The following is a 54,634-nucleotide window of genomic DNA, read 5'->3' on the forward strand; positions in this document are numbered from 1 at the left end:
GAGCATGGCGATGGCGGCAGCGCGCGTGTCTGGATGCAGCGCGCGGTGCGCGCCGCGCTCGATCCGGCATGGACCGCCGATGGCTATGTATCCGAGCACTGGCGTCCGGTGTCGCCCGTCACCGGACGTCTCGACGCATTCCAGTGGCTCACTCCGGTTGCGGCTCTCCCTTCGGAGAAAGCGCCGGTGCTCGAGGCTGAGGTGGCCGATGAGCCTGCATTGCCGCCGGCGCTGGAAGCCGGTCCGGCGGTCAAGCTGCCGCCACCGGCTGTCCCATTGCAGGATAACGAGCCCGCGCCTGTGCCTTCGGCTCCTGCGCCCGTGGAGCAGGCCGCTCCGCCGCCAGCCGCGCCGGTGATCGCCAATGTGCCGCCGCCGGTGTTTCGGCCCCGGCGCGAGATCGAGAAGCCGGATGCGCCGCGGATCCCGGCCGTCATCCCGATTGTGCGCGCCCCGGACGATCCCGGCGTCGCCGACGAGGCCAGGGACGAGGAATTCGACGATCCGGTCCAGCCGGAACCGGCGCAGCGAGGCGGCTGGAAGGGATTTTTGTCCCGTCTTGTCAGTTGATTAGGAAGTCGATGGCATTTTCGTCACGGACCTGATCCAGCCTGACAAAAACGCCCCGCCATGTTGCAAAGCGGGGCGCTGGCCAGTATCAGGTGCGGATACCGATTTCGCGTTTTGCCGCCTTAGCTCAGCTGGTAGAGCACCTCATTCGTAATGAGGGGGTCGTAGGTTCGAATCCTATAGGCGGCACCACTCTTTCCAGCATCTTGCAGCACATTGGACTCGCTCGCGTGGGCGTTCGCCTGCCCGGCGCCCGTCTCTCACAGGAGGGGTCCGGCGCTATCCCGCAAAAGAATTCGGCTGACCGCCATAACGGCGCAAGGGAACAACAATGACTGACAGAGAGAAGATTCTGGCCGCCCTTCGCGAGAAACCGCTGAAGATTTTCGACGTGATGAAGCGCGTCAACATCAAGAATCAGGAAGATTGCCAGTCGCTGCTGCTGAAGATGCGTGACGAGGGCCTCGTGCGCTTCGACATTCACAAGGGCGTCTGGCTCATTGGCTGATGCCGGCGTCAAGACAAGGCCGCTCGATTCTCAAATCAATCGCAGTCCGGACAATCGTCTGAGAGGCCGTCCAGCACCTCGTCGATTGCTTCCCGAGCCCGCCCCGCACTGATTCCAGGAAATGGCGAATGCTCGGCAAGCGCGTGCGCATAGTCGAGCGCCGCGTGATTGAAACGCAACCGCATATAGCCGTGGTCGGGACATGCCGCGATCAGGTTGGCGCGTAAGAGAGTATCGGTCGCCCAGTTTTCGATTTGAACTGCCTTGCGGCTTAATCTTGGGCCCATTGAGATATCTCCTGCGGGAGAATCGTTGGGCGCCTCAAAGGTTCCGTGCGTCTTCGCGCGGAATGGCAGTTCGCTTACGAGAATTTCGTCCGCTCTCTTTTTGCCGCGTCATAAATCTCGATCTGCAGCATTTTGTACCGGCCTAGCAGTTCGGCCGCGGCCTTCTTGGCAGCCGCCTCATCATTATACTGCGTCTTGAAGTGGCCATCGACCACGAGCGTAAAGCCTTCGGCGGGTGCAATGTCTGCGCGCTGGATCTTCCGCGGCTCTTCTTCGGGGAGCGTGAGTGGTTTTTTCATGGTCTGCCTGTGTCTGGTTGTTTGGATCAGTCTAGCACGGCTGAACAGGTGTGTCGGATATTTCGATGACGGCTTAACCTTTCGTCAGCGGCTCCAGTTCAACGCGCGCAACACCGACCCCTAACCACCGGTCGTCTTCGCCCATGCCGAGATCGCAGGGACGGCGCGTCGCATCGACCTCAAGGGTGATCCCGAAATCGCGATCGGACGGCGGAAGATCCGTAACGCGTGCGACGGCCTCGATGACAAAACCGCCAGACAGTTTTTTCCTGATCTGGCTTTGCAGCGGCTTGTCCCGCAGCAGAACGCGAATGGTCTCGGGCGGCACCAGAGACTTGACGACAACGATGCGGATCAGCAGGTCGGTCTCGAAACGCACCGGCAGGTCGATGGTGGAGCGGCGGCTCGGGCCGCTCCAGCGAAAGGTTTTGTAACGAAGATGCTTCTCGATGCCGTGCCACTCGAACGGCATGTTCTGGCGATCGAGATTGAATGCGACCTTTCGCTCGATGCGCTGCATCTCTGATGCAGCGAACCGGCTGTCGGATCCCTTGTTTCTGCGATTGAGGCGCACCGCCGAGCCGGGCTCGACGCTCTGTGTCGGCATTTCAATCTTCAGGAATTTGCCTTTGACCACGGCATCCATGATGTCGATGAATTCCCGGGACCGGAAATCGGGCTGCGACTGGATGCGTTCCAGCAGGCGCTGCTGCTCATCGGTTGACTTGATCTTGTAGGAGTCCCGCCGCCATGCGGCGTTGAACTTGAACGATGTCAGTTCGCGGGTGGAGGCGAAGCGCTTCGCGGCCATCGCCGCCTGGTTCATGAACAGCGCATCCATCGGCACTGTCACCGAGGCGGGATCCTGCCATTTGATGCCATCGCCGTAGATCGACCGCTTGTGGGCGAATGCGGACGGCGGCACGAAATCGCCGGCCGAGTAGCTGCCGGACGCGAACAGGCCGGCGATTCCGCGGACGCCCGACTCCGGCGGACCGTAAAGCGCCATCACGCTGGTGACGACTTCGGCGTCATGCTCCCGCGCCGCGCGCAGGATCGCTTCGAGATGTGTCGGATACCAGATGTCGTCGTGGCCGAGATAGGCGATCCAGTCCGACGCCGCGTGTTCGATCGCGTAATTGTTCGCGGCCCATTGCGAGCCGTAGTTGCGGTCGAGATTGTGCCAGCGGATGCGGCTATCGCCGAACGAGGCGACGACATCCGCCGAATCGTCGGTGCAGCCGTCGCCAACAACCATGATTTCGAAATTCTGCTCGGTTTGCAGCAGTACCGAACGGATGGCGCAGCGAAGCGCCGCGCTCCAGTTGTAGGTCGGGATGACGACGGTAATCGCTGGACGATTTACCAACGGTAAGGCACCGTCTCGGCAGCGTCCTCGGAATCCCATGGCAGGTCGAGCGCATCGGGGCTTTCGTGATTGTACATTCTGTCCGGCATATTGATGATGACAGCTTCGGTCTCGCCGATGTTCTTCCAGCCGTGGTGCAGATCGGGTGCAATCGTGAGAAGGCCGGGATTGCGTTCACTAACCATGAATTCATTGAGCCTGCCGAATGTCGGAGAATCCTTCCGGCCGTCGAAGACGACGATCTTCACCAGGCCCGACACAACAAACAGCCGGTCGGTTGTTTGCCGATGCAGGCCCCAGGCACGGACGCGGCCGGGAAGTGTCGTGGTGACGTGAACCTGGACGATCGGCGATTTGATGATGTCCCAGTTTGTCCGGGCGACCTCGCACATATAGCCGTCGTCATGCGAGACCGGACGGGATGGGCGAAATTCGACACCGCCGATCAGTGTGTCGCGCAACGCACCCTGTGCATCGACGGCCGACTGCTTGGCCAGCATCAGGTCCATTCCGACTATCGCGTGTGTCATTGTCCACCGGCGCCGTTACTAAAACGCTTTCCCGGTGGACATTATAGCGGACCGGCCGGCCCGCGCCATCAGTTGCGACAACACGTCCGGGCTGACCACGATGTGATCAGCCCGTCGGGTTTAGCCTGCGATCTTGCTGAAGTCGGGCTTTCTGCGCTCGGCGAATGCGGTGAGCGCCTCGCGCGCTTCGGGGCCCTTGAGCCGTTCCTTGAGAATGGCGCCTTCACGATTGATCTGCGCGGTGATCAAGGCGGTATCGCGCATCAGCGCCTTGGTGTGCGACAGCGATCCGGCCGGTTGCCTGGCCAGTTTGAGCGCGGCTTCGCGTGCCTTCTTGCGCAGTTCCTCGACAGGAACCACTGCGTTGACAAGGCCGAGCGAGACTGCGGTTTCGCCGCTCATCGGTTCGCCCAGAGCGAACATCTCGTAGGCGCGGGCATAACCGATTCGTCCCTGCAGGAGATGCGTCGAGGCCGCTTCGGGAACCAGCGCGATGTTCACGAACGGCGTGATCAGCCGGGCGGTCGGCGCGACGTAAACAAGGTCGCAATGCAGCAGCATTGTTGTGCCGATTCCGACTGCGTTGCCCTGCACCGCAGCGATCAGCGGCTTGGTCGCGATGCCGAGGTTTGTGATGAACCGGGGTGAGTGGGCGACGATGCTGGGATCTTTCGATTGCGCGGCGAAATCGCCCATGTCGTTGCCGGCGGTGAAGTGATCGCCGTCGCCCTGAAACACAACCGCGCGGATTGCACGATCCTTTTCGGCGGTTTCCAGCGCGTCCGCGAGAGCGGCATACATCGCGTTGGTGATGGCATTCATTTTGTCCGGACGCGCCAGGGTCAGCGTCAGCACGCCGTCCGCAAGTTCACTCTTTACGAATTCAGTCATGGTCTGCGTTTCCTTTCATATCGAATCTAGGAACTGTCCTTCGGAAATTTCGTCTGCAGGCTCACGAGCCAGCGCGAAACCACGTCGATTTCCTTGTCCGTAAAACCGTCTGTCAGCGTGCTGTTGATGTCATGCGCGCGTGCCACCGCGCGTTTGCGAATCTTCTCTCCCGTCTCGGTCAGATAAACGCGCTGTGCGCGGCCATCTGCACCGTCACGTTTCCGTTTGATCAGTCCCGCTCGCTCCATCCGGTCGGCAAGACCTGTGATGGCGGACGGCACGATATCGAGCGCAGCGGAGATCTCGCCGATGAGCGCGCCATCGTTCCGTCCGAGGAAGAACAGCACCCCGGATTGCGCCGAGGTCAGGCCGTCTTCCGCGAGCATGTGCTGTTCGATACCTCGCTGCAGTCTGCGATAACCCACGGTCATCAGAAAAATCAGCCGACGGTCGGTCGTCATGTCATCCCCTATATATTTCACATGTGAAATATCAAGTCTCGGCAAAGCCGGAAAGCACTTTTCATGACAGCTCTGCGCAAGCCGCGCCGGATTGCCCAGCCCGCGGACTGCGCTCCGGCGGGTTCCGGCGGCATTGCGCTTGCCATCGGCCTGTGCCGAAATGGCGGCACAAAACAAGCTCGGTCAGGCAGCCGTCATCCGGCGTCATGAGCGCGCACTCAGGGAGAACCACCATGCGTCTTGCTGCCGCCGCGTTCGCGGCGTTTTGCCTTTTGCTCCAGACCGCCGCGCCTAGCCGCGCCCAGGACGCCTGGCCGTCGCGCAACGTCACGATCATTGTGCCGTTCACCGCCGGCGGCACCGCCGATCTGTTCGCGCGGCTCATCGCCAGCCACATGCAGATCACGTTCGGCCAGCCTTTCGTGGTTGAAAATCGCGGCGGCGCGGGCGGCAATATCGGCGCGGCGGCTGTCGCGAAGGCGCCGAACGACGGCTACACGCTGCTGCTCGGCACCGTCTCGACCCATGCGATCAACCCGACGCTTTATTCGAATCTGACGTTCGATGCCGCGAAGGACTTCCAGCCGGTCTCGCTGATCGCGCGGCTGCCGAACATGCTGGTTGTGAAAAACGCGTTGCCGGTGACGAACGTCGCCGAGTTCGTTGCCTATGCGAAAGCCAATCCCGACAAGCTGAACTACGGCTCGTCCGGCGTCGGCACCTCGATCCATCTTGCGGCGGAACTGTTCAAGATCGCGACCGGCACCCGGATGACCCATGTGCCGTATCGCTCATCCAACGAGATCATGCAAAACCTGACCGGCGGCCACATCGATCTCGCCTTTGACAACATCACGCTGGCGTGGCCGCAGGCGAAAGCCGGAACGGTGCGCGCGCTGGGCGTGACCAGTCTGCAGCGCTCCCCGACCGCGCCGGAAGTGCCGCCGATCGCCGATACGCTGAAGGGTTTCGATGCAACCTCGTGGCACGGACTGTTCGCACCTGCCGGCACGCCGCGGCCGGTCGTCGACAGGATGGCGGCGGAAGTGAAGCGCATTCTTGACATGCCGGACACGGTGACCAGGCTCACCGACATCGGCGCGGTGCCGTCGCCAATGACACCGGACCAGTTCACGGCGTTCATCGCGACTGAGCGCGCGAAGTGGGCGGAGGTGGTCAAGGCGTCGGGCGCAACGGCAAATTGAATCTGAATTGAAACCCGTTCTCTCCGCTCATTCCCGCGAACGCGGGAATCCAGACCTTCAGGAGCCTGGGTCCCCGCCTTCGCGGGGACGAGCGGGAATAATGACGCCCATTGATTGTGCCCGGAACGTGCCACAGTTCAGGCTGATGATCTGTCGAACAGAAGGGTGACGCATGAGCATCGCCGAAGTCCTTGACGCACCGATGCAGCGCCCGCCGCTGGTCCCGCCGCGGCCTCCGCTCGCGCCGGACGATCTGTCGCCGCTCGGCCGTCTCGCCCTGATCCGGCAAAACGCCATCGCCAGTTGGGGACCGCGCGCCTACGAAGAGGATATCGTTCAAGGGCGGTTTTTCGGGCGCAGCAGTTTCATTCTCAACACGCCGGACGCGATCCGGCATGTGCTCGTTGAGAACTATGAAAACTATACCCGCACGCCCGCCGCCTTCCGCGTGCTGCGGCCGATCCTCGGCGAGGGCCTTTTGCTGGCCGAGGGCAAGGCCTGGAAAAACCAGCGCCGCACGCTGGCGCCGGCCTTCGCACCGCGGGCCATTCCGCTGCTCATTCCGCACATGCTGGCGGCGACCGACGATGCCATCGACGTGTTACGGGCGCAGACCGGTGTGCCGGTCGATCTGCGCGAGGCCATGCAGCGGCTGGCGCTCGATATTGCCGGGCGCACGATGTTCTCGTTCGAGATCGACAGGCACGGCCCGGCGCTGCGGGGCTTCGTCAACGACTACGGTGAGCGCCTCGCGCAGCCGCGCTTCTTCGATCTGCTGCTGCCGCTGGGCTGGCCGAGCCCGAGCGATATTTCCCGCGCGCTGTTCCGGCGGCGGTGGACGCGCTTCATGCAGAAGCTGATCGCGGAGCGCCGCGCCAAAGGCGCGGACAAGGGCTGCGATGCGCCGCACGATCTGTTCGGCCTCATGGTGGCGGCGCGCGATCCGGAAACCGGCGAAGCCTTCACCGACGAACAACTCGGCGATCAGGTCTCCACCATGATCCTTGCCGGTCATGAAACCACGGCGACGGCGCTGTTCTGGTCGCTGTATCTTCTGGCGCTCGATCCGGCGACGCAGGATGAACTTGCCACCGAGGCGAAAGCCGCGCTGGCGTCCGGCGCGCTGGATGTGACGCGGCTGACCTTTACCCGCGCCGTGCTCGACGAGACCATGCGGCTTTATCCGCCGGCATTCCTGATCGTGCGGGCGGCCTCCGGCCCCGACACAGTGCCCGGCGCCGACATCGCCGCCAAAGACATCGTGCTGATTTCGCCATGGCTGCTGCACCGGCATGAAAAGCTCTGGGACCAGCCGAATGCCTTCCGGCCGTCGCGCTTCCTGCCCGGCAGTCCGCCGCCGGATCGCTTCGCTTACCTGCCGTTCGGCGTCGGGCCGCGCGTCTGCATTGGCGCGCAGTTTGCGCTAACCGAAGCCACCCTGGCGTTGGCGAAACTGATCGGCGCCTTCAAGGTCGAACTGCTCGACCGCGATCCGGTGACGCCGGTCGGCGTGGTGACGACGCAGCCGGACCGCTCGCCGATGTTCAGGATTGTGCGGCGCGATTGAAACGTCGGCTCGTTCGCGCGCGGTGAGGGGTGTATTGCGGCGCGATGGATCAAGGCGCGGCATCAACTATCCACACGCGGCCTCATTCCAAAGTCGTAGAGAGAATCGACGGCTGCCGCGTCGAAGAGTCGCATTCATCCGATCATTCTTGCCAAATCTCCCCGCAAGCCTTTGTCTTGCCATCAATCAAAAAAGGCCGGTTCAAAAAGAACGGGCTTAGCAGGGGAGAACGCCATGACGAAACGACACAAGGACAAGACTTCCAGCGACAAGACCTCCAGCCGCCGCAACTTCCTGAAGGTTGCCGCCGCAGGCGCAGCCGCTACGGTTGCGACGCCCGCTCTCGCGCAGACCGGGCCAACCAACATGCGCTTCCAGAGCACATGGCCGGCCAAGGACATCTTCCACGAATACGCGCAGGACTACGCCAAGAAGGTCAACGACATGACCGGTGGCGATCTCAAGATTGAAGTGCTGCCCGCGGGCGCAGTCGTTCCGGCCTTCCAGTTGCTCGAAGCCGTGTCCAAGGGCACGCTCGATGGCGGCCACGGCGTGCTCGCCTATCACTACGGCAAGCAGAACGCCTTGGCGCTGTGGGGTTCGGGTCCGGGCTATGCGATGGACGCCAACATGCTGCTCGCCTGGCACAAGTACGGCGGCGGCAAGCAGCTGCTCGAAAAGCTCTACAATTCGATCGGCGCCAACGTCGTCTCGTTCCCGTATGGACCGATGCCGACGCAGCCGCTCGGCTGGTTCAAGAAGCCGGTGACCAAGGCCGACGACCTCAAGGGCGTCAAGTTCCGCACCGTCGGCATCTCGATTGACGTGTTCACAGGCATGGGCGCCGCGGTCAACGCGTTGCCCGGCGGTGAAATCGTCTCCGCGATGGATCGCGGCCTGCTCGACGCCGCGGAATTCAACAACGCCTCGTCGGATCGCGTGCTCGGCTTCCCGGACGTCTCGAAGGTCTGCATGCTGCAGAGCTATCACCAGAACGCCGAGCAGTTCGAGATCATGTTCAACAAGGACAAGTACAACGCGCTGCCGGCGAAGATCCGCGCGATCCTCGACAACGCCGCCGAAGCGGCCGGACAGGACATGGCCTGGAAGGCGATCGACCGCTACTCCAGGGACTACGAGGAGATGCAGTCGAAGGACAAGGTGAAGTTCTACAAGACACCGGATTCGGTTTTGCAGAAGCAGCTCGAAATCTTCGATCAGGTCGCCGAGAAAAAGTCGGCGGAAAACCCGCTGTTCAAGGAAATCGTTGAATCCCAGCTGGCGTTTGCCAAGCGTGCAACCCAGTGGGAGCAGGACACGGTCGTCAGCCGGCGTTTGGCTTACAACCATTACTTCGGGCCGAACGCCAAGAAGAAGACCTGACCCCATCATCAGCACGAGTACGGCATCATCCGGGAATGGCAACCCCGGATGATGCTTCGTATCGTTTCCACTGTTGCACCGACCTTCTTCATTACAGGTGATGGCCTCCCATGAGTGCGCAACGCGTTCTGCATACAATCGATGGCATCAGTACATGGACCGGCAAGGCCGCGGCGTGGCTGATTGTCGGACTTATGCTTCTTGTCTGTGCCGAAGTTTTCAAGCGCTACATTCTCAATATGCCGACGGCGTGGATCTTCGACGTCTCGAACATGCTGTACGGCACACTGTTCATGATTGCCGGCGCCTACACGCTGGCGCAGAACGGCCACGTCCGCGGCGATTTTCTCTACAGTTCGATGAAGCCGCGCCGGCAGGCATCGCTCGATATCGTCCTTTATATCGTGTTCTTTCTGCCCGGCATCGCGGCGCTGGTTTATGCGGGCTGGGACTACGCGTCCGACTCCTGGCGCATCAACGAACACTCCAACGTCACCGCCGACGGGCCTCCGGTCTGGCAGTTCAAATTCATGATTCCGCTGGCGGGCGCGTTGCTGCTGCTGCAGGGCGCGGCCGAAATCATGCGCTGTGTGATCTGTCTGAAGACCGGGGAATGGCCGAGCCGTCTCAAGGACGTGTCCGAAATCGATGTCGTCGGCGAGCAGCTCGCCAACAGCGAATACGTCGACGAGGAGTCGCGGAAAATCGCGATCGAGAAGGCGCAGGACATTGAGGAAAGCGCGCGTCAGCGCGGCATGGGCGGAGACCTGTCGAAATGAGCGATCCCGCACTCGGTCTCCTGATGCTCGGCCTGATCGTGGTCGTCATCATCATGGGTTTCCCCACGGCCTTCACCCTGATGGGCCTCGGCATGTTCTTCGGCCTGTTCGCCTATCACCGGGCGGGCGAATCCTGGGCCGACAACCATATCTTCGACCTGATGGTCCAGCGCACCTACGGCGCGATGACCAACGACGTCCTGATCTCCATCCCGCTGTTCGTCCTCATGGGTTACGTGATGGAGCGCGGCGCGCTGGTGGACAAGATGTTCTACTCGATCCAGCTCGCGTTCCGCCGCGTGCCTGCCTCGCTCGCGGTGGCGACGCTGATCGTCTGCACGTTCTGGGGCATTGCCTCGGGTCTGGTCGGTGCGGTCGTGGTGCTGATGGGCGTCATCGCCTTCAATCCGATGCTGAAGGCCGGTTACGATGTGAAGCTTGCGTCCGGCGTTATCACGGCGGGCGGCACGCTCGGCATTCTGATTCCGCCGTCGGTCATGATCATCGTCTATGCCGCGGTCGCGGGCCAGTCGGTGGTCAAGCTCTATGCCGCGGCGATGTTTCCCGGCTTCTTCCTGGCGTTCCTGTATCTCGTCTACATCATCGGCTGGGCGCTGCTGAATCCGAAAATCGCGCCGAAGCTGCCGGAGGCGGAAACGCGCGTTCCGGTCCGGCCCTGGATCAGCGAGCTGCAAAAATCCTACTCGCACAAGATGTTGCCGGCGCTGCTGACCGCTGCCGTGTCCCCGGCAAGGGCGATGGCCATTACGGCGGATGGCGTGCGCGTCAGTTACGGCATGCTGCTCAGGAATCTCGGCTACGTGCTGGTGCCGCTGGTGCTCACGGCGGCGACGCTGTGGGCCGCATGGTGGTACGTCGTGATTCATCAGCAGCCGGATACGCCCGCGCCATCGGCGGCGATCAGTCAGCAGCTTGGTTCGTCGGCGCCGTCCACCGCAGAGCCGGCGGAGGAAAAGTTGCAGGAACTCGGCGGCGCGTCTTCGGACGAGCGGAAGAGCGAGCCGGAAACCCTTCAGGAAATGGGCAATGCCGAACTGCGCGGCCAGGGCACTGCCGCGCCCGCGGAAGCCGGACCGCCGCAGGCGTTCTACACGTACTTCGCGTTCACTTGCGGCATCATGGGTCTGATCCTGCTCTACTACTACTGGACCATGGGCGCGGAGCAGTTCGAGGTTTTGCGGCTGCTGATCTCGTCGGTGATGCCGCTCGGCATTCTGACCGCGGTGGTGCTCGCCGTGATTCTGCTCGGCATCACCACGGCGACGGAATCCGCGGCGGTGGGTGCGGCGGGCGCGTTCCTGCTCGCGTTCCAGGCGCGCACGCTCGACTGGAAGCGCACCAAGGAAGCGGTGTTCCTGACCGCGAAAACCACATCGATGGTGTGCTGGCTGTTCGTCGGCTCGGCGCTGTTCTCGGCGGTGTTCGCGATCCTCGGCGGTCAGGCGCTGCTCGAGAGCTGGGTTCTGTCGCTGAATCTGACACCGGTTCAGTTCATGATCCTGTCGCAGGCCATCATCTTCATCCTCGGCTGGCCGCTGGAATGGACCGAGATCATCGTGATCTTCGTGCCCATCTTCCTGCCGATGCTGAAGCACTTCGGGATCGATCCGATCCTCTGGGGCGTGCTGGTGTTCGTGAACCTGCAGGCGGCGTTCCTGTCGCCGCCGGTGGCGATGTCGGCGTTCTATCTGAAGGGCGTCGCGCCATCGCATGTGACGCTCAACCAGATCTTCGGCGGCATGATGCCATACATGCTGATCGTCATCATCTGCATGGTGCTGATGTATCTGTGGCCGGGCCTGACCCTGTGGCTGCCGAACTATCTCTACGGGAGCTGACGCGAAAACGTGATCGGCCGGGGCAAGTCCCCGGCCAGTCCATCGCAGGCATTACTTGGATACCCGGCCGATCTGCCGTAAACTGCGGCCATGACCGACTTCAATTCTCTGTACGCGACCCTGAAGCAGACCGCCGATCCGAAGGTGGCGGATGCGATCCAGACGCTGGTCGAGACCGGCGCCGATCATGAGCTGAACCGGATCAATCTGATCGAATTCGCCGCCAGAACAGGCCTTGCCGAAGAAAAGGTGATCTCAGGGTTCCTCCACGCCTCGCAGATCGGCATCTTCGATCTGACCTGGAACGTGCTGTGCCCCGGATGCAGCGGTGTGCTCGGCGCGCATGACACCCTCAAGCAGCTTCAGCCCGAGGACTATCATTGCGGTCTGTGCGCCGCTGGCTATCAGGCGTCGATCGACGATCAGGTCGAGGTCGCATTCACGGTCAGCCCGCGGGTGCGCCGGATCGCGGCGCACGATCCGCACACGCTGCCGAGCTGGGATTACTGGCGGCAGATTTTCTGGAGTTCGGGGATCGACATCAACGAGGATTCGTTCGGCCGTCTTGTGAACGAGGCCACGCTGGAAGCGGTCGAACTCGCGCCGGGCGAAAAGGCCGTGCTGTCGCTGCAGTTGCCGGCGGAGTTCGTGATCGTGTTCGAGCCGGTGACCCATTCGGCGCTGTTCCTCGACGTCAAGGGCGAGCCGACAAAGGACAAGCAGAATGCATCGCTGACATTCGACGGTGTGCACGCGCCGACCGGGACCGTGGAGATGCGTCCGGGGCCGTTGCGGCTGACGCTGGAAAACCAGTCCAGGAACCGCGTACTGCCTTCGGTGTGGGTCGCAGGCGAAGCGCTTCATGATCTGCTCGGCAAGCGCAAGCCGATCGTTACCGCGAAACGAATCCTGGCGAACCAGACCTTCCGCGATCTCTACAAGGCGGACAATCTCAGCATCGACCAGCGTCTCAAGATCACGTCGCTGACGTTCCTGTTCACCGATCTCAAGGGTTCGACCGCGCTCTATGAGCGGGTCGGCGATCTGGCAGCGTTCGATCTGGTGCGCGCGCATTTCCGCGCGCTGCTCGAGATCATTGCGTCCGAGGGAGGTGCCGTGGTGAAAACCATCGGCGATGCGGTGATGGCGACCTTCGTCCGCCCCGAGCAGGCGGTCGCGGCCGGCATCCGCATGCGCAAGGCCATGGATGAGCTGAACGAACAGCGCGGGACCAAGGATCTGCTGGTCAAGATCGGCATCCACGAAGGCGCGTGTCTGGCGGTGATGCTGAACGATCGCCAGGATTATTTCGGCCAGACCGTCAATATCGCGGCACGGGTGCAGGGTCAGGCGACCGAGCGGGCGATCAACGCCACCGGCCCGGTGGTAAAATCGGCCGCGGTCATGGAGCTGCTCGGCAAGGCGGGACTTACCCCGGCGGAAAAGAGCGTCGAACTGCGCGGAATCGCCGACAAAGTGGTGATTTACGAGATTCCATGACAGCTCTGTGTCGTAACCCGCCCGTTTCCGCGCAAGTCCCCACCTTTTGCGGGCAATTCGCGGTGAGCGCCGCCCGGGAACCCGGCCAAGATTGCCAGAGTTTCATTTTCAGGCCATAGAACCTGACGATTTTGTGCCTTAAAGTTTCATTCGGGCATGATCTCATCTGAAAACCGGTCCGGCTTTTTCGGGATCATGCTTTGATCAGGTCCCGTTTCGATAGCAGAGATTGATGCTCGACAAATTACGCCACTTCATTTCGGACGTCGTTTCCCCCGCCGGCCATGAGAATCGCACCTTCGCCGATAATGACTACCGTCTGGCGGCGACCGCGCTTCTGATCCACGTCATCTCCCTTGATGGCGAACCATCGGAGACCGAGAAGCGGAAGCTTCATGCGCTGCTCGAATACCGTTTCGATCTCGATCCCGGAACGGCCGACAAGCTGATCGCCGATGCAACCCTGGTCGAAGGGGAGGCGGTTGACCTCTATCACTTCACCAGCATCATCATGCGTTCGGTCAACGAGGAAGGCCGGCTTCGCATCATCGAGATGATGTGGGAGCTTGTCTTTGCCGATGGCCACGTTACCGAATTCGAGGACAATATTGTCTGGCGCGCCGCCGACCTGCTCGGCATTTCCCAGCGTGACCGTCTTAATCTCAAGCATCGTGTCGCCGACAGCCGGCTTACGCCCGACGAAGCGACATAGAATTTTTTCTCCGCACGATTTTTCTTCGCACTCTTTCCTTGTTGAAACTCAAGACAACTGAAATGCATTCATGACCAAACGCGTCACGTTGATCACGGGTGCCTCGTCGGGCATCGGCGCAGAGTTGGCGCGCATCTTTGCGTCAAATGGCCATGACACCGTACTGGTCGCGCGCCGCGACGATCGTCTCAAGCTTCTCGCGGACGAGATCGCTGCCGCCGGACATCCGCGGCCGGCCCTCATCACTAGCGATCTTTGCGTGACGGGGGCCTGCGAGCAGATCGCGTCGCAGTTGAAGGCGATGGATGTCGAGGTCGACACCGTCGTCAACAATGCCGGTTACGGTTTGTTCGGCGAAGCCCTCGATCTCGACCGCGAGCAGCAGCTTGCAATGGTCGATCTGAATGTCCGCGTTCTGACCGACCTGACGCTGCGCTTCGCTGACAGCCTCGTTCGTCATCGCGGCGGCATTCTCAACGTCGCCTCGATCGCCTCATTCCTGCCCGGCCCGCGAATGGCGGTCTATTACGCCACCAAGGCCTACGTCCTGTCGTTCACCGAGGCGATGCGCGGCGAGCTGGGCCCGAAGGGCGTCCGGGTCACGGCATTGTGTCCGGGCACCGTGCCGACCGAATTTCAGGGTGTGGCCGGTTTCAAGCCGGGACTGGATTCGGCGGTCCTGAACGTTTCCGCCGCGGCGGTGGCGCGGGCCGGCTATCGCGGGCTGATGTCGAACAAGCGGCTGGTGCTTCCGGGCGTCGGGGTCCGGATGATCCCGTTCATGCTCCGTTTCGCGCCTCGCAGCCTGGTGCTGGCCTCGGTCGCGCGGGTGCAGCAGAAGCGCTGATCCACCCCAAATCCCCTGCGCAGGGCACATCCGCGAAATCCCGGCTCGACGGGGCCGCGGCAACACAATATTTTCAATTTCGGCGTTCAATAGAGACGCTTGTCCTCCGCCGGGGATTGAAAAGACGAATCGATGCTGCGGCTTGATGATGATCGACCAAGCGGTTTCGGCCTGACAACGTGCGGCCGGTTCACGGCGCTTCCGGTGCTCATCATTCTGCACGGGCCGATGTCCACTCCCGGACGGGTCGGCAACGCGCTGCGCGCGATGGGCCATCCCCTTGACGTCCGCCGCCCGGTGTTCGGCGATGCCTTGCCCGAAACTCTCGATCACTACGCCGGCGCGATCATGTTCGGCGGGCCGATGAGCGCCAACGACAACGAGGATTTCATCCGCCGCGAGATCGACTGGCTCGCGGTGCCGCTCAAAGAGAAGCGTCCGTATCTCGGAATTTGCCTGGGCGCGCAGATTCTCGCCAAGCATCTTGGCGCCAAGGTCGCGCCACATCCCGAAGGCCGGGCCGAGGTCGGCTATTATCCGATCCGTCCGACCGCCGCTGGCCGGAAGATCTGCTCGCACTGGCCCGATCATGTCTATCAATGGCACCGTGAAGGCTTCGAGCTTCCCGCAGGAACAGAGCTGCTGGCCGAGGGCGATGATTTTCCGGTGCAGGCTTATCGCACCGGGCGATGCTTCGGCATTCAGTTTCATCCCGACGTGACCCACGCGATGCTGCATCGCTGGACCACGCGCGGACACGATCGCATGTCGCTTCCGGGAGCGCAGTCGCGCACCGAGCATTTCACCGGCCGTATGGTTCACGATCTTGCGGAGCGTGCGTGGCTGACGGCCTTCCTGGATGGCTGGCTGCACCGCCCGCCGCCTGTGCAATCGCCGATCGCGTCGCTCGCGGCCGAGTGACATGGATCACGACAGCTTCGCGCGGCTGCTGAACGATTTCACGCTGTCTGCGGAGTCCGGCGACGGCGCTCGTTTCGCCGCGCATTTCACCGAAGACGCCGTCTACCACGACTACATTTACGGCGCGCACAAAGGCCGCGCCGAGATCGCACACATGATGGAGCATCTGTTCCACCGCGATGCAGGCGACGACTATCGCTGGGAAATGTTCGATCCGGTCTGTCACGGCGACATGGGCTACGCGTGGTCGCTGTCGAGTTTCACCTCAACCGTGCCGCAGTTCGCCGGCCAGTTCGTGGTGATCGACGGCATGAGCCGGTTCATTGTGCGCGACGGCTTGATCGCGGAATACCGCGAGTCGGTGAACGGCGGCGTCGCGATGGCCCAGCTCGGCGTCGAGCCGGAGCGGATGGTGAAAATCCTCAAGCGCTGGTCCGGCTGGCTCAGGGACCGGCCGGAAACCGTCGATTACCTGTCGCGGTCGCGGCGCGCCAAGGTGCCGTCGAAATAGCTCCTCACGCTTGGTTCATTACAGCTCAGCAGTTACCCCACCCGGCTGACCCAAGGTCAGCCACCCTCCCCATCGAAGGGAGGGATGGTGCACGCTGTCGACGCAGAGTGTCTTTTTCTCACTCCCCCTTCGGCGCATAGCGCCGGGGTGGGGGTTACCTCGATATAGATCGATGTGACGTGGCTTTACTCCACCGCGCTTGTCACGATCTTGATCTCGGACGTCAGCGTCCGGTGCACCGGACACTTGTCCGCGATTTCCATCAGCTTCTTGCGCTGCTCGGCGTCGAGATTGCCTTCCATCGCAATGGTCCGGTCGATCTTGCTGATCATGCCTTCCTTGGTTTCGCACTCCTCGCAGTCCTGGGCGTGGATGCGGCTGTGCTTCAGTGTCACGGTGGTGCGCGTAAGCGGAATCGATTTCCGCTCGGCATAGAGCCGCATCGTCATCGATGTGCAGGCGCCAAGAGCCCCGAGCAGGAAGTCGTAAGGGCCGGGGCCGCTGTCCATGCCGCCCACATCCAGAGGCTCGTCCGCGAGCACGCGGTGCCTGCCGGCCGCAATCACATTCTGAAGCTTGCCTGCGCCGGTTTCGCTGACCACGACGACGCCTGCGGGAGGATTTGCAGAGGCCGCCTCCGCCGGGGCGGCGGCGTCGAGATAGCGCGTCGCCCAGGCCGCGATCATGTCCGCGACATAGACCGCATCGCGCTTCTGCGACAGCAGATGATCCGCGCCGGGGAGCGAAATGAAACTCTTGGGATGTTTCGCCGCGACAAACAGATGGGTCGCGTTGTTGATGCCGACGGTGTCGTCGGTGGGCGAATGGAAGATCAGCAGCGGCTTGTGAAGTTTCGAGACGGTCTCTGTGAGCTTGTGCTCGGCGATATCATCGAGAAACTCGCGCTTGATGCGGAACGGCCGGCCCGCCAGCGAAACTTCGATCTCGCCCTTTTCGCGGATCTCCGGAATCTGATCCTTGAACCAGTGCGTGACATGCGAAGGGTCCGATGGCGCGGCAACGGTGGCGACGCATTTCGCCTCGGGGATCATCGACGTGGCGGCCAGAATGGCCGCGCCGCCGAGGCTGTGCCCGATCAGGATCGATGGCGCTTGCCGGGTCTTGCGCAGATGGTCCGCGGCCAGCACCAGATCGCCGATGTTCGACGAAAACGTCGTATTGGCGAATTCGCCCTCGCTGGCGCCGATCCCGGTGAAATCGAATCTGAGCGTGGCGATGGCGTGCTTCGCCAGCCCTTCGGCGATCCGCTTGGCCGCCAGCACGTTCTGGCCGCAGGTGAAGCAATGCGCGAACAGGGCATAGGCGACCGGCACGCCGTCCGGCAGATCGAGGGAAGCGGCCAGCAACTGCCCGTCCGAGCCCGGAAACTGAAATTTTTCGGTTTTCATGTCGGCCCCATTCGTTGCGCGTGTTATCGGGGACACGCTTCATCTGAGGCGTAGTCTAACCCATTGGGCAGCAGGTTTGGGCAGCAGGTTTGGGACAGCAGGTTTGAGGCGGCAGCTTTGGAATAACGGCTTGGGAATGTTGGTGGAGCCAGGCGGGATCGAACCGCCGACCTCGTCATTGCGAACGACGCGCTCTCCCAGCTGAGCTATGGCCCCTTGATCGGCCGGGCCGGTGACGGCGGCGGCGGACAAGAGCGGCCATTTACAATCCCGATCATGGCCAAGTCAAGAACGGCGAAAAGCGCTGTTTTCACGGGCTTTGGGCCGGAAACCTCCCTTGTTTGCGCCGCCGCGAACCGGTATTGAGGCGGAGGTCATTTCCAGCGCGCCGTATCCGACGTTTGCCCGGAAGGCGCTGCGGAATGAAGCAAACGCCGGATACGGGACACCAGCAACGCCATGCGCGCCATTCTCGACATCGTCATCATCGTTTTGGACCTGTACGTCTGGCTGCTGATCGCCTCGGCCATCCTGTCATGGCTGATCGCTTTCAACGTCGTGAACACCCGCAACCAGTTCGTCGCGTCGGTGGCGGAGTTCCTCTACAAGATCACCGAGCCGGTGCTGCGGCCGATCCGGAACATTATGCCGAATTTCGGCGGTCTCGATATTTCGCCGATCATCGTCATTCTCATCATCATGTTCATCCAGCGCGTGATTTCCTACTACATCTACCCGAACGTGATCTGACCGCGAGGCGTCCCCGTTCCATCTCTCGCATGAGCCTTCCTTGACTCTCCCCTGGCGTTTCTCGGTTCAAGGCGTCAGCATCTCATTGCGCGTCACCCCGCGCGGCGGACTGGACGCGATCGACGGCGTTGAAACACTGGCCAATGGCCGCAGCGTTGTGAAAGTCCGGGTGCGCGCCATCGCCGAGGGCGGCGAAGCCAATCGCGCAGTGACCGAACTGCTCGCCAAGGCGCTTCATGTGCCGAAAAGCCATGTGCGTGTGCTGTCCGGTGTGACCTCGCGTCTCAAGCAGGTCGCGGTGGATGGCGATCCGAAAAAGCTGGGCGATGCCCTGCAGGTTCTGACGAAGACAACCGACTCCTGACGAAAGACACCGATGCCGGCCAAGATTATCGACGGAAAAGTCATCGCCGCAGACCTGCGCGCCCGTGTTGCGGACGAAGTAGGGCGCGTCAAACGCGATCATGGCCTCACACCGGGACTGGCCGTGGTTCTGGTCGGCAATGATCCCGCCTCCGAGGTCTATGTCCGCAACAAGGCCAAGCAGACCGAGGCCGCGGGCATGGCGTCGTTCGAACACAAGCTGCCGGCGGATACGCCGCAGAAGGATCTGCTGGCGCTGATCGCGAAGCTCAACGCAGACCCGGCTGTTCACGGCATTCTGGTGCAGCTTCCGCTGCCGAAAGGCCTCGATACGCAGACGGTGATTAACGCCATCGATCCGGCGAAGGATGTCGACGGCCTGCACCCGATCAATGCCGGGCGGCTGGCCAACGGTTTGCCCGCGCTGACGCCGTGCACGCCGCTCGGCTGCATCATTCTCGCCAAAACGGTTCATGCGTCGCTGCAAGGCATGAACGCCGTCATCATCGGGCGCTCGAATCTGGTGGGCCGTCCGCTGGTGCAATTATTGCTCAACGAAAACGCCACGGTGACCATCGCGCATTCGCGCACGCGCGATCTCGCCGATATCTGCAAGCGCGCCGATCTGGTGCTCGCCGCGGTCGGACAGCCGGAGATGGTCAAGGGCAACTGGATCAAGCCGGGCGCAACGGTGATCGATGTCGGGATCAACCGCATTCCGGGCGCGGACGGCAAGAACAAGCTGGTCGGCGACGTCGCCTATCAGGAAGTGCTCGGTGTTGCCGGCGCGATCACGCCGGTGCCGGGCGGTGTCGGCCAGATGACGGTGGCGTGTCTGCTGGTGAACACGCTGCGCGCCGCCAGCGCGATCAAGGGTCTCAAGCCGCCGAGCGTGTAAGCGAGTTCGCCGTTATCTGCGATAAGCTTGCGAAAGCAAGCTACCACCACATGCATGTGAGAAAGCCGAGGCGATTTTTCGTCCGCCAGCCGCGATAGGGAATGTGGACGCCATGGTTCGCCTTGGCACACATGCCGGCCTTCGAGATAGGCTCGCGCGGCATTCCGCTCATGGAGTTCAGTGCAAGCACGTGCGTTGAACCCAGACTGGCGATGACGGCGGCAGCAACAATCGCTCGCAGGCTATTCTTCACGGTATTTCCCCCGGGCTTGGATGGGATGATGCGAAGCAACTCCTCAGCGGTATCAGGGTAAACTATCCGAACCGCCCGCGGCGTCAACGCGTGCCGGGCGCCGGATTCCAAAATACCCGGTCAGCGGGAGGGCTATGGACTCGCGGTGTTCTGCATCAGCCGCCGGTAGAACCGGATCATGTCGGCGTAATTCTTCACGCTGAGCCGCTCGTCGGTGCCATGAAAACGCTTCAGGTCCTCCGCTGTCGCGCGCACCGGCGAGAACCGGAAGATGCTGTCGGTGACGTCGAGATAGTTGCGCGAATCCGTCGCCGCGACCATCAGGCCCGGCACCACAAGAACATCAGGAAAGATTTCGCGGATCGTCCGGTTCACGGCCTGATAGCTCGGGCTGGCGGTGGATGTGACCGGCGGCGGGTTGGTGTTGCCGGGCTTCGGTGTCACCTTGACGCGATCGTCTGCGACGATCGATTTGACGTAGGCGATCACGCTCTCCTCGGTCTCGCCCGGCAGCAGCCGGAAATTCACCGTGGCCTCGGCGCGGCCCGGCAGTACGTTTTCCTTGTTGCCGGCATTGAAGATCGTGATCGCCGTGGTGGTGCGGATCGCGGCCGCGGTCTGCGCGGTCTTCTCCATCTGACGGCGCACGAGCGGCTCGAGCAGCCACAGATTCGACAGCGCGACGCGGCTGCCGAAATCCATTTCGGGTGCGGCGGTTTGCAAGGTCTCGCGCATCACGCCGCTGACGGAGGCAGGAAACGGTTTCTTCTCCAGCCGTGTCAGCGCCGCGCTCAGCTTGCCGATGGCGGTGTCGCGCGGCGGCAATGACGAATGGCCCGGCGTTGCGGTGGTGGACAGGTCGAGTGTGACGTAACCCTTTTCGGCGACGCCGATCAGCGCGACCGGCTTGGCGACGCCCTTGAGAATTCCCTCTGTGATCAGCAGGCCTTCATCGAAAACGAAATCGAGACGCACGCCGCGCGATTGCAGCAGCTTCGACATCGCCATTGCGCCGCGCTTGCCGGAGACTTCCTCGTCATGTCCGAACGCGAGATAGACCGTTCGCTTCGGGCGGAAGTTTTCCTTCGCAAGCTGCTCGGCGGCTTCTAGCATCGAAAACAGATTGCCCTTGTCATCCCAAGAGCCGCGGCCCCAGATGAAGCCGTCTTTCACCTCGCCGCTGAACGGCGGCACCTGCCAGTCGCCTTCGGTGCCCGGCGCGATCGGCACCACGTCCTGATGCGCCAGCAGCGCGATCGGCGCGGCCTTCGGATCGCTGCCCTCCCATGTGTAGAGCAGGCTGTAATTGGCGACGATCTCGCGTTTGGCGGCGGCATGAAACGCCGGAAAACTTGCGGCGATCAGGTCATGCAGCGCGCGGAAAGCGTCCGCGCTTTGATCGGCATCGGTGACGCTGGCGATGGTCTGCAGCCGGACCGCCGCTCCGAGCCGCTGCGCCGCTGCCTGCTCGTCGATGGTGACGGGCTCAACCGGACTGACCGCGATCTGCTGCGAGGATTTTCGCCAGGCGTTCGCAACCAGAACGGCTGCGAGAATGACGACGGCCGCGATCAGGAGGAGAATGATGTTGCGGAGGATTCTGATTGCACGGCGCATCGTTTGAATCCCCCGCTGCTAGTGATCCGGTTCTGACATTCGTACCACAATCTTTGCGGGCACTTTTACGAATGTCAGAACCAAAGGATCACTAGAATCATAGTTTTCCAGTGTCCTTTCGTATCCGACGTTCGCTCGGAAAGCGCTGCAGATTGAAGCGAACGTCGGATACGGGACACTGGCGCGCTTACTTCTTCTTGGCGCGCTCGATGCCTTCGACGATCAGCTTGCGGGCGTCGTCCGCATTGCCCCAGCGCAGCACCTTGACCCACTTGTTGGGTTCGAGATCCTTGTAGTGTTCAAAGAAATGCTGGATTTGTTGCAGGGTGATGTCAGGCAGATCGCTGTAGTTCTGCACCTTGTCGTAGCGCTGGGTCAGCTTCGACGTCGGCACTGCGATGATCTTCTCGTCGCCGCCGGCCTCATCTTCCATGAACAGCACGCCGACCGGGCGCACCGCGATCACGGCACCCGGCACGATGGCGCGGGTGTTGGCGACCAGCACGTCGCAGGGGTCGCCGTCGTCGGAGAGGGTGTGCGGGATGAAGCCGTAATTCCCCGGATAGCGCATCGCCGTGTAGAGGAAGCGGTCGACCACCAGCGTGCCGGCCTCCTTGTCCATCTCATACTTGATCGGCTCGCCGCCGACCGGCACTTCGATGATGACGTTCACTTCGTGGGGTGGATTTTTTCCGAGGGAAATCGCGTCGATACGCATGACAGGCCTTGGGTTGGATTCGGTCGAATTCGCTGGTTAGCCAATCGGGAGCGGGGCTGGAAGCCCGAAAAGACTAGCCAAAAGGATAAAAGGACTGGTCTCAGGACGTCGGGACGCGAATTACGCAGTCCAGGCAAACGCGACCTTGTCGAGCGACTTGCCGCCGAATCGCTCCGACGAACGCGCGACCATGCGGCCACCGAGGGTGCGGTAGAATTCGACCGCCGGCTCGTTGTCCGAAAGCGCCCAGATCACCATGCTTTTCAGCCCGCTCTGGATCAGATCGCGCTTGGCGGCGGTGAACAGGCGGCGGCCGAAGCCAAGGCCCTGGAATTCCGGGCGCAGGTAAAGCTCGTAGATTTCGCCTTCGAAATGCAGGCTGCGGGCGCGGTTGCGGCCGTAATTGGCGTAGCCCGCGACCTTGTCGCCGAACGACAACACGCTGACGCGGCTGCCCTTTCGGATCGCGGAATCCCACCATTGCGGGCCGCGGCGGTTGATCAGCTTTTCGAGTTCGGCACCGGGGATAATTCCCTGGTAGGCCGCGCGCCACGCCTCATCGTGCGTCGCAGCGACTGCTGACGCATCGGAGGCCTTGGCTGGCCGGACTTCGATAAGGATCGTGCTCATGGTGCAATCAAAGCAACTCGCGGCCCCGCCTTCAAGGTCCATCGTTAATTATCGGTTAATATGTGAGCTTTTTGCATCAGGTCCAAGGCCGGGTTGTACCGAAAGAGGACAGGATGATGCGGTAAACCGCTTGGCTTGGCTGTCGGCGACGGGCAATGATCGCCGCAGATGACAAAAAACGCATTGTTCAAGGTGGCCACCCTGCTTCTTGCGGTTGGTCTTTTGCCGCAAACACCCGTCTGGGGCGAGAATCAGTTGAGCGCGCGAGGCGGCGAAGCAGCGCCGAATCGGCGTCAGGAATGGCTGGTGCCGACGCAGGACCAGATCACACCTTCGCGAGCGGTTCTGTTTCGCCCCGCCGGCAAAGGCCCGTTTCGTCTCGCCGTGATCGCCCATGCCTCGACGCAAAACCGGCTGGCGCGTGCGCAGATGCCGCAGCCGGAATATCCGGCGCTGGCCGCGGCGCTGGTGGCGCGCGGCTTTGCCGTGCTGGTGCCGCAGCGGCTCGGTCACGGCAAGACCGGCGGCCCCTATCTCGAAGACCAGGAAGGCTGCGACAACGCCGAATATGCGATGTCCGCGCGCTCGACAGCCGAAGCGATCACAGCCGCGCTCAATTTCATGCGCACGCAGGCATTCATCCGCAAGGACGCATCGGTGATCGTCGGGCATTCGGCGGGAGGCTGGGGCGCGCTGGCGCTGGCGGATCAGAGTCCGAAAAGCATTTCATCGATCGTCGTGTTCGCGCCGGGGCGCGGCGGCCGCAAGGATGATCGCGCGAACAACATCTGCGCGCCGGAGAAACTCATCGCCGCAGCGAAGGAATTCGGCGAGGACGCCAAAGTGCCGGTGACATGGCTGGTGGCGGAAAACGATTCGTATTTTCCGCCGGAGTTCTCAAAAAAAATGGCCGATGCCTTCATCGAAGCCGGCGACGGCAAGGTGGATTTTCAGGTCCTGCCGCCGTTCGGCAAGGAAGGCCACTGGCTCGCGGAAGCGGGGGAGGAGGGGATGATGGAATCGATTCTCGCCAATGCCGCGGGTCTGAATTTGCCGGGGCCTGTCGTGCAGGGCGTGAGTGCGAAGAAAAAATAACGCGACGTCGCGACGCGTTAAGCCGCGCTCCTGCCCAACACCTCCCCCGCCGCCCGCACGCCGGTCTCCTGCGCGCCGTGGGCGGTGGTGAAGAAGTTCGGCGAGGTCGCTTCGCCCGCAAAGAACAGCCGGTCATCGACCGGGGCGGCGAGTACGGCGCGGTCATCGGCATGTCCGGGGAGCGCGTGGGAATACGATCCGAGCGCGAACGGATCGTGCGCCCAGCGGGTTTCCGCGAGCGGCCTCAGCTTGCGGCGATAGTCCGATCCCAGCAGCATGACGAGCTCATCGATGGCCTGCGCCGCGAGCGCGCCGCTTCCGGCATCCTCAAGTCCGCGTGCGAACGCGCCGCCGAAAAATCCCGAGATGCAGGGCTGGCCCATCGGGCGCAGGTGATAGCTGCCGGTGCCGACACGATCGAGCGCGCCATAGAGATGCCCGTCGCTCGGCAGCGATTCAGGATCGTCCAGCGCCAGCATCACCTTGTCCGCGAGGCCGAGCGGCAGGCCGGCTGCAGCGCTCACCTTGTCAGGCAGCGGGGGATGAAAGCGGATCGATTCATTGGCGATCAGGTCGGTCGGTGCGGTGACGATCACCTTGCGTGCGGAGATCGTTCCCTGCGAGGTCTCGATCCGGATCCGCGCACCGGAATGATCGATCAGCGTCACCTTCGTATTCAGCGCCACCGGGCACGGCGCGCCATAGGCCGCGATCAGCGCGCCATAGCCGCGCCGCACCCGCCAGTTGATGCCGGTGTCTTCATACGCATCGAAGTCATAGGTCGAGACGCGATCGAGCTCGGTGCCGTTGATGTAGGTGCTGATCGCATTGATCTGCGCGTTCCAGGGATTGCCGGGTTCGAGCCATTTGCTGGCTGGCGTATCGTCCGGCAGATCGGACGCCGCGCTGACACGGGCATCGAAGGCGTCCATCGCCGCGAGGAATTCCTCGCGGGCCTGCGGCGGAAAGCCGGCGTTGAGACTCTGCTCGCGCCAGCGCGGACGCGTCTCGTTGATCTCGAAGCCGAGATCGCGCGCGATCGCCACGAACGGATTCTTGTCGGCGGAATGCAGCCACTCGCAGCCGACATCGAACACGATGTCGCCGGGCAGGATCACGGTCTGGCTGCGGCCGCCGATGCGCTCGCGCGCTTCGAGAACGAGAACGGACAGCCCCGAATTTTCCAGCGTGCGCGCGGCAGCAAGGCCGGCCGCACCGGCGCCGATGATCGCAACATCGATGTCGGAGGGAAGGGGCATTCGAGACCCGGGTCCGGTATTTCTGGCGGGCCTGTCCCGGCCATTCATGACTTCAGTCTAACCGACCTATAAGACGACAATGCCCGGCACAAGGCCGGGCATCATCAAGATTTGGAAAGAGGCGGGCCGTCTTAGCCGACCAGCGCTTCCTTGGACTTCTCGGCGCGCTTGCGCTCGTTCGGATCGAGATGGCGCTTGCGCAGGCGGATCGACTTCGGCGTGATTTCGACCAGCTCGTCGTCCTCGATATAGGCCAGTGCCTTTTCCAGCGTCATGCGGATCGGCGGCGTCAGGCGCACCGCTTCGTCCTTCGAGGTGGTGCGGATGTTGGTGAGCTGCTTGCCCTTGAGCACATTGATCTCGAGATCGTTCTCGCGGGTGTGCTCGCCGACGATCATGCCGCGGTAAACGCGCCAGCCCGGCTCGATCATCATCGGGCCGCGGTCTTCCAGCTTGAACATCGCGTAGGCAACGGCTTCGCCCTGCTCGTTGGAGATCAGCACGCCATTGCGGCGGCCCTGGATTTCGCCCTTGTACGGCAGGTAGTCGTGGAACAGGCGGTTCATGATCGCCGTGCCGCGCGTGTCGGTCATCAGTTCACCCTGATAGCCGATCAGGCCGCGGGTCGGCGCGTAGAACACCAGACGCAGGCGGTTGCCGCCGGACGGGCGCATCTCGATCATCTCGGCCTTGCGTTCGCTCATCTTCTGAACGACCACGCCGGAGAATTCCTCGTCGACGTCGATGACGACTTCCTCGACAGGCTCCAGAATCTGGCCGTCCTCGTTCTTGGTCAGCACGACGCGCGGACGCGACACGGAGAGTTCAAAGCCTTCGCGGCGCATGTTCTCGATCAGGATCGCGAGCTGCAATTCGCCGCGGCCCGAGACTTCCATCGAATCCTTGTCGGCGGCTTCGACCACGCGCAGCGCGACGTTGCCTTCGGCTTCGCGCAGCAAACGGTCGCGGATCAGGCGGCTGGTGACCTTGTCGCCTTCGGTTCCGGCGAGCGGCGAGTTGTTGACGATGAACGACATCGACACGGTCGGCGGATCGATCGGCTGCGCCTGGATCGGTGTCTCGACCGTGGGATCGCAGAACGTATCGGCGACGGTGCCCTTGGTGAGGCCTGCGATGGCGACGATGTCGCCGGCTTCGGCGAGTTCGACCGGCTGGCGCTCGAGACCGCGGAACGCAAGGATCTTGGTGATGCGGCCGGTTTCAACGACCTTGCCGTCACGCGACAGCACCTTCACCGACTGGTTCGGCTTCACCGAACCGGAGGCGACGCGGCCGGTGATGATGCGGCCGAGATAGGGGTTGGCTTCGAGGATGGTGCCGAGCAGGCGGAACGGACCTTCTTCCACCACCGGCGGCGCGACATGCTTGATGACGAGATCGAACAGCGGCTTCATGCCCTTGTCGTTCTCGGTCTCGCTGTTGCCCATCCAGCCGTTCTTGCCGGAGCCGTACAGGATCGGGAAGTCGAGCTGTTCGTCGGTGGCATCCAGTGCAGCAAACAGGTCGAACACTTCGTTGACGACTTCGGTGACGCGCGCGTCGGGGCGGTCCACCTTGTTGATCGCGACGATCGGCTTGAGGCCGAGCTTGAGCGCCTTGCCGACCACGAACTTGGTCTGCGGCATCGGGCCTTCGGCGGCGTCGACGAGAACGATCACGCCGTCGACCATCGACAGGATGCGCTCGACCTCACCGCCGAAGTCGGCGTGGCCCGGCGTGTCGACGATGTTGATGCGGGTGTCTTCCCACTCGACCGAAGTGCACTTGGCCAGAATGGTGATGCCGCGTTCGCGTTCGATATCGTTGCTATCCATCGCGCGCTCGACCTGCCGCTGGTTCTCGCGGTAGGTGCCGGATTGCTGGAGCAGCTTGTCGACGAGCGTGGTCTTGCCGTGGTCGACGTGGGCGATGATGGCGATGTTTCGCAAATTCATGTGTCTTAAGTCTTCCAGCTATGGGGCGCGGCGCCGCAAAGGCGGCTGAGTGCAGGTCCGATGTCGTCGTGCGCGCTCGTGGTGCGGATTTGACATTCGCGACCCGTCGTGCGGCGGGTTCGTTCGGCGAATGTCAAATCCAAAGCTCCACGAGCATGTTATTTTTGCCGGTGGTTCTTTGATTCTGACATTTGCAAGAGAGTCGAGGGAACGGGATGCAAATGTCAGAATCGAACCACCCGCCCAAAAAACGCGGTGCCCGGTTCAAAAGAACCGGGCACACGGGCACTCATTGCGGCGCAATATAGTCAGAATTCGCCGAAAAACAACGGCCCGAACGGCATTTTATCGGGCCATTTTGGGGTCAAGGTTGATGCCCCAAAGGGCCGCATCGGCCCTATCCAGCATTGTTACAGAGCGATGACGGGGCTCGATCGATCGGTCACGTCGCCTTCGTCTCGTCCGGATAGACCCCGCGCAGAACTTCGTCGAAATGAGCTTTGACGGCGTCGTTGCAAAGACATGACCGGGCCGCCAGGGCGTCCGGGTTGCGGATCAGGATGGCGCCGCGGCGGGTTTCCAGAATGCCTTCCGCCTTGAAGGCCTGGATGACGCGGCTGGTGTAGCTTCGTCCCACACCGAGCATGGTCGATAACTGCTCGTGGGTGAGGGGAACAAGGTCCTCGCCGGTCCGCTCCCGCGCCGACAGGATCCACTTCGCCGTACGCTGCTCGATCGAATGGATCGCATTGCAGGCGGTGGACTGAAAGATCTGCGCCAGCATGCAGTCGGCGTAGCGCGCGAAAAGATAACGCAGCGTTGGGGATTGGGTCTTGGCGGCATCGAGCTTTGCGACGCGCAGCCGGACGAAGGGGCCGGCGACTTTGACCGTGATGCGCGTGTAGGCCGGCAGATAGCCCAGGCTGACAATGCCGCCGACCGCACCCTCGCGTCCGACCAGAATGGTCTCAACATCGCGGCCGTCCTCGTTCGCCACGAGGAACGACACGAGGCTCGGCCCGCACGGAAAGTGCACGATCTGGACGTCGTCGCCCGGATTGTAGAGCAGGTCGTCCGCCTTGGCGTCCGCAGATTCCAGGAATGGTTCGATGAGCGCGAAATCTCCGGCGCTCAACCGACGGAGCAGATTGTTGAATGGGCGGCCGTCGCTGACCGCTGCCAGTTGTCGTGTCATGGTCCCCTCGCCGAGCGTCACCGTAGCGCAGGTTCCGGCGCGCTTGTGTTCAAAAGTGCACAGACGTAACGGGTGATTATGTGTTCGGTTCCATCCGGGAACAGGAATGACGGCTTTCGAGCGCCATGACCGGGGTCCCAGCGGACGTATCTCAACCCATCCTCGGACGTGACTCATGAACTCGATCGACCCACCCGGGCCGGCGGCTGCAAGTCCTGCTGATCTGCCAAAATCCGATCTGCCAAGGGATGTTCTGCTGGTCGAAGACGATCCGCTGATCGCAATGGACTCCGCTGAAACCATCACCGGCTTTGGCGTGGCGTCGGTGCGGACCGCGCGCGACGTCGCCGGTGCGCTGAAGCTGATTGCCGAACGTGCGCCGGATTTTGCGCTGCTCGATGTCGGATTGAATCGAGAAAAGAGTTTTGTCGTCGCAGAACAGCTTAAACGGCAGATGATTCCGTTGGCATTCGTCACGGGATATTCCGGACCCGCCAGCATGCCGCCGATGTTCAAGCATTATCCGGTGCTCAGAAAGCCATATCTGCGCGAAGATTTGCTGGCGATATTGCGCAGGTGGCGCGACCCGGTGTAGCGCCGTTCAGGCCACGTGGCTGCGCACCGGCGGCGCAGTGTTTGACGCCATGTCGAGCAGGAACGTCTTGCGGTCCGCCACTGCGTTGTGGAATTGCTCGAGCGCGATGCTGAACGCCGTCAGCGATCCTTCCTCGATCGCGCCGTCCTCGAAACAGTGCAGGGTCTCGCGCATGATCTCGTCGGCTTCGGCCTGCATGCTATCAAGCTCGTCGATCGACGTGGTCTTGCGCGCCGTCGTCAGCATTTCCAGCAACCGCTCGCGCAGGTTGGAATTGGTGACGCGCTCGTCCTTGCGCCAGTAGCTCGCGAACCACGCGCCGGCGGAGCCCAGCGCGGACAACGCCATCAGGCTGCCCCAGATGTAATCGCTGTATCTGTCGAGGAAGGTTTTTTCTTCGCCGTCGACATAGGCTGCTGCGCCGGGATGCGCGGGAATCGCGGCGTCCTTGTCGGTGTCGGGCGTTTCGAGTTTCGCCGTCTGCGGGAACTCACCCTGGATGGTCTGGCGGACCGAGAACAACTGGCGAGTCAGCGCGCCGGCCGTGGCTTCCGACAGGGATTTCCGCGCCACGATGTGATGCGCGAACGTGATGGTATCGATCTTGTCGTCGGGCCGCGCGGGCTTTGTGCCGAACGATCCGGCAGGAATTTCGCCCGACTCATAGACCGGATACTTCTGCGCAATTGCATCCGCCGTTTCCACCGACAGGAAGGTGGGCTCCTTGCCACCCTTCGTCGTGGCGGCGATGGCGTCGGCGGTGATCTTGCTGTTCAGCGGGCCGACGGCGAGAAACGCATCGATCTTTTCATTCTTGATCGCGTCGGCAAAACCTGTCGTGGTGAACTGCACCACCTGGACCTTCTCGGGGTCGACGCCGGATTGCGTCAGTATCACCTTCAGCAGATTGACATTGGCCTGGGTGCGGCCGATCACGCCGATGCGCTTGCCGGCAAGCTGCTCGATCTTCTTGATGGCGCCCTTCTTGCTGCTTCCGTTCAGCGCCCACAACACCGCGAAGTTCTTCCGGATGCTGGCGATCGCCTGCGCATCTTTCGGCAGCTCGATATCGCCGCGAATGACGGCGAGGTCGGTCGTGCCCGCGTTCAGGCTCGCCGCACTCGAGGACGTGCCGTCGGTGATGATCGGGCGCAGCCGGATATATTTCCGGTCCCGCGCGAAGATCTGTGAGAGCGACTGGATGACCTTGACGTCATCGCTGTACGGAGGCCCCACGGCGATCCGCAGATGAATGGGGCGATTGAGCCAGTAGGTCGCTCCGCCGACAGCGGCCACGATAGCAAGCACCGCAGCGACCACGATCAGCATGGCCTTCATCTTGTGCGGCCGGGGCGGCGTGGAGCCCGGCGACCGGGGTGCCTCCATAGCCATCGATCGGGTAAACATGTCGCTGAAGCCCATGGGTTACCGCGCCTCCAGGCGTCTGCCGCCATTATATCAGACTGCGGGCCTGTCCGCAGGTTCCATGTTCGGCATGGTTAGCGGCCCGAGAGCGGCTTTTCCGTGACCGGCGGACCCATTGTTGCGGGTATACGTTGGGTAGGCCGAGGCGGGTGCTTAAGGAACCGTAATATTCGGAAATGGGGAGGATCGCATGGTTGAACGGCTATCGGCAGAGGCGCGGCGGGCTGCGCTTGTGAAGCTCAAGGGCTGGTCGGATGTCTCCGGGCGCGACGCCATTGCGAAGACGTTCACATTCAGGGATTTCAACGAGGCTTTCGGGTTCATGACCCGCGCCGCGCTGGTGGCCGAAAAAAGCGACCACCATCCGGAATGGCGCAATGTCTACAAGACCGTTGAGGTCGTGCTCTCGACCCACGATGCGGGCGGCGTGACCGCGCGCGACATCGCGCTCGCGGAAGCGATGGACAGGATTGCGGGCTGAGCCGTCATTGCGGGCCAACGGGTCCGGCTTCGCCGGCCCGATGATAAACTCCGCGAAGCAATCCACGGCTACGGGCAAGAAAGCTGGATCGCTTCGTCGCAAGGGCCCCTCGCAATGACGTCTTGCAGGGGCGTATGCGGTTCTTATGTGATGCGTGCGGGTTGCAGAGCGCAACCGTGAGGAACTGACCATGATCTCCGACGACACGGCGCATTTTGAACGGGCTGAAAAGCTCGCGAAAGATCCCGAGCGCGTGCGCCGGAATTTCTGGCTCAAGCTCAAGCGCGTTGCGACCAAATTGCCGTTCGCCGAGGATTTGCTCGCCGCCTATTACTGCGCGTTCGACCGCGAGACGCCGCGCCATGTGCAGGTCGCGCTGCTGGGCGCGATCGCGTATTTCGTGCTGCCGTTCGACTTCGTGCCCGACATGCTGCCGGTGCTCGGTTTTACCGACGATGCCGCGGTGCTGGCGACGACGATCCGGATGGTGGCGAGCCACATCACGCCGGAGCACCGCGAGGCCGCGCGCAAGGCGATGGCGCGCGGGCTGGAAAACCAAGAAGCGTGATTTAATCGCGAGACGTCATTGCCGGGCTTGACCCGGCAATCCATCCTTTGAAAATTTTCAAGAAGAATGATGGATGCGCGGGTCAAGACCGCGCATGACACGTCTTTGCGTTGAACCTACGGATGCAAAATCACCTTGCCCATGGCCTTGCGCTCGGCAAGCACCTTGAGCGCCTCGGTGGTCTTCTCCAGCGGGAAGGTGCTGTCGACGTGGGATGAAATCTTGCCCTCGGCCGCCCACGTCATCAGCTTCTCAAGCGCGGCGCGGCCCTGCTTCGGCTCGCGCTTCATGTGCGCGCCCCAGAACACGCCGCGAATGTCGCAGCCCTTGAGCAGCGCAAGATTGAGCGGAATCTTCGGAATGTCACCGGCGGCGAAACCGATCACCAGGAAGCGGCCCTTCCAGCCGAGCGAGCGCACGCCGATTTCGGCATAGCTGCCGCCGACCGGATCGAACACGATGTCGATGCCCTTCTCGCCGCCGATCCGCTTGAGCGCTTCCTTCAGGTCTTCCTTGGCGTAGTTGATGGTGAGGTCGGCGCCGTGCTTTTTCGTGAACTCAAGTTTCTCGTCGCTTGAGGCGCAGGCGATCACCTTCAGGCCCAGCACCTTGCCGAGTTCGCAGGCCGCAAGGCCGACGCCGCCGGCGGCGCCGAACACCACAAGGGTTTCGCCGGGCTTTGGATCTGCACGGTCTTCCAGCGCATGAAGCGCGGTGCCGTAGATCACGATGACGCCCGCGGCGCGGTCGAAGTCGAGGTTGTCCGGAATCTTCACGCAGGCGCTTGCCGGCAAAGCGATCTTCTGGCGCGCGCCGTTATGTCCGCACGACGCAGCGATACGATCGCCGGCCTTGAGATCGGTGACGCCCGCGCCGACGCTCTCGACCACGCCGGCGATTTCCGCTGCTGGAGAAAACGGAAACGGCGGCTTGATCTGGTACTTGCCCTGAATCATCAGCAGGTCGAAGAAATTCAGCGCCGCTGCCTTGATCGCGATCACGACTTCGCCGGGACCCGCAACCGGATCGGGAATATCGCTCAGGACGAGATCGTCGGGGCCGCAGTATTCCGAACAGAGAATGGCTTTCATCGAGACACCTGAAGAGTTCGTAGGACGGGATATGGCTCGACTTCTTGCCGGATTTGGCACGGCGCTACAATCGCAATTGCGGACTGGCGATGATGCTTGCGGGATGTAACTATGTTTGAAACACTGGGCTTTCGGAAAGACACCGCGGTCCGCCGCCATCCCGGTCTGTGGCCGGGAGGCTCAGGGCGGATGCGGCAAAGCGCAGCGGTGGCGGGTTAACTTTCCAACAAGCCGTTTGGGGTCTATTGCACGTCCCCGCGGAAGTGCGAGCCATCTTGCAGTCACAATATTGAAGGAACCAGTTTTGGTGATGTCCTTGCAGCGAGCGATGGTAATTCTGGTGGCGGCACTGCCGGTTGTCGGCTTTGCAAATTTTGCATCCGCCCAAACTCCGCAACCCAAAGCCGCCAAGCCCGCGCCGAAAGCGGCTGCACCTGCGAAAGCTGCACCGAAGAGCGCCGCGCCCGCAAAACCCGCACCCGCCGCCGGAAATGCCGAGCCGTCGCTGATCGGCCAGTTCGGCACCTGGGGCGCCTACACCGCGACACCGAACGGCAAGAAAGTGTGCTTCGCGCTTGCCAAGCCATCGTCGTCGAAAACCAATCCGCCGAACCGTCCGCGCGATGCGTCCTACGCATTCATCTCGACCCGCCCTGCCGAGAAGGTGTCGAACGAAGTGTCGATCATGATCGGCTATACGCTGAAGCCGGGCTCCGAAGGTTCGGTCGAAGTCGGCGGCTCGCGCTTTGCGATGTACTCTCAGGGCGACGGGCTCTGGATCAAGAATGCGGCCGAGGAAGACCGGCTGGTGGACGCCCTGCGCAAGGGCGCGGACGCCGTCGTCAAGGGTGTCTCCGCCAAGGGCACCGAAACCATCGACACGTTCCCGCTCAAGGGGTTGGCCCAGGCGCTGGACAAGCTGGCGCAGGAGTGCCGGCGGTAGCCCCGGCATACCGCAAAGACGGTCGCAATTGGCCGGTATTGCCTCTATATAGCGGGTCACGGGACCGCGGGTTCCGGTGCAAGCGGCCCCGTGCCGCGGCCATTTCCCCGAGACACGTATCGATATGACCATGACCGAAGCGCCAAGCATTCAGGAATCAGGCGTCCTCGAAAAAACCGCGCTGGAAACCTACGTGCCGCCCGCGAAGCCCTCGCTGGTGGGGCTGTCGCGCGAGGAACTGGCGCAGCGTCTCGGCGAGATCGGGGTGGCGGAAAAGCAGCGCAAGATGCGCGTGCAGCAGCTCTGGCACTGGATGTATGTGCGCGGCGCGCAAAGCTTCGCCGACATGACCAACGTGTCGAAGGATATGCGCGCGGAGCTTGAGCAGCATTTCACCGTCGACCGGCCTGAAGTCGTCGCCGAACAGATCTCCAACGACGGCACCCGCAAGTGGCTGCTGCGTTTGCCGAGCGGTCACGCCTCCGAGCGTCCGCACGAAGTCGAGTGCGTCTACATTCCCGAAACCGATCGCGGCACGCTTTGCGTCTCCTCGCAGGTCGGCTGCACGCTCAACTGTTCGTTCTGTCACACCGGCACCCAGCGTCTGGTGCGCAATCTCACCGCCGGCGAGATCGTCGGACAGGTCATGGTGGCGCGCGATCGCCTCAATGACTGGATCGACCGTGAGACGCCGAACGGCAACCGCCTCGTCACCAACGTGGTGATGATGGGCATGGGTGAGCCGCTGTACAATTTCGACGCCGTGCGCGATGCGCTGCTGATCGTCTCCGACAACGAAGGCATCGGCATTTCCCGCCGCCGCATCACGCTGTCGACCTCGGGCGTGGTGCCGAACATCGCGCGCACCGGCGACGAGATCGGCGTCATGCTCGCGATTTCGCTGCATGCGGTGCGCGACGAACTGCGCAACGAACTGGTGCCGCTGAACAAGAAGTATCCGATCAAGGAACTGCTGGACGCCTGCCGTGCCTATCCCGGCTCATCCAACTCGCGCCGCATCACGTTCGAGTATGTGATGCTGAAGGGCGTCAACGATTCGCTGGATGACGCCAAGCTGCTGGTGAAATTGCTGAAAGGCATTCCGGCCAAGATCAATCTCATTCCGTTCAATCCGTGGCCGGGCACCAGGTATGAATGCTCGGACTGGGAGCAGATCGAAAAATTCTCCGAGTATGTTTTCAACGCGGGCTATTCGTCGCCGGTGCGCACCCCGCGCGGCCGCGACATCCTCGCCGCCTGCGGACAGCTCAAGTCCGAGACCGAGAAACTGTCCGCACGCGAACGTCAGGCGCTGCGCGCCATGGCAATGACGGATTGAATGTCGTGAGAGCGTACAGGCTTGGCCGTATTCTTCTGGCCTATGTCTGCGCATTATTCGCCGCGTCTCTTGCGATCGCTATTTTTCATTTTGTCATGATCATGCTTGTTGAGCCGAAGACCAGTTCGAAAGTGCTTCTGTTCATTTTGCCAGCGACGCTTGGTCTCACTCCGTTCGTGTTGCTCTTTACCATTATCCCCGGCCTGATTGTTGCGATAAGCGCGGAGCTTGCAGGATTGCGCTCTTCGGTGGCTTACATATCAATTGGCGTTGGTGTAGCTTTGTTATGCTTAGGAGTTGTTGTCGGTTGGGATGTAATCAATTTGTTGATCTATCCAGCCTCAGGAGCAGTAGCAGGTTATGTTTACTGGTTGGTTGCAGGCCGTAACTCCGTTCCATACGGTTATTGATCGCTCCCCATGGCAGTGATCGGACGTCTGTTCGCAATTTTCTTCGGATTTCTCGCTGCGTGTTTCGTGGCGGGCGCGGTGGTGATCTACGCGATCTTCTTTCCGGAGATGAGCGACGTATCGCTCGATTTCGATCAGGGCGCGATCAATCTCATTCTCGGATTCGGCTTCATCCTTGTCAGCGGGTTCGCGCTGATGCCGGCCCTGATCATGGCGCTGGTCACCGAAGCGTTTTCGATCCGGCACATTCTTGCCTACGCTGTCGCAGGCGGCCTCGCGGGCCTGTGCTGCTATCTTGCCTTCATCCCGTTCGACACCGTGAACATGACCTTCAACGGCATCATCCGCCGGCATCTCGAAGTGATGGTCGGCGCGGGGATTCTCGGCGGCGTGATCTACTGGATGATCGCTGGCCGCAATGCCGGTGCGTGGCGCACGTCGCCGCCGGCTCCGCCACCGTTGCCGCCCCTGCCGCGGTAAGCCGGATTCGTTCGTCATTGCGAGGAGCGCAGCGACGAAGCAATCCAATCTTACTGATACCGAAGCTGGATTGCTTCGCCTCGCTCGCAATGACGGGAATTATTTCTTCGCCCAGCGCAGCGCCTGCTCGAGGCGATCGTTGCCCCAGAACAGTTCACCGTCCTGCGTGGTGAATGTCGGCGCACCGAAGAACTCGCGCCTCTGGGCTTCCGCCGTCAGCTCGCGCAGCTCCGTCTTGATCTCGTCGGCCTGCGCGCTGGCGAAGGTCGCATCCACCGGCACTTTGATTTTTGTCAGGATGTCGGCGATCACGGTTGGCTCGGAGATGACGCGGTTCTCGGCGTATTCGGCGTGAAACACCGCGCGGCTGAAATCCTCGCCCCACGTGTCTTTCAATCCCACCAGTGCGACGCGGCTCGCCAGCACCGCCGATTGCGGAAATACACTCGGCCACTGAAAGCCGACGCCGATCTCCTCCGCGCTGCGCTTCACGTCGCGGATCATGTGCTTGCCGCGCAACGGAAACAGATTGAACGGGGAATCCGTCATGCCTTGAGTCGCGAAAATCGGCCCGAGCAGAAACGGCCGCCACCGCACCTGAACACCTGCGGCATCGGCCAGCGGCGCAATGCGTGTCGCGGACAGGAACGAATAGACCGAGGCGAAATCGAACCAGAAATCCAGAACGGGCTTGGGCATGGTCCTGGGAGGCTCCCGCTTTGAAGGCATGTTTTTGCAGTGCTGTTTTAAAGCTTAACACGGATCGGGGGAGGCCGCCGGAATGCGGCGTGTGGCCACTTTTATTCCCCTGCCGGCTCGGCTAAACCCCCGCCATGAACCGGACCGGACTCTACATCGCGCTCGCGATCTCGGTGGTTTTCGGATTGCTGTTCGGCCTCTATCCCGAACTCGATCTGAAAGTTGCCGCATTCTTCTACGACGCGACGACCAAAAGCTTTCCGCTGAAATCCAGCACGTGGGCCGCGATCGCCCGCGACGGCGCGATGTGGATTGCGTGGGGTCTGGTGATGCCCGCGCTGGTGTCGCTGATCGTCAAGCTGATCCGTCCGGTGAAGCCGCTGATGATCTCCGGCCGCGCCATGGTGTTTCTGATCGTTACGATGTTGCTCTCGGCGATCGTGCTGTCGAACATCGTGTTCAAGGGCTACTGGGGCCGTCCGCGTCCGGTGGTGGTGACGGAGTTCAACGGGCCGCTTGAATTCAAGGCGTGGTGGGACCCGCGCGGCGCATGCCCGAAGAACTGCTCGTTCTTCTCCGGCGAGGGCGCGACTGCATTCTGGACCTATGCGCCCGCCGCGCTGACGCCGCCGCAGTGGCGTCCGCTGGCCTATGTCGCGGCCACTGCGTTCGGTGTGTTCACCGGCGGTCTTCGCATGTCCTTCGGCGGCCACTTTCTAACCGACGTGCTGTTCTCCGGCACTGTGTCGTTCATCGTGATCTGGCTGGCTTATGCCTTCATCTACCGCTGGCCGTCGACGCGGCTGACCGACTACGGCATCGACGCCTGGCTGACGCGCTTCGCATGGCCGGGCTATCGCTGGCGGCAGAAGCACCTCGGCCGCGATGTCGGCGAGACCCCGCGCATCAGGCCGGGTGCGGACGCGTCCGCGAACGCTGCGTCCGTTCCGCAGCCCTAGCGGAGCGTCCGAGGCCGGTCAGCGCATGATGCTGCCTGAGTGTCATTGCCGGGCTTGACCGGGCAATCCATCTTTTTGAATAAGTTCACGTTTTGATGGATCACCAGGTCAAGCCCGGTGATGACGATTGTGTTTGTTGAGGCCCTGTGCCTCATCTTCCCATCGTCCGCCAATCTTTCTATAGAAAGCCGGTCTGGTGAGGCTTGCCAGCCGTGCATCCAAACCGCCCTAATGAAATCTCCCGAAGGGAATTCCCATGAGTACGATTCTGAAAAACCTTCCCAAGGGGGAAAATGTCGGCATCGCTTTCTCCGGCGGGCTCGATACCAGCGCTGCGCTGCTCTGGATGAAGCAGAAGGGCGCGCGCGTCTTCGCCTACACCGCCAATCTGGGCCAGCCGGACGAGGCCGACTACGACGAGATCCCGCGCAAGGCGATGGAGTTCGGCGCCGAGAAAGCGCGCCTCGTCGATTGCCGCACGCAACTGGTTCACGAAGGCATCGCCGCGATTCAATCGGGCGCGTTCCACGTCTCGACCGGCGGCATCGCGTATTTCAACACCACGCCGCTCGGCCGTGCCGTCACCGGCACGATGCTCGTCTCCGCGATGAAGGAAGACGGCGTCAACATCTGGGGCGACGGCTCGACCTACAAGGGCAACGATATCGAGCGGTTCTACCGCTACGGACTGCTGACCAATCCGGACCTCAAGATCTACAAGCCATGGCTCGACCAGCAGTTCATCGACGAACTGGGCGGGCGGGCGGAAATGTCGGCGTTCATGACGGCGCACGGCTTCGCCTACAAGATGAGCGCGGAGAAGGCGTACTCGACCGACAGCAATCTCCTCGGTGCGACGCACGAGGCCAAGGATCTCGAACATCTCGACAGCGGCATCGCAATCGTCAATCCGATCATGGGCGTTCCGTTCTGGCGCGACGACTGCGCCGTCAAGGCCGAGAAGGTTTCGGTGCGCTTCGTGGAAGGCCAGCCCGTGGCGCTGAACGGCAAGACGTTCACCGACGCTGTCGCGCTGTTCTATGAGGCCAATGCCATCGGCGGGCGTCATGGTCTCGGCATGAGCGACCAGATCGAGAACCGCATCATCGAGGCGAAGAGCCGCGGCATCTACGAGGCGCCGGGCATGGCGCTGCTCCACATCGCCTATGAGCGTCTCGTCACCGGCATCCACAACGAAGACACCATCGAGCAATACCGGATCAGCGGCATGCGGCTTGGCCGGCTGCTGTATCAGGGGCGCTGGTTCGATTCGCAGGCCCTGATGCTGCGCGAAACCGCGCAGCGCTGGGTGGCGCGCGCGATCACCGGCGAGGTGACGCTCGAACTGCGCCGCGGCAACGACTACTCCATCCTCAATACCGAGAGTCCCAATCTGACCTATGCGCCGGAACGGCTCAGCATGGAGAAGGTCGAGGATGCGGCGTTCACGCCGGGCGACCGCATCGGCCAGTTGACCATGCGCAACCTCGATATTTCCGACACGCGCCGCAAGCTCGATCTCTACACCAGGACCGGTCTGCTCTCGGCCGGCGAGGGCTCGAATATTCCGAAGCTCGACAGCGACAAGAGCTGAGACGCAGCTCATCTGCATGAATTTTGCGAGGGCGGGCCGTTCGGTCCGCCTTTTCATTTTGCCGCACCCTGTAGTCAAGCCGTCATCTTGCGCTCATAATTTCCGCGCTCGCGCGCCCGACCCTTACGTGGACATCGTTATGAGACATCTGATTATCGCGGCTGTCGCCGCAGTGGCCTGCAACACCGGCGCAATTGCGCAAACGATCTATCCGATCGACCGCGCGGACATCCTGTCGGGTGCGCGGTTCGATCTGAAGGTGGAGTTCGCCGCGAAAGTGGATCAGGACAAGGTGCGCGTCACCATCAACGGTCAGGATGCGGCAGCGGCGCTCAAGGCTTCGCCCGATTTTATCGAGCGCGAAGACAACAAGGACCAGTCGGCGCTTGTGCTGCGCGGCACAACGCTGGATACGCCTGGTGCGTACACCGTGGTTGCGAGCGATGGCGTCAATTCCCGCACCGTGACCTGGAATGTGTTCGGCACCGGCGCACGCAAGGCGAAGAACGTGATCCTCTTTATCGGCGACGGTCTGTCGCCGGCGCATCGCGTGGCTGCACGGCTGCTGGCGAAGGGCATCGCGCAGGGCAAGAGCCTCGGCAAGCTCGCCATGGACGACATGCCGCAGATGGCGCTGGTGGCGACGGCAGGCTCGGACTCGATCATCACCGACTCGGCCAATGCGGCCAGCGCATTCGCCACCGGTCACAAGGCGGTGGTCAATGCTATGGGTGTCTATGCCGACCGGACCGCGAATCCGTTCGACGATCCGCGTGTGGAAACCATCACCAGCCTCGTGCGGCGCAAGCTCGATCTGGGCATCGGCATCGTCACCAACACCGAAGTCGAGGATGCGACCCCCGCTGCGATGGTCGCGCACACGCGCCGCCGCAACACCTATAACGACATTGTCGAACAGTTCTTTGCGGCAGGTCCTGACGTGCTGATGGGCGGCGGGCTCGCGAATTTCCTGCCGAAGGGCGCGCCGGGTTCGAAGCGCGCGGACGAGACCGACTATGTCGCGAAATTTAAGGAGGCCGGCTACGTCTATGCGGCGACCGCCACCGAACTCGCCGCGTCGGCGAACAAGGCCGATACGCGCAAGCTGCTCGGCCTGTTTGCGCTGGGCAACATGGACGGCGTGCTGGATCGCAAATTCCTCAAGGGCGGCGGCGTTGCGAAATCGCCGGACCAGCCCGACCTGACGCAGCAGATGCAGGCCGCGCTCGATGTCCTGTCAAAGAACGGCAACGGCTTCTTCCTGATGGTGGAGTCCGGGCTGATCGACAAGTATGCCCACGCGCTCGATTTCGATCGCGCGGTCTACGACACGATCATGCTCGACAATGCGGTGCGGCTTGCACGCGAGTGGTCGGCGAAGCGCGGCGACGACACGCTGATCCTCGTGGTTGCCGACCACAATCATCCCAATGCGCTGGTCGGCACCATCAACGACGACATGTCCACGCTGCCGAACGCGCCGCTGCGCGAGCGGGTCGGCGTCTACGACAAGGCGGGCTTCCCGAACTATCCCGCGCCGGACGCGGAGGGTTATCCGGCGCGGATCGATGTCAGCCGGCGTCTGGCGATCTTCTCCGCCAGCCTGCCCGATCACTACGAGACGTTGCGCCCGAAGCTCGATCATCCCAACGAGCCGACCGTGAAAGGCGACGAAGCCAATACATTCAAGGCCAACGAGAAGCACAAGGAGTTGCCCGGCGCGATGCTGCGCCTCGGTAATCTTCCGGCGATGATGGGCGCCAGCGTTCACTCCGGCGAGGACGTCATTCTCACAGCGACGGGTCCGGGCAGCGATCGGGTGCGCGGCTCGATGGACAACACCGAGGTGTTCCGCGTGATTGCGGATGCGCTGGGGCTTGGGCAACCGAAACAGTAAGCATGCACCACAAACAAAAACGGCCGGGAAAATCTCCCGGCCGTTTTTTTCAGATCATTCGACTCAGCGCGGGCGCGGCGGCGCGGTGCCCGCCGGCGGTGCCGGCAGCGAGGCCTGGCCGCCGTTGAGCAGCGGCGTGATGTTGCGGATGGTGACGCGGCGGTTGCGCCGCTCCGGTCCGTCCGTCGGCACCTTCAGGTACTGCTCGCCGTAGCCCTGCGATGTGAGATTTTCCGCAGGCACGTTGAACTGCTGGGTGAGCAGTGTGGCCGCCGATTCAGCGCGGCGATCCGACAGCGACAGGTTGTCGACATCGCTTCCGACCGCGTCGGTATGTCCTTCGATCAGGAACACCGTCTGCGGATTGCGCTGGATCGCACGGTTGATGCCGTCGGCGATGGCCTGCAGCTTTCCAACCTGATCCGGGGGAATCTCCCACGACCCGGTCTCGAAGTTGATGCTGTCGACATCGATGCTCGGCATGCGCTGACGCACCGACGGGCTGTAGCGGATTTCATCGAGCGAATACGGCCGCTCGATCCGCTCGACCGGGGGAGCGATCATGGTGTCGTAGATCAGTTCGGGCGATGCGTCTTCTGCCTCGACGATGTAGCGGTTCTCCGGAATGCGAAGGACCGGCGGCGGCAGCGACACGAAGTAGCCGCCGATGGCGCCGGCAACCACACCGGCGGCGAGGCCAGCACCGAAGCCGGGTCCGCGCCGGTTGTCGATGATGATCACCTCGCGGCCACGCGGGTCGCGGCGGATACGCCGGAGCAGGCCGCCGCGTTCATCGTTGACGGTGATGATCTGCGTGCCGTCAGGACGAACGACAACGGTGCGCGTATCCCTGCCGTCACGGGTCACACGAACGTCGCGCGCGCCGTAGCGGAAACGATCGACGTCGTTGTGACGGACGAAGGACTGTCCGTTCGGATCCTGAACGATGACGCGTCCCGGTTCGCGGATGATTGTGCGTCCGCCTTCGGTGGACTGCTGACGCTGGCTGCGGAAATCATCCATCCGTCCGACCGGACGTGTGCCGGGCTGCTGGACCGGAATCGGCGTGGCCTGAACCGCGGGCGCAGGCGGCAGCGGCGCGGCAACGGGAGCCGTCGCCGGTGCTGCGGGCGTGCCGGGGGGAAGACCCGGAGGCGGGCCCTGACGCTGGCCGCGGCGATCACCGAAGCCCGGTTGTCCCGGCGCTGGCGGTGGTGTCGCACCGGGCGCTGCTCCCGGCGTCGCAGGAGGCGTTGCACCCGGAGTTGTCGGAGGCGTCGCTCCTGGAGCCGGAGGAGTCGTTGCAGCCGGCGGGGTCGCAGGCGTCGGCGCAGCGCCATTTGGTGCAGGCGGACGCGCGCCGTCAGGACGCGGTGGTGTCACATCACGCACGCCAGGCGCGACCGGAGGCGCACCCGGTGGACGCTGTTGCGCGGGCGCGGCCGATGGCGCACCGGCCGGCGGTGTTGCTCCGCCCGACGGCGCAGGTGCGGCGCCTGGAGCTGGCGGCGGAGGTGTTGCCGGGCGTGCAGCGGGAGGAGCTGCCGGTGCAGGCGGTGGTGTCGGAGCGGCCTTCGGAGCTGCTGCTGGTGGAGCAGGCGGCGGTGGCGGAGGTGCCTTGGGCGCAGCAGCCGGTGGCGGTGGAGGCGCAGCCTTGGGTGCAGCCGGAGGCGGCGGCGGTGGTGGAGCTGCTTTCGGAGGTGCGGGTGGTGGAGGCGGAGCTGCCTTCGGCGGAGCGGGCGGCGGCGGAGGCGCAGCGCGCGGCGGTGCCGGCGGCGGAGGAGGAGCGGCTCGCGGCGGAGCGGGTGGTGGAGGCGGTGCAGCCCTCGGCGGGGCAGGCGGCGGTGCCGGTGCAGCCTTCGGAGGTGCGGGCGGAGCTGCCTTCGGCGGAGCCTTCGGTGCGTTCGGATCGGTCGGCGCGGGTGCGGCTTGTGCGATGACGATCGACGACGTCTCGGCATGAGCCGGGATGTGCGAAAGCTGAATCGCAGCGATCGCTGTTGTCGTCATCAGAATGAGTCGAATGTTCTTCATGAGGCCTCTGGGGTGTGAAGAAAGTGAAGCAGCGATGAAGCTGCCGCCCGTCGCAACGAAGTGAGTAACGAACAGTGATGAGTGATTAGGCGGTAATGTGGCGAAGCCAGAACGCTTGGAACTATTTCACATCGCACGGCGAATCAGCTCGCCGAGAATGAATGGACGTTAAGATACGCTTCGAATCTATCGCTGCAAAATGCGGATCTGCCAAGCACAGTTGCGCTGCACCACAAGCTGTGCCGCAGATCATCGCTGCGGCGTTTTCACCGGCGCCTCATCCGGCGCGTCGGGAGGAAGCTCGCGCGGTGCATCCGGCTCGACCGGATCATGCATCGGCGGCGGGACTTCGGGGCGCGGATTGCCGGGCGGACTTTCCACCGGCGGCTCGGTGGGCATCCCCGGCGTCGCGGGCGGAATCTCCTGCGGCTCGCCGGGGATCTGAGACAATCGTTTTGTCACATTGCGACCTTGCGGTTTTCGCCGATGTCGGGACGGCTGCCTGTCGCGGCGGCGACCGCCATCTTGATCGAACTGATCACCTTGCCGGGCGTATCCCAGTATTCGGCCTCCGTCGGGACGACTTTCAGCACGCAGACATTCGGATCGTCAGGGGAGTCCCACCACGCTTTCGCCCACGCGCTCCATAACTCCTTGATCTTGGCGCGATCGCTGGAGACCGAAGCTTCACCTGAAATGGATACATACTTGTGGTCGCTGGCGTCGGCGAAGGCGAGGCACACGGTCGGGAATTTCCTGATGTCCTCGTCCTTGTGGTGACGTTTGTCCGCCAGAAAATAGAACGCGTTCTCGTCGCGCGCGATATGCGCGCTCATCGGACGCGCATGCGGGTTTCTGCCGTCCCATGTCGCCAGCATGGCAACCGAAATTTTCTCCGCAAGATCCCATACGCGGGCCGTGTCGTCTGTCGCTGCCATTCCTGAAACTCCCTGACTCGCAAGCTGTTCAGCGGAGGCAACGAACGGAGCAAAGCTATGTTCCGTTGCGGACAATGCGAAGACAGCGGGTTCCCGCGTATTGACAGCGAGCGGTGAAGCCACGGAGATAGAGGGAACAGATATTCGGGGGACTTTCGATGCCGCTCGCCTATTGGTGCATTCTGATCGCCGCGCTGATGCCGTATGCGCTGGGCAAATACGCCAGGTTCGGGGTCGAGAGCGACAACCGCTATCCGCGCGAGGACTACGACAATCTGCCGCCGAAGAAGCGGCGGGCCTATGCCGCGCATCAGAATGCGCTCGAAACGTTTCCGTTCTTCGCGGTCTCGGTGGTGATTGCGCTGACCATGGGCGCGCCGGTCTATACCGTGAATGTGCTCGCGGTGCTCTATATCGTGCTGCGGATCGCACACGCGCTGCTGTACATCTTCAACAAGCCGACCGCGCGCTCGATGGTATTCGCCGTCGCGATGGCGGTCAGTGTCGCGATCCTCGTGTTGCCCGCGTTCAAATAGGCTTCGTCATTGCGAGCGAAGCGAAGCCATCCGTGCTTTGAAACAGCAGTAACGGGATTGCTTCGCCGCAAGCGCTCCTCGCAATGAGATGTGATTGTGGCTATTGCTTCCGCACCAGCAGCGTATTGCTGCGCGTCTTGCCGGCGATGCCATAGCCGAGGCCGGTCATGTCCTTGATGCAGTCGTGCAGCCAGTCCTTGTGCTCGAGATGTTCGATGGCGACCGCGCGCGGCCAGAGCGACTCGGGCGCCTCGCGGAAGAACGGCGTCAGCACACGGTCTTCATAGCCTTCCACGTCGATCTTGAGCGCGTCGACATGCGTGACGCCGGCGTCGCGCAGGATCGTCAGCAGACGATGCGCGGGCACCTTGATGCCGCCGGTGGTGGAGATGTGACTGGCACCGAGATTGTCGCCGTCGGTCTCGATCATCAGCTCGCCTTCGGTGTCACCCGCAGCGGCCTTGACCAGCGTGAGGTTTGTCAGCTTCGAGGCGGCGGCATTGAAGGCAAGACGAGCGTTTGACACCGGATGCGGCTCGATGGCGATGACGCGGCCGCGCTCGCCGACATGCTTTGCCAGCGATACCGCATAGGTGCCGACATTGGCGCCGACATCGACGAAGGTGCCGCCCGGTGGCGCGTGCTCGCGCAGAAAATCCAGCTCCGGCAGATTGTAGTCCGGGTTGAACAGCGCGCCGCGTTCGGTGCCGCTCGCCAGATGATGCAGCCGGAACGATGCGCCCTGATAGGTCGCATCGATTGGGCCTGAGCCGCACAGATGCACGAGGCGCGACAGCCAGGGCCGGAATGCGCCGCGCTTGAGGCCGGAGCCGTGTGCGGCGGCGATCACCGCGCGCTGCAGGGCATTGGGAGCATAGGTGCCGAAAGGCTTTTGATCGTCGCGGGATGTGCTGTTCATGGGCCTGTCATCGCGCACCTGCTCCGCCGTTTCAAGGCCGGCGCGGGGCGATGATCGGGGCCATCCGGGCATGCGGCCGCTATTCCAGGCTTTTCAGGAACGACATCAGATCGTTGATCTGATCGGGCTCGAGGGTAAACATCGGCATGGTGGGGTGGCCGGTATCGATGCCTTCGGCGAGCGCCTCGGCCAGCGTGTCGAGCGGATACTTCGTGTGCAGTGTCCGGAACGGCGGCGCGATGGCCAGCGGACTGGGCGAATGGCGGTCGATCGAATGACAGCGTGCGCAGTTGGTTTGCGCGTAGGTCCGCCCGCGCAGTTCGGCGGCCGAGATCGCCTTTGCCGGGTTCACGGCCGAACTCGCCATCGCAAGAGTGAACAGGGCAAAGCCCAAAATCAGGGAGACAGGCATGCACCCATGGTGCCGCATCTCGGCGAGAATGCGTTGACCTGCATCAACCGAGAAGCGCCGGATCAAAAATTCTATCCGCGATCCTGCAGATACCGCTCGAACCGGCTGGCCGCCTGTCCATCGGCCCTGATTCCGGGGTCGATGGTGTACAATTCCTGAGCCCGTCCGATGCCGCGCAGCGCATAGCGTCCGGTCGAGACGAAGTGTCCGTTGCCGGGCGCGTCGAGGCCGTCAAAAAAAGCCGAGGACACCAGCAGTTCCCGTTCGACGGAGCGGCACATCGAGGCGATGCGGCTGACCTCGTTGACTGCGGGACCGACCACGGTGAAGTCGAGCCGCTCTTCGCTGCCGATGTTGCCGTAGAACACCTCGCCGACATGCAGGCCGACATAGGCCGAGGTCACCGGCCTGTTTTCGGACGCGCGCCGCTTGTTGAGGACCTGAATGTTCTTTCTGAACTGGTTCTCCGCACGCAATGCCGCGCGCCGCGCCGCGCCCATGTCGTCCTCATTGAAGATCGCCAGCACGCCGTCGCCGATCAGTTTGAGAACGTCGCCGCCCTCGTCATGGATCGCGCCGATTGCGGCGTCGGCATAGTCGTTGAGAAACGGAATGAACTCGGCGGGGTCCATCCCTTCGCCGATGCGGGTCGAGCCTCGCAGGTCCGAAAACCACAGCACCGCGTTGATGCGGTCGGCGACGCCGCGGGAAATGCGCCCGCTCAGCACACGCTCGGCGGCATCGCGGCCGAGATAGACATGTCCGATGGTGCGGGCGATGCGGGCATGCGCGGCCGACTTCACCGCCAGCCCGAGCAGCGGCACGAGATCGCGCATCGCGCCAAGCGCGTCCTCATCGAACCCGTTCTCGCGGCGCATGCACCAGAGCGAATAGACGCAGTCCATTTCGCCGATGATTCCGGCATCGCCGAACCGGTGAATGAACGTCGCGAAGTGCTTGTGGCCGTCGCCAACAAGCTTCGTCGTCATCCTGAAATGCTCGTCATTGTCGTCGATGCAGAGCTCGTTCTGGCCGTTCTGAAGCATGGTGTAGAACGGCGAGCGCCGCCAGTTCTCGGCAGCTTCGCCCTCGCTGGTCGACTGGTATTCGAACAGATCGCTCTCGTTCGATTCGACGTCGCTCCAGCGAAAGCCCCGGCCTTCAAAAACCGGATGGAGGGTGTCGATGAACACGATGCCGCGCGACAGCTCCAGTCCGGCGGCCCTGCTGCGCTCGCAGAAGCCGCGGACGAGGTCTGTTTCAGCAACGCCGGCGAGACCCGCGCCGGTCAGCCAGTTCATGATTTCGAGCCGTGACGATACGTCCATACGGATTCATCGCGCGGGATTGGCGTTGTTTCAAGGCAGTATCCGGCGAAAGGCGCTACTTTGCCGCGCCCTTGGTGCTCTTGATCAGATTGCTGCGCAGCGCGACCACGGCCTTTTGCAGTTTTGCGAAATCGTCGGGTGCCAGCGCCGATTCCTTCACCAGATTCATCGGCAGGGCTTTCTCCCGCAGACGGCGGCCGGCATCGGTCAGGCTGATCAGGACCTGGCGCTCGTCCCTGGGATCGCGCTGGCGGCGGACATAACCCATCGCTTCGAGATTCTTCAGGATCGGCGTCAGCGTGTTGGATTCCAGAAACAGCTTCTCGCCGAGACTGCTGACAGTCTGGTTGTCGTCTTCCCACAAAGCGACGACTGCAATGTACTGCGTATAGGTCAGGCCAAGCTCGTCGAGGATCGGCTTGTAGGCCCGCCCGTAGGCGAGGTTGGCCGAATAGATCGCAAAGCACAGGAAATCCTGCAGCCTCGGGTCCGGCTTTGGATCGGCTTTCGGGGCTGCGGCTCTGGAAGCCGCCTGTTTGGCTTTTGCGACGGTCATGGCCGGTCTCCTCGACACACGGGAACGTGATCCTTCGGACCCATATATATCGGATGCGATTAAATCGGAAGGGTTGACTTCGAGGCCGGGTGGAATATTTACACCGCATCCGATTAGATCGGATGCGATCTACCAACACCTCAACCGAAGGACCTAGCTATGACGACCCAGATCGACCAGGTGCTCTACACCGGCAAGACCCACACCACCGGCGGCCGCGACGGCGCTGCCCGTTCGGCCGACGGCCAGCTTGACCTCAAGCTGTCGCCTCCCGGCTCCAACCGCCCCGGCACCAATCCCGAGCAGCTTTTCGCGGCGGGTTGGTCGGCCTGTTTCATCGGCGCGATGAACCGCGCGGCCGGCGGCCTCAAGGTCAAGCTGCCTGCCGATCTCGCTGTCGATGCCGAGGTCGATCTCGGCAAGACGGGAGAAGAGTTTTTCCTGCAGGCGCGGCTCAATGTCAGCCTGCCGGGTCTCGATCGGGAGGTCGCCCGCGCGGTGGTGGATGGCGCTCATAAGATTTGCCCATACTCCAAGCTCACGCGCGGCAACATCAACGTCGAACTGAATCTGGTCTGAACCGGACCGTCACATCATCGGAGCGGCCCGCCCGCGCGACCGGCGGGCCACTCCGGCGAAAAGCCATCATTGACCGCTTCACTCAGACAGCGATGTAACAGGAGACTTCCATGTCCGGCCTCGTCAACGCGAACCGACGCAATTTCCTTCAGGCCGCAGGCACCGGCGCAGCCGCACTCGCCGCATCAAGGCTTGGATTGATCCAGTCCGCCCACGCACAAGCCGTAGCGGCGTCCACCTCGTCCGCTTCTTCGGCGCCGATGGGACCGATCAGGCAGATCAACACCGGGACATTGAACACCGGCTACTTCGAAGCCGGTCCCGCCGCCGGCCCTGTCGTGATGCTTCTTCACGGCTGGCCCTACGACATTCACAGCTTCGCGGAGGTCGCACCGCTGCTGGCGGCGAAGGGCTACCGCGTCATCGTTCCGCATCTGCGCGGCTACGGCACCACCACGTTTCTCTCCGCCGACACGCCGCGCAACGGCCAGCAGGCGGTGCTGGCGATGGACATCATTGAGTTGATGAATGCGCTCAGGATCGAGAAAGCCGTTGTCGCCGGTTATGACTGGGGCGCGCGCACCGCCAACATCCTCGCGGCGCTCTGGCCGGAGCGGGTCAAGGCGATGGTGTCTGTCAGCGGCTACCTGATCGGCTCTCGCGAGGTGAACAAGAAGCCGCTGCCGCCGAAGGCTGAACTGCTGTGGTGGTACCAGTTCTACTTCACCACGGAGCGCGGCCGCCTCGGCTATCAGCAATACACGCATGACTTCGCCAAATTGATCTGGCAACTCGCCTCGCCGAAATGGAATTTTAGCGACGAGACCTTCGCGCGCAGCGCCAGGTCGCTGGACAATCCCGATCATGTCGCGATCTCGATCCATAACTATCGCTGGCGGCTCGGCCTTGCGGAGGGCGAAGCGAAGTACGACGATCTGGAAAAGCGGCTGGAGCAGGGGCCGGTGATCGCCGTGCCGACCATCACCATCGAAGGCGACGCCAACGGCGCGCCGCATCCCGAACCCGCAGCCTATGCGAAGAAATTCACCGGCAAGTATCAGCACCGGCTGCTGACCGGCGGCGTCGGCCACAATCCGCCGCAGGAAGCGCCGAAGGATTTTGCGCAGGCCGTGATCGATGTGGATGGGTTTTGATCGGCGTTATCGCATGTGAAAGGAGAGCGGCCTGACCGGCTGTCCGGACAGGCCGCTGTTCCTCAGCAATGATGCGGCGGCTTCTGCTCAATCCAGTTTCGCCAATGAACCTTTCAGCGTTTCGAGACGCTGGATGACGGCGGCCTTCACGGACTGATGAATCGCGCCCGGAAAACCTTTAGGCAATTCGTTTTCCACCCGATCCAGGGCCTCGGCGGCGCCGGCGATCATGGTCTCAACGCAGTTGCGCATCACGGATTTCGGCAGGTCTGCGGCTTCTCCCGTCTGCACGAAATGACGTCCGACGATCTCGTCGATCCGGTAGTGGCGCTTGTTGCCGACGGACATCGCAAGCTTCATCTGCTTGCGCTGAATCTGACCGGAATCGAGGCTGGGCTGCGCCGTCAGGATATCGTAGAGCGGCGTCAGGCGATAACGCCCGCCCGGGCCGAGAAAGATGCTGAAGTTCTTGGCGTGCCCGTCGGTGGCGCCGATCAGCCAGAACAGGATCTGCGCCTTGAACAGTGAGGCGCGATCGGCGGCGGGATCGTCGCTGCCCTTGAGCAGATCGAGCAGGGCGGTAAGGTCCGGGCCTCCATCGCTCTGGTATTTCCGGGTCGGAGGAACAGACAGCGCCTGACAGCAATCTTCCTGCGGCAAGCGGAGCAGCCGTCCATCGCGCGTCCAACGCCGGTCGAAGCGTTCGATCACGAGAGCCTTTTTTCCGCCGAATGTTTCGATCGTCGCCTTGTTAACATCGAGGCCGAACGCGGCTGCCAGCCTGAGGCAGTAGAATTCGTTCTCGACACTGTTGGAGAGATCGATGCCGTTGGGTAACTCGCCTATCTGCGGCTTCAGGATGTGGGTGGTGGGTGTGGTGCCGTGCGGCTTGAGCCATTTGCCTTCGTGATAGAGCAGCGCGGTCTTTTCCTGCGCGCCGGCAACGGAAATCCGGAAGTCGTCGTCGCGGGAAAGGCCGAGTGGTGCCTGAACGAGCCCCTTCAGCAGCTTCTCGATGGCACTATCATCTACGTGTTCGCCGGTGAGGTCGGCGCCGGGCTTTGCGGATTCCAGTTCGTCGTCGCTCGCGACGAACTGCAGCGCGCCGACGCAATCATGGCCGATGGCGGCGAGCAGGCTGTAGGCATCCATTCCGGCCGCGCCGACTTTTTCGGCGACGCGTTTGCGGATGGCATCTGAATCCGGCAGCAGGTTGTCGAACACGGCGGCGACTGTCGCGCCGCGAAAGCTGTCCTCGCGCAATTGCATGGAGAGTGAGATCGGCAGCGCATGCTCCCAGTTCAGCCAGCTTTGGCTGTACTGGAAGCTGATTGCACCGCTCGCGTCCTTGCGAAGATCACCGACGAGGCGATTGTTGAGCAGGACGCGCAACGGCTGATGACCGGGACGCCGAGGCATCAGAAAATATCCTCAATGTCCAACTCGCTGTCCTTGCCGCGCGGGGCAACTCGGAATTCGAGATCAAGCGCGGCCAGAACGGACAGCAGGGTTTCCAGCTTGGCCGCGGGATGGCCCATCTCGATCAGCGAAATGGTCTCCTGACGGAGGTCGGCGAGGTCGCCGAGCTGCGACTGGTTCAACCCGCGCTTTCTGCGGGCGCGGCGAATCAGATTGCCAAGCTGACTAGGGGTGCGCGCGACATCGGTCATGATCATCCTCCGCCCAGCATTATGCGCCAAATCCGATAATTCATTAATATGCAAATTAGCACATAAGTATGATTTATGCGTTAATTAGCATAAAATGGAATTATGTGATGTAGCGCATAAACAAGAGAGAAATCCGCGCGGCGCATCCTGACTGGTACTGAATTCCGTGGATTGGTTTCCCAAAAAGCAAGACGCCCGCTTCGGAAAGCGGGCGTTTGTATTTCAGCGCAGAAAGGCTCCAGGCTTCAGACCTGCCGCTCGACCATCTTCGCCTTGAGATCGGCGATGGCTTCCGACGGGTTGAGGCCCTTCGGGCACGCCTTGGCGCAGTTCATGATGGTGTGGCAGCGATAGAGCCGGAACGGGTCTTCCAGATTGTCGAGGCGTTCGCCGGTGGCCTCGTCGCGCGAATCCTTCACCCAGCGATCGGCGGCGAGCAGCGCGGCCGGGCCGAGGAAGCGGTCGGAATTCCACCAGTAGCTCGGGCACGAGGTCGAGCAGCAGGCGCACAGAATGCACTCGTAGAGACCGTCGAGCTTGGCGCGGTCTTCCGGCGACTGCCGCCATTCCTTCTGCGGGGTCGCGGTCGTGGTGTGCAGCCACGGCTCGATCGAGGCGTACTGCGCATAGAAATTGGTCAGATCCGGCACGAGATCCTTCACCACCGGCTGATGCGGCAGCGGATTGACCTTGATCGGACCGGCCTCGACCTCGTCCATCGCGCGGGTGCAGGCCAGCGTGTTCTGGCCGTCGATATTCATGGCGCAGGAGCCGCAGACGCCTTCGCGGCAGGAGCGGCGGAAGGTCAGCGTCGGATCGACGTTGTTCTTGATCCAGATCAGCGCGTCGAGAATCATCGGCCCGCAATCGTGGGTGTTCACGTAGTAGGTGTCGATGCCCGGGTTTTTGCCGTCATCCGGATTCCAGCGATACACCTTGAACTCGCGCAGCTCGGTTGCGCCGGCCGGCTTCGGCCATTCCTTGCCGCCCGAGATCGTCGAATTCTTCGGCAGTGTGAACTGAACCATGGTCTCGAACCTTCGTTTGTTCGCTTGATTCTATACGGCGGTCAGTAAACGCGCGCTTTCGGCGGAATGTACTGAACGTCGTTGGTCATCGTGTAATCGTGCACCGGGCGGTAATCGAGGGTCGTCTTGCCCTTGTCGCTGCTCCACGACAGCGTGTGCTTCATCCATTCCTTGTCGTCGCGGTTGGGGAAGTCCTCGCGCGCATGGGCGCCGCGGCTCTCGGTGCGGTTCGCAGCCGAGTCCATCGTCACCAGGGCCTGGGAAATCAGGTTGTCGTATTCGAGGGTCTCGATCAGGTCCGAATTCCACACCAGCGAACGGTCGGTGACGGCGATGTCGTCGGTGCCGCCGTAAACCTTGTGAATCAGCTCCTGGCCTTCCTTCAGCACGTCGCCGGTGCGGAACACCGCGCAGTTGTTCTGCATCACGCGCTGCATGCTATCGCGCAGCTTCGCGGTCGGCGTGCCGCCCGAAGCGTTGCGAAAATGATCGAGGCGGCTGAGCGCGAGATCGGCGGAATTCGCCGGCAGTTCAGGCTGCCGTGCGTTCGGCGTCAGCTTCTCGGCGCAGCGCAGAGCAGCAGCGCGGCCGAACACCACGAGGTCGATCAGCGAGTTGGAGCCGAGACGGTTGGCACCATGCACCGACACGCAGGCCGCTTCGCCCACTGCCATCAGGCCCGGCACGATCGCATTGTCGTCGCCGCCCTTCTTGGTCACGACTTCGGCGTGGAAGTTGGTCGGGATGCCGCCCATGTTGTAGTGCACGGTCGGCAGCACCGGAATCGGTTCGCGCGTCACGTCGACGCCGGCGAAAATCTTCGCGGATTCCGAGATGCCCGGCAGGCGTTCGTGCAGGATCGCCGGATCGAGATGATCCAGATGCAGGAACAGGTGGTCCTTGCCCTTGCCGACGCCGCGGCCTTCGCGGATTTCAATGGTCATCGCGCGCGAGACGACGTCGCGCGAGGCGAGATCCTTCGCCGACGGCGCATAGCGCTCCATGAAGCGCTCGCCTTCCGAGTTCGACAGGTAGCCGCCTTCGCCGCGGGCGCCTTCGGTGATCAGGCAGCCCGCCGGGAAGATGCCGGTCGGATGGAATTGCACGAACTCCATGTCCTGCAAGGGCAGGCCGGCGCGCAGCACCATGCCGCCGCCGTCGCCGGTGCAGGTGTGCGCCGAGGTGCAGGAGAGATAGGCGCGGCCGTAGCCGCCGGTGGCGAGAATGGTGGTCTGGCCGCGGAAGCGATGCAGCGTGCCGTCGTCCATCTTCAGCGCGATGACGCCGCGGCAGACGCCCTGATCGTCCATGATCAGGTCGATGGCGAAGTATTCGATGAAGAACTCGGCCTGATGGCGAACCGCCTGACCGTACATGGTGTGCAGCATCGCGTGACCGGTGCGGTCGGATGCGGCGCAGGTGCGTTGCGCCTGGCCCTTGCCGTAATCCAGCGTCATGCCGCCGAACGGGCGCTGATAGATCTTGCCGTCTTCGGTGCGCGAGAACGGCACGCCCCAGTGTTCGAGTTCGTAGACGGCGTCGGGCGCGTTGCGCACCATGTACTCGATCGAGTCCTGGTCGCCCAGCCAGTCCGACCCCTTCACGGTGTCGTACATGTGCCAGCGCCAGTCGTCGGGATGCATGTTGCCGAGCGAAGCGGAGATGCCGCCCTGCGCCGCGACCGTGTGCGAGCGCGTCGGGAAAACCTTGGTGATGCAGGCGGTGCGCAGGCCCGCTTCCGAGCAGCCGACCACCGCGCGCAGACCCGCGCCGCCGGCACCGACGACGATCACGTCATAGGTATGATCTTCGATCGGATAGGCTTGACCGTTCGCGCCGGGCGCGCTCTTGCCGTTCGCGGCCATGCGTCAGACTCCAGAGGACAGTTTGAAAATAGCGTAGATCGAGGCGAGGCCGACAGCGATGCAGAAGAAGGTGTTGGCGATGATCGCGACCAGCTTGATCTTTTCGTCGGTGAGATAGTCTTCCAGCACCACCTGCATGCCGATCTTCATGTGCCAGACGCTGGCGATGATGAAGAGGATCATGATGATCGCGATCAGCGGCGAGCCGAGAATCTGCGCGGCGCCGGCCTGGTTGCGGCCGAGCAGCGACATGATGACCACGATCACAGGGACGATCAGCAGCACCAGTCCGATCGCGCTGACGCGCTGACGGAAGAAGTCGGAGGTTCCGCCTTTGGCGGAGCCGAGACCGCGGACGCGCTTGAGCGCGGTGCGGATCGATGAATTCGAGTGGCCGTGTGCGCTCATCGTCCGCCTCCCACGACGTAGGCGATGATCCAGATCAGCACCGTCGCGGCGATGCCGGCGATCAGGGCCGCCCAGGTCAGGGATTCACGCTCGGTCGGCGAGAAGCCGTAGCCGAGATCCCAGACAAGATGACGAATGCCGCTGAACAGGTGGTGCATCAGCGCCCATGTGTATCCGAACACGATGACGCGCCCGATCCAGCTCGAGGTGAAGCCCTGGATATTGGCGTAGGCGCCGGGGCCGGAAGCAGTGGCGATCAGCCACCACGCCATCAGGAGCGTTCCGACATAAAGGCCGATGCCGGTGATGCGGTGAACGATGGACATCGCCATCGTCAGCGTCCAGCGGTAAGTCAGGAAGGGTGAAAGCGGACGGTCGATCCTGG

59 protein-coding genes and 2 tRNA genes (2 of these 61 only partly in view) are annotated in these 54,634 nt (G+C 62.5%); 30 read left to right on the forward strand and 31 right to left on the reverse strand.

The genetic code is table 11. The features are described from left to right. From HMPREF9695_RS23390 to HMPREF9695_RS26740, 3 genes are all read left to right on the forward strand, one after another. Positions 1-570: the 3' portion of a heme biosynthesis protein HemY gene (locus HMPREF9695_RS23390; protein WP_006023394.1), read on the forward strand. It extends 1,113 nt beyond the left edge of the window; 570 of the gene's 1,683 nt are visible here — the last part of the coding sequence; its start codon lies beyond the left edge, outside the window; the stop codon is at positions 568-570. A 116-nt stretch (positions 571-686) separates the two neighbouring features. Next, positions 687-762 (forward strand) — tRNA-Thr (locus tag HMPREF9695_RS23395). Between the two features lie 139 nt (positions 763-901). Beyond that, positions 902-1,078 (forward strand): hypothetical protein, encoded by a 177-nt coding sequence (locus HMPREF9695_RS26740; protein ID WP_006023395.1) that lies wholly within the window; start codon positions 902-904, stop codon positions 1,076-1,078. A 35-nt stretch (positions 1,079-1,113) separates the two neighbouring features. Here the strand turns inward: HMPREF9695_RS26740 and HMPREF9695_RS23400 are convergent, their stop codons facing one another. The 6 genes from HMPREF9695_RS23400 to HMPREF9695_RS23425 form a co-directional block, all read right to left on the reverse strand. After that, the gene (locus tag HMPREF9695_RS23400; protein WP_006023396.1) at positions 1,114-1,365 is read right to left on the reverse strand and encodes a hypothetical protein; all 252 of its coding nucleotides are present in this window, start codon (positions 1,363-1,365) and stop codon (positions 1,114-1,116) included. Positions 1,366-1,439: 74 nt separating this feature from the next. Beyond that, entirely contained in the window at positions 1,440-1,664 is a 225-nt protein-coding gene (locus tag HMPREF9695_RS23405) for a hypothetical protein (protein WP_006023397.1), read from the reverse strand. A 73-nt stretch (positions 1,665-1,737) separates the two neighbouring features. Then, positions 1,738-3,033, reverse strand: a complete 1,296-nt coding sequence (locus HMPREF9695_RS25355; protein ID WP_051055051.1) for a glycosyltransferase family 2 protein — start codon at positions 3,031-3,033, stop codon at positions 1,738-1,740. Further along, the gene (locus HMPREF9695_RS23415) at positions 3,027-3,563 is read right to left on the reverse strand and encodes a dTDP-4-dehydrorhamnose 3,5-epimerase family protein (RefSeq protein WP_083875219.1); all 537 of its coding nucleotides are present in this window, start codon (positions 3,561-3,563) and stop codon (positions 3,027-3,029) included. Before HMPREF9695_RS23415 ends, HMPREF9695_RS25355 begins: the two co-directional genes overlap by 7 nt. Positions 3,564-3,683: 120 nt before the next feature. After that, positions 3,684-4,454, reverse strand: coding sequence for an enoyl-CoA hydratase (locus HMPREF9695_RS23420; protein ID WP_006023400.1), 771 nt, complete (start codon positions 4,452-4,454; stop codon positions 3,684-3,686). 26 nt (positions 4,455-4,480) lie between these two features. Then, complete coding sequence (locus tag HMPREF9695_RS23425; RefSeq protein ID WP_006023401.1) at positions 4,481-4,915, reverse strand: MarR family winged helix-turn-helix transcriptional regulator; 435 nt, start codon at positions 4,913-4,915, stop codon at positions 4,481-4,483. A gap of 233 nt (positions 4,916-5,148) precedes the next feature. Here HMPREF9695_RS23425 and HMPREF9695_RS23430 point away from each other — a divergent pair, with 233 nt between their 5' ends. The 10 genes from HMPREF9695_RS23430 (at position 5,149) to HMPREF9695_RS23475 (ending at position 16,199) form a co-directional block, all read left to right on the forward strand. Beyond that, a complete protein-coding gene (locus tag HMPREF9695_RS23430) occupies positions 5,149-6,120 on the forward strand; it encodes a Bug family tripartite tricarboxylate transporter substrate binding protein (RefSeq protein WP_006023402.1) in 972 nt (323 codons plus the stop codon). A gap of 172 nt (positions 6,121-6,292) precedes the next feature. Further along, a complete protein-coding gene (locus HMPREF9695_RS23435; protein ID WP_006023403.1) occupies positions 6,293-7,687 on the forward strand; it encodes a cytochrome P450 in 1,395 nt (464 codons plus the stop codon). Positions 7,688-7,921: 234 nt separating this feature from the next. After that, positions 7,922-9,070, forward strand: a complete 1,149-nt coding sequence (locus HMPREF9695_RS23440) for a TRAP transporter substrate-binding protein (protein WP_006023404.1) — start codon at positions 7,922-7,924, stop codon at positions 9,068-9,070. Between the two features lie 110 nt (positions 9,071-9,180). Further along, entirely contained in the window at positions 9,181-9,849 is a 669-nt protein-coding gene (locus HMPREF9695_RS23445) for a TRAP transporter small permease subunit (protein ID WP_006023405.1), read from the forward strand. Continuing rightward, complete coding sequence (locus tag HMPREF9695_RS23450; protein WP_006023406.1) at positions 9,846-11,708, forward strand: TRAP transporter large permease; 1,863 nt, start codon at positions 9,846-9,848, stop codon at positions 11,706-11,708. Before HMPREF9695_RS23445 ends, HMPREF9695_RS23450 begins: the two co-directional genes overlap by 4 nt. A 90-nt stretch (positions 11,709-11,798) precedes the next feature. Continuing rightward, entirely contained in the window at positions 11,799-13,208 is a 1,410-nt protein-coding gene (locus HMPREF9695_RS23455) for an adenylate/guanylate cyclase domain-containing protein (RefSeq protein WP_006023407.1), read from the forward strand. Positions 13,209-13,440: 232 nt separating this feature from the next. Further along, on the forward strand, positions 13,441-13,920 hold the full coding sequence (locus HMPREF9695_RS23460) for a tellurite resistance TerB family protein (protein ID WP_006023408.1): 480 nt from the start codon (positions 13,441-13,443) through the stop codon (positions 13,918-13,920). Positions 13,921-13,990: 70 nt separating this feature from the next. Continuing rightward, complete coding sequence (locus tag HMPREF9695_RS23465) at positions 13,991-14,767, forward strand: SDR family NAD(P)-dependent oxidoreductase (protein ID WP_006023409.1); 777 nt, start codon at positions 13,991-13,993, stop codon at positions 14,765-14,767. 132 nt (positions 14,768-14,899) lie between these two features. Continuing rightward, positions 14,900-15,688 (forward strand): glutamine amidotransferase, encoded by a 789-nt coding sequence (locus HMPREF9695_RS23470; RefSeq protein ID WP_006023410.1) that lies wholly within the window; start codon positions 14,900-14,902, stop codon positions 15,686-15,688. A 1-nt stretch (position 15,689) separates the two neighbouring features. Then, positions 15,690-16,199, forward strand: coding sequence for a nuclear transport factor 2 family protein (locus HMPREF9695_RS23475; RefSeq protein WP_006023411.1), 510 nt, complete (start codon positions 15,690-15,692; stop codon positions 16,197-16,199). A 185-nt stretch (positions 16,200-16,384) separates the two neighbouring features. On the opposite strand, the gene HMPREF9695_RS23480 is transcribed toward HMPREF9695_RS23475, so the two are convergent. Both HMPREF9695_RS23480 and HMPREF9695_RS23485 read right to left on the reverse strand, forming a co-directional pair. Further along, positions 16,385-17,608: a bifunctional alpha/beta hydrolase/OsmC family protein gene (locus tag HMPREF9695_RS23480; RefSeq protein ID WP_006023412.1), complete on the reverse strand. Its 1,224-nt coding sequence runs from the start codon at positions 17,606-17,608 to the stop codon at positions 16,385-16,387. A gap of 140 nt (positions 17,609-17,748) precedes the next feature. Beyond that, a tRNA-Ala gene (locus tag HMPREF9695_RS23485) sits at positions 17,749-17,824 on the reverse strand. 243 nt (positions 17,825-18,067) lie between these two features. Between HMPREF9695_RS23485 and HMPREF9695_RS23490 the strand changes: the two genes are divergently transcribed. Genes HMPREF9695_RS23490 through folD form a run of 3 tightly spaced genes read left to right on the forward strand, consistent with a single transcriptional unit; the run spans position 18,068 to position 19,619 of the window. Then, complete coding sequence (locus HMPREF9695_RS23490) at positions 18,068-18,358, forward strand: YggT family protein (protein ID WP_006023413.1); 291 nt, start codon at positions 18,068-18,070, stop codon at positions 18,356-18,358. Positions 18,359-18,398: 40 nt separating this feature from the next. Further along, entirely contained in the window at positions 18,399-18,722 is a 324-nt protein-coding gene (locus tag HMPREF9695_RS23495) for a DUF167 domain-containing protein (protein WP_006023414.1), read from the forward strand. Positions 18,723-18,734: 12 nt separating this feature from the next. After that, positions 18,735-19,619, forward strand: coding sequence for a bifunctional methylenetetrahydrofolate dehydrogenase/methenyltetrahydrofolate cyclohydrolase FolD (gene folD, locus HMPREF9695_RS23500; protein WP_006023415.1), 885 nt, complete (start codon positions 18,735-18,737; stop codon positions 19,617-19,619). 40 nt (positions 19,620-19,659) lie between these two features. Here folD and HMPREF9695_RS23505 read toward each other — a convergent pair whose 3' ends face one another. The 4 genes from HMPREF9695_RS23505 to HMPREF9695_RS23520 all read right to left on the reverse strand — a co-directional run bounded on the left by HMPREF9695_RS23505 (position 19,660) and on the right by HMPREF9695_RS23520 (position 22,837). Then, positions 19,660-19,872, reverse strand: coding sequence for a hypothetical protein (locus HMPREF9695_RS23505; protein WP_006023416.1), 213 nt, complete (start codon positions 19,870-19,872; stop codon positions 19,660-19,662). Between the two features lie 132 nt (positions 19,873-20,004). After that, entirely contained in the window at positions 20,005-21,489 is a 1,485-nt protein-coding gene (locus HMPREF9695_RS23510; RefSeq protein WP_006023417.1) for a M20 family peptidase, read from the reverse strand. Positions 21,490-21,676: 187 nt separating this feature from the next. Further along, entirely contained in the window at positions 21,677-22,207 is a 531-nt protein-coding gene (ppa, locus tag HMPREF9695_RS23515) for an inorganic diphosphatase (RefSeq protein WP_006023418.1), read from the reverse strand. Positions 22,208-22,327: 120 nt separating this feature from the next. Next, a complete protein-coding gene (locus HMPREF9695_RS23520; RefSeq protein WP_041713123.1) occupies positions 22,328-22,837 on the reverse strand; it encodes a GNAT family N-acetyltransferase in 510 nt (169 codons plus the stop codon). 168 nt (positions 22,838-23,005) lie between these two features. Here HMPREF9695_RS23520 and HMPREF9695_RS23525 point away from each other — a divergent pair, with 168 nt between their 5' ends. Further along, positions 23,006-23,932, forward strand: coding sequence for an alpha/beta hydrolase family protein (locus HMPREF9695_RS23525; RefSeq protein WP_006023420.1), 927 nt, complete (start codon positions 23,006-23,008; stop codon positions 23,930-23,932). Positions 23,933-23,949: 17 nt separating this feature from the next. Here the strand turns inward: HMPREF9695_RS23525 and HMPREF9695_RS23530 are convergent, their stop codons facing one another. From HMPREF9695_RS23530 to HMPREF9695_RS23540, 3 genes are all read right to left on the reverse strand, one after another. Then, positions 23,950-25,191 carry a flavin monoamine oxidase family protein gene (locus HMPREF9695_RS23530; protein WP_006023421.1) on the reverse strand — a complete coding sequence of 414 codons (1,242 nt, stop codon included), beginning with the start codon at positions 25,189-25,191 and terminating at the stop codon, positions 23,950-23,952. A gap of 131 nt (positions 25,192-25,322) precedes the next feature. Next, the gene (typA, locus tag HMPREF9695_RS23535; protein ID WP_006023422.1) at positions 25,323-27,146 is read right to left on the reverse strand and encodes a translational GTPase TypA; all 1,824 of its coding nucleotides are present in this window, start codon (positions 27,144-27,146) and stop codon (positions 25,323-25,325) included. Between the two features lie 442 nt (positions 27,147-27,588). After that, positions 27,589-28,341, reverse strand: coding sequence for a Crp/Fnr family transcriptional regulator (locus tag HMPREF9695_RS23540; RefSeq protein WP_006023423.1), 753 nt, complete (start codon positions 28,339-28,341; stop codon positions 27,589-27,591). A 175-nt stretch (positions 28,342-28,516) separates the two neighbouring features. Here HMPREF9695_RS23540 and HMPREF9695_RS23545 point away from each other — a divergent pair, with 175 nt between their 5' ends. Next, positions 28,517-28,936 (forward strand): response regulator, encoded by a 420-nt coding sequence (locus HMPREF9695_RS23545; protein WP_006023424.1) that lies wholly within the window; start codon positions 28,517-28,519, stop codon positions 28,934-28,936. A gap of 6 nt (positions 28,937-28,942) precedes the next feature. Here HMPREF9695_RS23545 and HMPREF9695_RS23550 read toward each other — a convergent pair whose 3' ends face one another. Then, positions 28,943-30,358 (reverse strand): TAXI family TRAP transporter solute-binding subunit, encoded by a 1,416-nt coding sequence (locus HMPREF9695_RS23550; RefSeq protein ID WP_006023425.1) that lies wholly within the window; start codon positions 30,356-30,358, stop codon positions 28,943-28,945. Between the two features lie 193 nt (positions 30,359-30,551). On the opposite strand from HMPREF9695_RS23550, the gene HMPREF9695_RS23555 reads away from it, so the two are divergent. After that, positions 30,552-30,842 (forward strand): 4a-hydroxytetrahydrobiopterin dehydratase, encoded by a 291-nt coding sequence (locus HMPREF9695_RS23555; protein WP_006023426.1) that lies wholly within the window; start codon positions 30,552-30,554, stop codon positions 30,840-30,842. Positions 30,843-31,032: 190 nt separating this feature from the next. Further along, positions 31,033-31,410, forward strand: coding sequence for a YkvA family protein (locus HMPREF9695_RS23560; protein WP_006023427.1), 378 nt, complete (start codon positions 31,033-31,035; stop codon positions 31,408-31,410). A 116-nt stretch (positions 31,411-31,526) separates the two neighbouring features. Here the strand turns inward: HMPREF9695_RS23560 and HMPREF9695_RS23565 are convergent, their stop codons facing one another. Further along, a complete protein-coding gene (locus HMPREF9695_RS23565) occupies positions 31,527-32,501 on the reverse strand; it encodes an NADPH:quinone oxidoreductase family protein (protein ID WP_006023428.1) in 975 nt (324 codons plus the stop codon). A 328-nt stretch (positions 32,502-32,829) separates the two neighbouring features. Between HMPREF9695_RS23565 and HMPREF9695_RS23570 the strand changes: the two genes are divergently transcribed. From HMPREF9695_RS23570 to HMPREF9695_RS23585, 4 genes are all read left to right on the forward strand, one after another. Next, positions 32,830-33,444: an invasion associated locus B family protein gene (locus HMPREF9695_RS23570; RefSeq protein WP_085947417.1), complete on the forward strand. Its 615-nt coding sequence runs from the start codon at positions 32,830-32,832 to the stop codon at positions 33,442-33,444. A gap of 124 nt (positions 33,445-33,568) precedes the next feature. After that, positions 33,569-34,783: a dual-specificity RNA methyltransferase RlmN gene (gene rlmN / locus HMPREF9695_RS23575; RefSeq protein ID WP_006023430.1), complete on the forward strand. Its 1,215-nt coding sequence runs from the start codon at positions 33,569-33,571 to the stop codon at positions 34,781-34,783. A 5-nt stretch (positions 34,784-34,788) separates the two neighbouring features. Beyond that, positions 34,789-35,193: a hypothetical protein gene (locus tag HMPREF9695_RS23580; RefSeq protein WP_006023431.1), complete on the forward strand. Its 405-nt coding sequence runs from the start codon at positions 34,789-34,791 to the stop codon at positions 35,191-35,193. Between the two features lie 9 nt (positions 35,194-35,202). Next, positions 35,203-35,673, forward strand: a complete 471-nt coding sequence (locus HMPREF9695_RS23585) for a hypothetical protein (RefSeq protein WP_006023432.1) — start codon at positions 35,203-35,205, stop codon at positions 35,671-35,673. Between the two features lie 99 nt (positions 35,674-35,772). Here HMPREF9695_RS23585 and HMPREF9695_RS23590 read toward each other — a convergent pair whose 3' ends face one another. After that, positions 35,773-36,372, reverse strand: a complete 600-nt coding sequence (locus HMPREF9695_RS23590; protein ID WP_006023433.1) for a 2-hydroxychromene-2-carboxylate isomerase — start codon at positions 36,370-36,372, stop codon at positions 35,773-35,775. Between the two features lie 134 nt (positions 36,373-36,506). Here HMPREF9695_RS23590 and HMPREF9695_RS23595 point away from each other — a divergent pair, with 134 nt between their 5' ends. The 3 genes from HMPREF9695_RS23595 (at position 36,507) to HMPREF9695_RS23610 (ending at position 40,822) form a co-directional block, all read left to right on the forward strand. Further along, positions 36,507-37,331: a phosphatase PAP2 family protein gene (locus HMPREF9695_RS23595; RefSeq protein WP_006023434.1), complete on the forward strand. Its 825-nt coding sequence runs from the start codon at positions 36,507-36,509 to the stop codon at positions 37,329-37,331. A 256-nt stretch (positions 37,332-37,587) separates the two neighbouring features. Beyond that, on the forward strand, positions 37,588-38,925 hold the full coding sequence (argG, locus tag HMPREF9695_RS23605) for an argininosuccinate synthase (protein ID WP_006023435.1): 1,338 nt from the start codon (positions 37,588-37,590) through the stop codon (positions 38,923-38,925). Positions 38,926-39,064: 139 nt separating this feature from the next. Then, on the forward strand, positions 39,065-40,822 hold the full coding sequence (locus HMPREF9695_RS23610) for an alkaline phosphatase (RefSeq protein ID WP_006023436.1): 1,758 nt from the start codon (positions 39,065-39,067) through the stop codon (positions 40,820-40,822). 63 nt (positions 40,823-40,885) lie between these two features. On the opposite strand, the gene HMPREF9695_RS26045 is transcribed toward HMPREF9695_RS23610, so the two are convergent. The 3 genes from HMPREF9695_RS26045 to HMPREF9695_RS23630 all read right to left on the reverse strand — a co-directional run bounded on the left by HMPREF9695_RS26045 (position 40,886) and on the right by HMPREF9695_RS23630 (position 43,794). Continuing rightward, positions 40,886-42,856 carry an OmpA family protein gene (locus tag HMPREF9695_RS26045; RefSeq protein ID WP_083875220.1) on the reverse strand — a complete coding sequence of 657 codons (1,971 nt, stop codon included), beginning with the start codon at positions 42,854-42,856 and terminating at the stop codon, positions 40,886-40,888. Positions 42,857-43,105: 249 nt separating this feature from the next. After that, positions 43,106-43,318 (reverse strand): hypothetical protein, encoded by a 213-nt coding sequence (locus HMPREF9695_RS23625; protein WP_006023439.1) that lies wholly within the window; start codon positions 43,316-43,318, stop codon positions 43,106-43,108. Further along, positions 43,315-43,794 (reverse strand): pyridoxamine 5'-phosphate oxidase family protein, encoded by a 480-nt coding sequence (locus HMPREF9695_RS23630; RefSeq protein WP_006023440.1) that lies wholly within the window; start codon positions 43,792-43,794, stop codon positions 43,315-43,317. The genes HMPREF9695_RS23625 and HMPREF9695_RS23630 overlap by 4 nt, the downstream gene beginning before the upstream one ends. Positions 43,795-43,952: 158 nt before the next feature. Here HMPREF9695_RS23630 and HMPREF9695_RS23635 point away from each other — a divergent pair, with 158 nt between their 5' ends. Then, positions 43,953-44,330 (forward strand): MAPEG family protein, encoded by a 378-nt coding sequence (locus HMPREF9695_RS23635; protein WP_006023441.1) that lies wholly within the window; start codon positions 43,953-43,955, stop codon positions 44,328-44,330. 100 nt (positions 44,331-44,430) lie between these two features. Here HMPREF9695_RS23635 and HMPREF9695_RS23640 read toward each other — a convergent pair whose 3' ends face one another. The 4 genes from HMPREF9695_RS23640 to HMPREF9695_RS23655 form a co-directional block, all read right to left on the reverse strand. Then, complete coding sequence (locus HMPREF9695_RS23640) at positions 44,431-45,249, reverse strand: FkbM family methyltransferase (RefSeq protein ID WP_041713434.1); 819 nt, start codon at positions 45,247-45,249, stop codon at positions 44,431-44,433. A gap of 79 nt (positions 45,250-45,328) precedes the next feature. Further along, positions 45,329-45,661, reverse strand: coding sequence for a c-type cytochrome (locus HMPREF9695_RS23645; protein ID WP_006023443.1), 333 nt, complete (start codon positions 45,659-45,661; stop codon positions 45,329-45,331). A 71-nt stretch (positions 45,662-45,732) separates the two neighbouring features. Continuing rightward, a complete protein-coding gene (locus tag HMPREF9695_RS23650; RefSeq protein WP_006023444.1) occupies positions 45,733-46,989 on the reverse strand; it encodes an adenylate/guanylate cyclase domain-containing protein in 1,257 nt (418 codons plus the stop codon). 55 nt (positions 46,990-47,044) lie between these two features. After that, positions 47,045-47,545 (reverse strand): MarR family winged helix-turn-helix transcriptional regulator, encoded by a 501-nt coding sequence (locus tag HMPREF9695_RS23655; protein WP_006023445.1) that lies wholly within the window; start codon positions 47,543-47,545, stop codon positions 47,045-47,047. A 159-nt stretch (positions 47,546-47,704) separates the two neighbouring features. Between HMPREF9695_RS23655 and HMPREF9695_RS23660 the strand changes: the two genes are divergently transcribed. Both HMPREF9695_RS23660 and HMPREF9695_RS23665 read left to right on the forward strand, forming a co-directional pair. Next, positions 47,705-48,124 (forward strand): organic hydroperoxide resistance protein, encoded by a 420-nt coding sequence (locus tag HMPREF9695_RS23660; protein ID WP_006023446.1) that lies wholly within the window; start codon positions 47,705-47,707, stop codon positions 48,122-48,124. A 110-nt stretch (positions 48,125-48,234) separates the two neighbouring features. Continuing rightward, complete coding sequence (locus HMPREF9695_RS23665) at positions 48,235-49,278, forward strand: alpha/beta fold hydrolase (RefSeq protein WP_006023447.1); 1,044 nt, start codon at positions 48,235-48,237, stop codon at positions 49,276-49,278. 87 nt (positions 49,279-49,365) lie between these two features. Here the strand turns inward: HMPREF9695_RS23665 and HMPREF9695_RS23670 are convergent, their stop codons facing one another. The 6 genes from HMPREF9695_RS23670 to sdhC all read right to left on the reverse strand — a co-directional run. Beyond that, positions 49,366-50,697 (reverse strand): type II toxin-antitoxin system HipA family toxin, encoded by a 1,332-nt coding sequence (locus HMPREF9695_RS23670; protein WP_006023448.1) that lies wholly within the window; start codon positions 50,695-50,697, stop codon positions 49,366-49,368. Continuing rightward, the gene (locus tag HMPREF9695_RS23675; RefSeq protein ID WP_006023449.1) at positions 50,697-50,948 is read right to left on the reverse strand and encodes a helix-turn-helix transcriptional regulator; all 252 of its coding nucleotides are present in this window, start codon (positions 50,946-50,948) and stop codon (positions 50,697-50,699) included. The genes HMPREF9695_RS23670 and HMPREF9695_RS23675 overlap by 1 nt, the downstream gene beginning before the upstream one ends. Before the next feature lie 245 nt (positions 50,949-51,193). Continuing rightward, positions 51,194-51,976 carry a succinate dehydrogenase iron-sulfur subunit gene (locus HMPREF9695_RS23680; RefSeq protein ID WP_006023450.1) on the reverse strand — a complete coding sequence of 261 codons (783 nt, stop codon included), beginning with the start codon at positions 51,974-51,976 and terminating at the stop codon, positions 51,194-51,196. Positions 51,977-52,017: 41 nt separating this feature from the next. Further along, positions 52,018-53,841: a succinate dehydrogenase flavoprotein subunit gene (gene sdhA, locus HMPREF9695_RS23685; RefSeq protein ID WP_006023451.1), complete on the reverse strand. Its 1,824-nt coding sequence runs from the start codon at positions 53,839-53,841 to the stop codon at positions 52,018-52,020. Between the two features lie 3 nt (positions 53,842-53,844). Further along, the gene (gene sdhD, locus HMPREF9695_RS23690; protein WP_006023452.1) at positions 53,845-54,249 is read right to left on the reverse strand and encodes a succinate dehydrogenase, hydrophobic membrane anchor protein; all 405 of its coding nucleotides are present in this window, start codon (positions 54,247-54,249) and stop codon (positions 53,845-53,847) included. Then, positions 54,246-54,634, reverse strand: partial view of a succinate dehydrogenase, cytochrome b556 subunit gene (sdhC, locus tag HMPREF9695_RS23695; protein WP_024921145.1) — the 3' portion only. 7 nt of this gene lie beyond the right edge of the window; only the last 389 of its 396 coding nucleotides appear in the window; its start codon lies off the right edge, out of view; the stop codon is at positions 54,246-54,248. Before sdhC ends, sdhD begins: the two co-directional genes overlap by 4 nt.

This window comes from Afipia broomeae ATCC 49717, assembly GCF_000314675.2.
GTDB lineage: Bacteria > Pseudomonadota > Alphaproteobacteria > Rhizobiales > Xanthobacteraceae > Afipia > Afipia broomeae.

Bases quoted from the DNA above. Each gene is read 5' to 3' on its own strand.
- HMPREF9695_RS23655 (WP_006023445.1), bottom strand. From the start codon at position 47,545: ATGACCGTCGCAAAAGCCAAACAGGCGGCTTCCAGAGCCGCAGCCCCG.
- HMPREF9695_RS23550 (WP_006023425.1), bottom strand. From the start codon at position 30,358: ATGGGCTTCAGCGACATGTTTACCCGATCGATGGCTATGGAGGCACCC.
- HMPREF9695_RS23665 (WP_006023447.1), top strand. From the start codon at position 48,235: ATGTCCGGCCTCGTCAACGCGAACCGACGCAATTTCCTTCAGGCCGCA.
- HMPREF9695_RS23675 (WP_006023449.1), bottom strand. From the start codon at position 50,948: ATGACCGATGTCGCGCGCACCCCTAGTCAGCTTGGCAATCTGATTCGC.
- HMPREF9695_RS26045 (WP_083875220.1), bottom strand. From the start codon at position 42,856: ATGAAGAACATTCGACTCATTCTGATGACGACAACAGCGATCGCTGCG.
- HMPREF9695_RS23680 (WP_006023450.1), bottom strand. From the start codon at position 51,976: ATGGTTCAGTTCACACTGCCGAAGAATTCGACGATCTCGGGCGGCAAG.
- HMPREF9695_RS23590 (WP_006023433.1), bottom strand. From the start codon at position 36,372: ATGCCCAAGCCCGTTCTGGATTTCTGGTTCGATTTCGCCTCGGTCTAT.
- HMPREF9695_RS23470 (WP_006023410.1), top strand. From the start codon at position 14,900: ATGCTGCGGCTTGATGATGATCGACCAAGCGGTTTCGGCCTGACAACG.
- sdhD (WP_006023452.1), bottom strand. From the start codon at position 54,249: ATGAGCGCACACGGCCACTCGAATTCATCGATCCGCACCGCGCTCAAG.
- folD (WP_006023415.1), top strand. From the start codon at position 18,735: ATGCCGGCCAAGATTATCGACGGAAAAGTCATCGCCGCAGACCTGCGC.
- HMPREF9695_RS23430 (WP_006023402.1), top strand. From the start codon at position 5,149: ATGCGTCTTGCTGCCGCCGCGTTCGCGGCGTTTTGCCTTTTGCTCCAG.
- HMPREF9695_RS23510 (WP_006023417.1), bottom strand. From the start codon at position 21,489: ATGCGCCGTGCAATCAGAATCCTCCGCAACATCATTCTCCTCCTGATC.
- HMPREF9695_RS23560 (WP_006023427.1), top strand. From the start codon at position 31,033: ATGATCTCCGACGACACGGCGCATTTTGAACGGGCTGAAAAGCTCGCG.
- HMPREF9695_RS23595 (WP_006023434.1), top strand. From the start codon at position 36,507: ATGAACCGGACCGGACTCTACATCGCGCTCGCGATCTCGGTGGTTTTC.
- HMPREF9695_RS23405 (WP_006023397.1), bottom strand. From the start codon at position 1,664: ATGAAAAAACCACTCACGCTCCCCGAAGAAGAGCCGCGGAAGATCCAG.
- argG (WP_006023435.1), top strand. From the start codon at position 37,588: ATGAGTACGATTCTGAAAAACCTTCCCAAGGGGGAAAATGTCGGCATC.
- HMPREF9695_RS23445 (WP_006023405.1), top strand. From the start codon at position 9,181: ATGAGTGCGCAACGCGTTCTGCATACAATCGATGGCATCAGTACATGG.
- HMPREF9695_RS23525 (WP_006023420.1), top strand. From the start codon at position 23,006: ATGACAAAAAACGCATTGTTCAAGGTGGCCACCCTGCTTCTTGCGGTT.
- HMPREF9695_RS23455 (WP_006023407.1), top strand. From the start codon at position 11,799: ATGACCGACTTCAATTCTCTGTACGCGACCCTGAAGCAGACCGCCGAT.
- HMPREF9695_RS23650 (WP_006023444.1), bottom strand. From the start codon at position 46,989: ATGGACGTATCGTCACGGCTCGAAATCATGAACTGGCTGACCGGCGCG.
- HMPREF9695_RS23400 (WP_006023396.1), bottom strand. From the start codon at position 1,365: ATGGGCCCAAGATTAAGCCGCAAGGCAGTTCAAATCGAAAACTGGGCG.
- HMPREF9695_RS26740 (WP_006023395.1), top strand. From the start codon at position 902: ATGACTGACAGAGAGAAGATTCTGGCCGCCCTTCGCGAGAAACCGCTG.
- HMPREF9695_RS23635 (WP_006023441.1), top strand. From the start codon at position 43,953: ATGCCGCTCGCCTATTGGTGCATTCTGATCGCCGCGCTGATGCCGTAT.
- HMPREF9695_RS23585 (WP_006023432.1), top strand. From the start codon at position 35,203: ATGGCAGTGATCGGACGTCTGTTCGCAATTTTCTTCGGATTTCTCGCT.
- HMPREF9695_RS23645 (WP_006023443.1), bottom strand. From the start codon at position 45,661: ATGCCTGTCTCCCTGATTTTGGGCTTTGCCCTGTTCACTCTTGCGATG.
- HMPREF9695_RS23555 (WP_006023426.1), top strand. From the start codon at position 30,552: ATGGTTGAACGGCTATCGGCAGAGGCGCGGCGGGCTGCGCTTGTGAAG.
- HMPREF9695_RS23460 (WP_006023408.1), top strand. From the start codon at position 13,441: ATGCTCGACAAATTACGCCACTTCATTTCGGACGTCGTTTCCCCCGCC.
- HMPREF9695_RS23545 (WP_006023424.1), top strand. From the start codon at position 28,517: ATGAACTCGATCGACCCACCCGGGCCGGCGGCTGCAAGTCCTGCTGAT.
- HMPREF9695_RS23520 (WP_041713123.1), bottom strand. From the start codon at position 22,837: ATGAGCACGATCCTTATCGAAGTCCGGCCAGCCAAGGCCTCCGATGCG.
- HMPREF9695_RS23440 (WP_006023404.1), top strand. From the start codon at position 7,922: ATGACGAAACGACACAAGGACAAGACTTCCAGCGACAAGACCTCCAGC.
- HMPREF9695_RS23415 (WP_083875219.1), bottom strand. From the start codon at position 3,563: ATGACACACGCGATAGTCGGAATGGACCTGATGCTGGCCAAGCAGTCG.
- HMPREF9695_RS23530 (WP_006023421.1), bottom strand. From the start codon at position 25,191: ATGCCCCTTCCCTCCGACATCGATGTTGCGATCATCGGCGCCGGTGCG.
- HMPREF9695_RS23420 (WP_006023400.1), bottom strand. From the start codon at position 4,454: ATGACTGAATTCGTAAAGAGTGAACTTGCGGACGGCGTGCTGACGCTG.
- HMPREF9695_RS23480 (WP_006023412.1), bottom strand. From the start codon at position 17,608: ATGAAAACCGAAAAATTTCAGTTTCCGGGCTCGGACGGGCAGTTGCTG.
- HMPREF9695_RS23640 (WP_041713434.1), bottom strand. From the start codon at position 45,249: ATGAACAGCACATCCCGCGACGATCAAAAGCCTTTCGGCACCTATGCT.
- HMPREF9695_RS23490 (WP_006023413.1), top strand. From the start codon at position 18,068: ATGCGCGCCATTCTCGACATCGTCATCATCGTTTTGGACCTGTACGTC.
- typA (WP_006023422.1), bottom strand. From the start codon at position 27,146: ATGAATTTGCGAAACATCGCCATCATCGCCCACGTCGACCACGGCAAG.
- HMPREF9695_RS23610 (WP_006023436.1), top strand. From the start codon at position 39,065: ATGAGACATCTGATTATCGCGGCTGTCGCCGCAGTGGCCTGCAACACC.
- HMPREF9695_RS23540 (WP_006023423.1), bottom strand. From the start codon at position 28,341: ATGACACGACAACTGGCAGCGGTCAGCGACGGCCGCCCATTCAACAAT.
- HMPREF9695_RS23670 (WP_006023448.1), bottom strand. From the start codon at position 50,697: ATGCCTCGGCGTCCCGGTCATCAGCCGTTGCGCGTCCTGCTCAACAAT.
- HMPREF9695_RS23465 (WP_006023409.1), top strand. From the start codon at position 13,991: ATGACCAAACGCGTCACGTTGATCACGGGTGCCTCGTCGGGCATCGGC.
- HMPREF9695_RS23425 (WP_006023401.1), bottom strand. From the start codon at position 4,915: ATGACGACCGACCGTCGGCTGATTTTTCTGATGACCGTGGGTTATCGC.
- HMPREF9695_RS23565 (WP_006023428.1), bottom strand. From the start codon at position 32,501: ATGAAAGCCATTCTCTGTTCGGAATACTGCGGCCCCGACGATCTCGTC.
- HMPREF9695_RS23435 (WP_006023403.1), top strand. From the start codon at position 6,293: ATGAGCATCGCCGAAGTCCTTGACGCACCGATGCAGCGCCCGCCGCTG.
- rlmN (WP_006023430.1), top strand. From the start codon at position 33,569: ATGACCATGACCGAAGCGCCAAGCATTCAGGAATCAGGCGTCCTCGAA.
- HMPREF9695_RS23450 (WP_006023406.1), top strand. From the start codon at position 9,846: ATGAGCGATCCCGCACTCGGTCTCCTGATGCTCGGCCTGATCGTGGTC.
- sdhA (WP_006023451.1), bottom strand. From the start codon at position 53,841: ATGGCCGCGAACGGCAAGAGCGCGCCCGGCGCGAACGGTCAAGCCTAT.
- ppa (WP_006023418.1), bottom strand. From the start codon at position 22,207: ATGCGTATCGACGCGATTTCCCTCGGAAAAAATCCACCCCACGAAGTG.
- HMPREF9695_RS23475 (WP_006023411.1), top strand. From the start codon at position 15,690: ATGGATCACGACAGCTTCGCGCGGCTGCTGAACGATTTCACGCTGTCT.
- HMPREF9695_RS23660 (WP_006023446.1), top strand. From the start codon at position 47,705: ATGACGACCCAGATCGACCAGGTGCTCTACACCGGCAAGACCCACACC.
- HMPREF9695_RS23570 (WP_085947417.1), top strand. From the start codon at position 32,830: ATGGTAATTCTGGTGGCGGCACTGCCGGTTGTCGGCTTTGCAAATTTT.
- HMPREF9695_RS23630 (WP_006023440.1), bottom strand. From the start codon at position 43,794: ATGGCAGCGACAGACGACACGGCCCGCGTATGGGATCTTGCGGAGAAA.